We start from the raw sequence: 57,671 nt of genomic DNA on the forward strand, positions 1-57,671 counted from the left end.
CTGCTGTTTGAGATTTGAAATTTCGAACTCCTATCGTAGGATTTTTAATCCGAATTAAAATAGATCGCGCCTTCAGCGCTCCTGCTGTCACCTGAACTATTTTACCCCTGTGAGTGAGACACTCACAGCGGCATAGGCTATGAACCCTCCAAAGGTTTATCGTATGGATTGCCTTATTATTTGAATGAAATTCTATTTTTTGGAAATAGGAGTCCCTTGGAGGGTTTTTTTGTTTTCCGAACCCTTGGAGGGTGTTTTGCTAGGCTGTTCGGGATCTGCCGTGGACGGATAGTCTACTCACAGCGCCGGAATTTTCTCGGGGAAAGTTGAGAGATTTTATTAATTAATAATCAAATCAAGCTTCTCCCACACCTCATCATGAAAAGTGATCGGAACCAAGGAGCCATCGGGCGCTTCTCCCATTCTAATCACCACCAGATTTTTACTGGGAACAAATTCTACAAATTGCCCATTTTTACCCATTCCGGCGACTAGGTCTTGGGGAGCATTTTCTGATAGCGAGGTGTTAAAGGAATTGGGAATGCTTGGAAAAATAATGGATTCTTTTCCATTCAGCCACCATAGGTACCCATAAGATGGGTTTAGTGTCTGTGAGGTATTCACCATTTGATTGTAATACTCCAGGTCTGAAAGAACCGCTGTCTCATCCCATTTTCCCTTATTCAGAAGTAAAAGTCCAAATCTCGCCATATCTCTCGCCGTGCTCCAATAGATGGTATTATAGTCTTGCGCTATCCATTGCCCGTTCATACCGATTTTCGATTCCACCTTTAGATCAGTGTATTCATTGTAGTCAGTGTCGGTTGCATTTTCTACGACCCTTCTCAGAAGGGAGTAGGGGGCATTGTGATAAAACCATTGCTGCCCGGCATCCAAACGATAAGTAAGGCAAGCCGGCAACGTGCAATCAAGTTGGGATACCTCATATTCCAATCCCGTGGTCATTGTAAGTTGATTTTTTACGGTAATCAATTGCTCCTTTTCGGGTGCCAAACTAGTCCAACCTTCACCTAAGTATACAGAACTGGGATCTTCAATGGAAAGCATCCCCTCCTCTTGGGCAATCCCAACCAAGGTGGCAGTTAAGGTTTTACCTGCCGAAGCCCAATACCACTGGGAGTTTTTGTTAAATGCAGCCGTTCCGAGTATGTTGTTTCCGAAATATTCTTCCACTACCAGCTTCCCGTCTTTAAGTATGATAAATGCCCGGGTATGGTTTGTTTCCAAATAATTCAATAGCTCATCCAATTTAGCCGCATCCCAACCTAATTCCATGGGAGAGATGCTTTCCCATTCGTCAGAATTCAGTGGTGGAAAATAGTTGCTGCTTTCTTGAGGAGGGATATCGATATTTTCATTGTCTCCGTTGGAACATGAGGTCAAAACCATCAATAAAGTCAAAGCGCTAATCAACGTTTTCATGCGGCTTCATATTTACTTCTTTGACATTTTTTAGTGGAAATGGTTTAAATTAAAAATGGTTTCCGGCTCCATAAGATCCTCGCTATCGGGAATAATCCGAAAAAAAGATAGCGCCTTGAGCGCAATTGGGTGCACGAAACCTTCAAGGGTTTATCGATGGAATTTCTACATAATTGTTTGAAAATCTATCTTTTGTAGATTATAAATCCTTTGGAGGGTTTTTGTCGATTGTGTGAATGCGGATATTCTCTGGGCTTGACAAGCTACTTAGAAGGCCCTGCGATAAACTCAATTCAACATCTAAAAAAAGCTCCCAAAAGTCAAAAGGGCACAAATTGATAACAACAAAAAGCTGATAATAAAGAGGGAAGGCCTCGGAGGTTTGATAAGAAAGTTGATTCCTAGGATTAGAAAAATAACTTGCCCCAACAGAAAAGGAATGGTCAACAGTTCGACGATAAACCCAATCGCAAATAAGTCAACTTGGAAATAATTGATCAACCAGAGAAGAAAAAAGTAAAAGACAATCATAAAATTGATTAGTGTCAATTTTTTGGAGCTGAGTATTTTAGCCATTTTGGCGGGATTTTTTTAGGAGGTGATACGTAGACCTAAATTCCAGAAAAATTACTTCTAAAACATTATGGTATTTCGTTTTATAATTCGATGTTGGGGATCCGTCGCGTACGGATAGTTTACTCACCACGGCGGAATTTATTCCAGAGTGGACATTATCTGGACGGGCCTTGAGATTTGTGGTTTTTGGAAGGATCGGTGAGCCGTCAAAAAAATACCCTAGCTCTGTGCTTGCCTCAGAGATCCGGGTATTTTTAGATGAGCTTTCCTGCCAAAAAATCTTTCGGTAGAAAGATAACAAAGCTCAAAGCCTTGGGTTTTTGGTCCTTTTGGGCTAAGCCAAAAGGACAAGAAAAAGAAATCCAAGCGGTATCAGCAGTAAAACCTCTGCTGTTCGAGATTTGAAATTTCGAACTCCTATCGTAGGATTTTTAATCCGAATTAAAATAGATAGCGCCTTCAGCGCTCCTGCTGTCACCTGAACTATTTTACCCCAAAATTGCATTTTGGGCTATTATCTGTTGCGCCTTCAGCGCAATCCGGTGCTCGAACCCTCCAAGGGTTTATCGTATGGATTGCCTTATTATTTGAATGAAATTCTATTTTTTGGAAATAGGAATCCCTTGGAGGGTTTTATTTGTTTTCCAAATCCCAAAGGATTGTTTTTTTAATGGATGTGAAAAATGGGGGAACCTTCTTTTCGATTCATAAGAACCCCTGGAGGGTATTTGGAAAGAAATTTACCTTACCGAAATCCCAACTTTTCCCGTACCCGATTCAGAATTTTCTCCCCTTCGATTTTCGCCTTTTCTTCACCCGCAGCCAACTTGGCTTCAATTTCGGCTGGATGAGTCATGTAAAAATCAAAAGCCTTTCGCTCCTCGGCATACTTCTCCAAAATCAACTCCATAAACTCCTTCTTGGCATGGCCGTAGCCATAATTCCCACCTAGGTATTTTTGGCGCAGTTCGGCTGTTTGACTTTCTGACGCAATCAAACTATAGAGTTTAAATACATTGCAGGTATCAGGATCCTTAGGCTCCTCAAGTGGCGTGCTATCGGTGATGATGCTATTGACATTTTTCTTGAGTTGTTTTTCGGGGAGAAAAATATCAATGTAGTTTCCATAAGACTTGCTCATCTTTTGGCCGTCGGTTCCCGGAATGGTCTTCACCGATTCCGAAATCCGAGCCTCAGGAATTGTCAAAATATCCTCTTCTACAATCCGGTTGAAAGCCGTTGCTATGTCTCTGGTCATTTCCAAGTGCTGCATCTGATCTTTACCCACCGGAACCAAATCCGCCGAATAAAGCAAGATATCCGCTGCCATCAGCACAGGATAGGTAAATAGCCCGGCATTGACATCGGACAGACGCTCGGATTTATCCTTGAAGCTATGCGCATTGGCCAGCATCGGAAAAGGAGCGAAGCAGTTTAAATACCAGGTTAATTCTGCGACTTCGGGTCGTCTGGACTGACGGTAGAAAACCGTTTTTTCGATATCCAAGCCAAAGGCCAGCCATGCCGCCGCAACCGCAAGCGTATTTTCTTTGCGGAGTTCTCCATTTTTAGAACTTGTCAGGGAATGAAAATCCGCAATAAAAATGAATGATTCTTCGGCGTTTTCTTTTGCCAGTTGGATCGCCGGAACGATCGCCCCGAGGATATTTCCCAAATGGGGTCTGCCGCTACTTTGTATGCCTGTGAGTACTCTTGCCATTGGTCCGATTTTGGCGCAAATTAAGTAAAACAGCCTATAATTCGTTTGGAATTATCCGTTATTTGCAGCCATGATGAAGAAAACAAAATCCCTTTTCACCTTTATTCTAAGCATTTTTATGCTTCAATTGAGTATTGCTCAGGAAGTTCCGGTTTCCAAAGTAGTTTGGGAAGTCAATCGGATCAATCTGGGAACGGTACTGGAGGAATATGGGCCTCAGGTCGCGACATTTCGATTTACCCATACCCAAGATTCACTTTTTCAAATTGAGCGGATTTGGACTGACTGTGGCTGTACGACGGTGGATTACACCAAGGACAATTTGCAGGTAGGACAGGAGGGTGAGGTCCACGTTTCCTTTAATCCGAGCACGACTGCGGGATACTTTTCCAAATTGGTCGTGGTCAAAGGGAATCTTCAGGATACACAGGACACTCTTTACATCGAAGGAGTTTCCATTCCAGCACCCCAAAATCCCGAAACGGATTATCCCGTGCGGAAAGGAGATTTAGGTTTTAGATTGGAGAAAGTCAATATGGGAGAAGTATTTACCCACGAACCTAAAATCAAAGAGGTAGAGTTTTTCAATTTTGGAGAAAAGAAAATCTATCAAGACAGCCTGAGTTTCTATGCGCCGGACTACATTGGCGTTCGATTAGTGCAGGATACCGTCCCGCAAAATTCCCGCGGATTGCTTCAGTTTTCCTACAACGGAGCTGAAAAAGGTGACTTGGGCTTTTTTGAGGAAGGCATTTCTTTATCCTTTGGGGATTCCCTTCCACAGCAGATCGCAGTGTTGGCCAATGTCTTTGAATATTATCCGCCATTTTCTAAAAACGAGTTGCGGGTCATTCCAAATTTAAGTATCGGAAATGCTGAAATTGATTTGAGAGAAATTTCCTCGGGTGATATTCAAAATGAATTGGTGACCTTGACCAACAAAGGACAAAAAACCTTGAAAATCAAAAAGATACAGGGCAATTGTGACTGTCTAAACTTAGAAATTCCCAAAACGGAGTTGGCACCGGGAGAAAGCATGGAGTTAGAAATTACCTTTGATCCTGCGGGCAGAAAAGGAATCGATCAGCGGAATATTTTTATTTTCAGCAATGATCCATTAAATCCCGTCCAGTCTATAGTAATCAAGTCCAGAATCAAGTAAATTAGGGCTAGCTAAAGCCCACAAAATGAAACCTAAACAGCTGTTTTTTTTAATGATTCTTCCACTTTTTCTGGGAATGAGTCTCAAGTTGGAGTTGGAAGAAAGTTTTTTTAGGATAAAACCCTATTTACAGCTCTATGGGGAAGGAAATATCCAAATCACTTGGTTTTCCGATCAAAATGCGGAAAGTCAACTTGTGGTAAAGAATGCAGAAGGGGCGGTGGTTTGGGAGTCAGCGGTGGATGGGGAAAATGTCCCAGAGATTTATTATACCTCTCAGGAAAAAGCGCAAAGCATTTCCGATTTGCCTCAGGGCTCTTGGCTTTTTTCCGATCAAACCTTTCGCTATCGAGTCGCTCTTCCCGATCTACCAGCTGGAAAAAATTACAGCTATGAAGTTACCTTGGGTTCAGAAAAGTTTAGCGCCGACTTTAAAACCAAACCCGATCAAGACTGGGAGAGTTTTCGATTTATCGCGCTTTCGGATAGCGAGACAGAACCCGCAGGAAGAGATCGACATCGTCCATGGGGACCGGGAAATCCACTTTTAAGGCCTTTTGGCCTGACTGTACCGGATTTGTGGAAAGAGAAATTCGGCTTTACCAGTCAAAGTGGAATCGAGGTACCGCATTATATGCTGACAGAAACCCAAGGCTATTCCGAAAATCTAAAGGTGATCAAATCCCGAAATCCTGATTTTATCGTAATGCCGGGAGACCTCACCCAAGGAGGCGGCTATCAACCGGCTTGGGACGAGTTTTTTAGGCATAATGCGGGAGAATTGGACGAAATACTGACCCGATTTCCCATTCTTCCTGCTTTGGGTAATTGGGAAAACTATGGAGGAATCAGCGGTGGTTATCAATACAATGAGCGAGGAGAGTTTGCCCCAAAAGTTGGTAGAACGCGCTTCCATACCTATTTTGAAACACCCGAGGAAGATCCTCTGAAAAAGCACAGGCAAAGCTACTATCGAGTCGATTATGGTCCGGTTACCATTCTGACTTTAGACTCGAGCAATGGCACGCCGGATCAGTCGGCAGATGATTTTTCCGAAGAGGAAAAAATATCGGGAAAAGAACTAACCGAACTGGGAACGGATACCCAGGAAAATTTTACCGCGGCAGAATATCAGTCCAATGGAGGGACGGATTTGTCGGGTTTTGCCCAAGGATCGGATCAATACATTTGGCTGGAAGCCAATCTGAAGGAAGCTTCGGAATCTGGTCAGTTGATTTTTGTTCAGTACCATCACATCGCATACAGCTCAGGCGAACATGGAGTTCCGCTGAATCATGAATTGAATATCGGACAGAGCGGGGTTCCGATGCGAATTCTTAACCAACTTTTGGAGGAGTATGGAGTGATTGCAGTCCTGAGTGGACATGATGAGCTTTTTGAGCGGAGTGTTGTTGATGAAAATGGAGACGGCAAGAGTATTTTATATTATGACGTGGGAGTCGCCGGAGATGGGATATTTGGTGTAAAAAGAGATTATCGATCCTCGCCATTTCCCAAGGTGGACTATAATTCATTTAAAGCTTGGACTGCTGACGAAAATTCAGAGGAAATCTGGAATACCGCTGGTACCAACCCCGTGATTACCGATGGGGGAAAGCATTATGGGCATTTGGAAATCAATGTGACCAAGGTAAAAGATGGAGATAAAACCTTTGCGAGAATAGATTTTACTCCTGTTTATATTTTTCCCGTGATGAATGATTCGTATGAGCTCCAATCGGTCGAACGAAGAGTGTATAATGATGAATTCAGCGTCATGGTTGAACTGGAAGTGCAGGAAAGCACAATTGAGCCTTTGTTTAAATCCGCAATTAGAGTCGAATTGGATGAAAATGGAAGGGCCGAGACCAGTCTTCAGGACTACTTAGAAAATGAAGTTCAGGAAGAATGGGAAGTGGTTTATTCCCGTTCTGAAATCTACACCTGTACAGATCTCTCAGGCACAGAAAATGAGCTGAAGATCACGGACTCCAAAGGAAATACCTGGACCAAAGTGGTGCTGGTGGAAGTGGTGGATACTATTCCGCCGGATTTTGAAGCTACCAATGCCAATCTTCCATTTGATAAAACGATCGGTAAGGTGACCTTGTCCCCTGATGATTTTTATATCCGAACGGAATATATCTACGAAAACTGCTTAAATACTTATCCGGTAAGCATCGATTTAAGTAAAACAGAAATCACTTGTGCTGATTTGAATCCCGATGGGAGCTACGATCCGATTACGGTAGATATTACGCTTACCGATCATTCGGGAAACTCAACAACTAAAACCAGAACGGTTGATTTGAATGTTTTTGAGTCCAAAAAAGTCTCGCTTACTGCGCTAAATGAATTGTATGAAGGAGGAGAAGTAGAACTCAAGCTAGGAGAGGAACTCGACTATGATGTCTTGTCTTGGTATCGGTATGATCAATTGATTGAAGGAGAAAAAGGAAATTCCCTGATCGTGAAAGAAATAGGGCTTTATGTTGCCGAGATCCAGTTGAGTAATGGTTGTCAGGTAAAATCTGAAGTCTTGAATTTGGAGCAAAGTGAATTTGATTTTCCTGAGCTGAAAGCTGAGTTTTTACTGGAATTGGGAGAGAATGGTAAGGCAGATTTGGGCCCTGAGTCGATTTTTAAAACCTGGCCGTTGGAAAATTCCAATTGGACCGTTTCCCTAAGCCAAAGTCTATTTGACTGTACAGATTTGGGAGAAAAGCAACTAGAGGTAACTATCCAAGATGAAAATTCGAATACCTGGACCAGAAACTTTGATTTGGTGATTGCAGATAAGCTTGCTCCCAAGTTGGTGGTGAAAAATCTGGAAGTCGAATTGGATGTAAGTATCGGAAAGGTTGAGCTAACGAAGGAGTTATTGATTCAGGAGTTTTCGGATAATTGTGGGCAGGTGGCATTCGGGATTAGTCAAACTGAAGTGACCTGTGAAGATATCGGTAAAGAAGTGGAAATTCGGGTGGTGGCCGAAGATTTTTCAGGCAATCGAACCGAAAAGATAGCCGTGGTTACGGTGAAGCGTTTCGAATCAGATCCGATCCAAATTCAGGGGGAATCGATTATTTGTGAAGGGGAAAGCGCAAGACTTGAAGTCAGTTCCGAAAAGCCATTTGAGGTAGTCCAATGGCGAAGAAATGGGCAAAAAATAGAAGGACAAACCGGTAAGGTTTTGGAAACCGGAGAACCCGGAGTTTACCAGGCATTGATTCGCTATGAAGGCGCTTGTCTTACTGAAACCAATGATTTTGAAGTCGAGTTTGCCAAATTTCCCGAAGGAGAAATTGTCCAAGACGGATCAAAATTAGTGGCGCCTGAAGGGGCAAAAAGTTATCAATGGTATCGAAATGGGGAATTGATGGAAGGAGAAACTTCCCAATTGTTGGAGTTGAACAAAATGGGTAGCTATGAAGTGGAATTGGAAAATGAAGCAGGTTGCAAGAAAAGGTTAAGTGCCATTGAAGTGACTATTTCAGGGTTACTATCCAAGCTCGATGTGATCGAGTTGATTCTATATCCCAATCCGGCAAGCCATCGGATTCAGGTGAAGCTTCCAGTCGATTTTGGGGTAGAAATCGTACAATTTGAGGTGTTTTCGATGGATGGAAAACGCGTGACTGAGAGCATTTTTTCAAGAAAGGTTAATGATAATGAATTAGAGCTTGAGGTAGAAAAATTGAGTTCGGGTGTTTACCTCGTTTGGGTTATGGATGTTGAGGGGAGATCGTATTTGGGCAGGTTTAGTAAGGTGGAGTGATATATTTTTTATTTGAGGGTATAAGATCGTGCCTTTGGCACTCTTGGTGGATCCAAATTAATTAATCCCAGAATTTTATTCTGGACTGATATATTTCGTACCCTTGGCACTATGATCTTTCTTAATTTTTAAGTAGGTTTTTTTTCTGGTCTTATATTGTTAATGCCTTAGGTACCGAATGTATCTCCTTTAGGCTTAATGCAGGGAATTTTATAGACGTAGACTATTGTTGAAAAGCGCTGAAAGCGCGCCCCATACCAGCCCTAAATGGAATTTAGGGTTAATAAGAAAAACACACAATCCCGAGCGTTTAAGGCTCGATCTTCAATCCCAAAGATATTCTTCATCATATTCAATTTTATATTTCTTCAAAAATGTTCGGTATTCTGTTTGAAAATCAAATTTCTTATGGTGCTCAGATTGATTCTGAATATATTTTTTCACTGACTCTAATCGAGATTGACTTACAGAAAATACACCATAGCCTTTTTGCCAAGTAAAATTTGGAATTCCAAATTCTTTAATTTTTGCGGAGCTAGAAATTTTTATTTTTTGGATCAATTCAGAAATTGATAAGACCCTGGGTAGAGTACAAAGCCAATGGACATGATTTGGCATGATATAAATTTCTTCTGTATAAGAACCTAAATTTGAGCTTACTTTTACAAAATAGGCTTCGGCGTTAGATCTGGTTTCTTCAGGAATGAGATTCACCCTATTTTTGGTCGAAAAAACAATATGGAGGTAGACTTTTGACAACGATTGAGGCATGATTTAAGAGGATTAAAAGGTTAGAAAATATCTCTAATCAACTTTAATGTACAATTTCTAATTAAAAAAAATCAATTATGCAGGTATAAGATCGTGCCTTTGGCACTCTTGGTGGATTCTAATTAATTGATCCCAGAATTTTACTCTGGGCTATTATGGTTCGTGCCTTCGGCACTTTAAATTTTATTGATAATTACCTGATTTTTTCTAGATGGCTATAGATGATGCCTTTGGCACTCTTGGTGGACCCTAATTTATTGGTCCTAGAATTTTATTCTGGTTCGTGCCTTCTGCACTATGATCTATCTTACTATTTAAGCAATTCTTTATCTGGAATTGTATTGTTAATGTCTTAGGTACCGAATTTATCTCATTTAGGCTTAATGCAGGGAATTTTATAGACGTGGACAATTGTTGAAAAGCGCTGAAAGCGCGCCCTATACCAGCCCTAAATGGAATTTAGGGTTAATTAGAAAAACACACAATCCCGAGGGCTGAAGGCGCGATCCATGCTATAAAAAATGCCCAGATGACGTTTCTAAGCATTTTTTTAAGCTTTATATTTATGAATATCTCTACTTAAACGCCGGTATCCCTGTAATCTCATTGCCCAGAATCAATAAATGGATATCGTGCGTTCCCTCATAGGTGATCACGGATTCCAGATTCATCATGTGTCGCATCATGGGGTATTCGCCGGTGATGCCCATTCCGCCGTGAATTTGTCTCGCTTCCCGGGCAATGTGGAGCGCCATCTCCACATTATTTCGCTTGGCCATGGATATATGCACTGTCTTGGCCTTTCCCTCATTCATCATCTTGCCGACTTTCCAAGCTAAAAGCTGGGCTTTGGTGATTTCGGTCAGCATCTCCGCCAGTTTCTTTTGTGTCAACTGAAACGCTCCGATCGGCTTGTCAAACTGAATGCGCTCTGCTGCATATCTTCGGGCAGAATCATAGCAATCCATAGCTGCTCCGATTGCTCCCCAAGCAATCCCAAAACGTGCCGAATCCAAACACATCATCGGTGCACCGAGTCCTGATTTACCAGGCAAGAGATTTTCCTTTGGAACCTTCACATTGTCAAAAACCAATTCTCCGGTACAAGAAGCACGAAGGGACCATTTATTATGCGTTTCTGGAGTCGAAAACCCTTCCATTCCTCGCTCCACAATCAACCCGTGTATCCGTCCTTCCTCATTTTTTGCCCAGACTACGGCTATGTCAGCCTTAGGTGAATTGGAAATCCACATTTTGGCACCATTCAACAAATAATGATCGCCCATGTCCTTAAAATTGGTTGTCATCCCGCTGGGATTGGAACCGTGATCGGGCTCAGTCAGCCCAAAGCAGCCCAGCATTTCGCCGGAAGCCAATTTGGGCAGGTATTTTTTGCGTTGCTCTTCAGAGCCAAACTTATAGATCGGATACATCACCAATGATCCCTGAACTGATGCAGTGGATCGCATCCCGGAATCTCCCCGCTCGATCTCCTGCATAATCAATCCATAAGCGATGTAGTCCAATCCCCCACCGCCATATTCTTCCGGGATTTGTGGACCAAAGGCTCCGACATCTCCGAATTTTTTGACGATCTCCTCAGGAAAATGAGCACGCTGTGCCCAGTCTTCGATATAAGGAGAAATTTCTTGCTTGACAAAGTCCCGCATCGAAGCTCGAATCAATTGATGCTCTTCCGTCAGCAGATCATCGAGATCTAAAAAATCCACCCCTTCAAATTGGTCCTTCTTTTGTGATTTTTGGATTCCCTCGGTCACCATAGTTTATTTGGTTTATTGAATTCTATCAGACAATTTTGCCGGGAAGATAAGTCCCAGCTTTGACCCGAAATAAATAGATCGGTACTTAAAAAACTATCTTTTTTCCTAAAAGTTGCCTCATGCACGAAAACCAGTTTGATCCACAGATTTTAGACAAAATCCATTTGCTTCAGGAGAAATTTAAAGCCTCAGGCCAGGACATGCTTTCCTACTTGGAAGGCTTGCTCTATGCGGATTATTTGACCTATTGGGAATACATCAACCTGGATGTACTTTTGGCTCTACAGCAGCCTAAAACGAGCTTTAAAGACGAGAAGATTTTTATTATTTATCATCAGATTACCGAACTCTATTTCAAGCTGATTATTTCCGAAATGGAGCAAATCGCTGATGAAAAGCCACTTTCGCAGGACTTTTTCAAAAACCGGCTTGAACGAATTCTGATGTACTTGGATCATTTGATTTCATCTTTTGCCATGATGTGGAAAGGGATGGAACGGGAGCAATTTTTGAAATTTAGAATGTCGCTGCTTCCTTCTTCAGGTTTTCAAAGTGCCCAATACCGGGAAATCGAATTGATGGCAACAGATGCATTTCATTTGATCGAATTTAAGAGCCGGGCTGATTTTGACTACCATTCTCCAACTGATGATATTTTTGAGCATTTGTATTGGCAGCAAGGAGCAATCGAACTAGCTACTGGAGAAAAGACGCTGACGCTGAAAAATTTTGAGCTGAAATATGGGAAAAAGCTCAAAGATTTGATCGAAAACTACCGTAGGAAAAATCTCTGGCAGCGCTATATGGAATTAGAGAAGCCGGAAACCGAATTGACCGAATTGATGAAACAGCTGGACTTGAAAGCCAATGTGTTTTGGCCTTTGGCCCATTACAAATCGGCTGTTCGCTACCTGCAGCGTGACCCGGTGGATATTGCCGCTACCGGTGGCACCAACTGGCAGAAATACCTTCCACCGCGTTTTCAGAAAGTGATCTTTTTTCCCGAACTCTGGACCGAAAAAGAAAAGGAAGAGTGGGGGAAAGGCTGGGTAGTGAAGGAGATTTTCGGGGAAGATTAGATTTCTAATATTAGTTTTGTTAACATCTAGAAAATGATTATTTCATTTTGTTGAGGTTTTTATTTTTAGAAATATTGGGTTTTTCGATCTATTCATTGGTTTTACTTGATGAATTTTGTTCCAAAACAGAAAGACATTGGAAGGGAAAACATGGAAAGTTGATTGCAGCATAGTATTTAATTTTTTTCGAAAATGCGTAATATGCAATTCCGGAATTAGGGGATAAGGCACTAAATCAAGGAAATAGTTTCTGATTTTTTTAAAAAAAATTGGACTTTTTTTAGTAACTATACTCTAAATAATTTTTTTCGAAAAAAAATTCCGAATTTTGTTTGTTTGTTTGTTTGTTTGTTTGTTTGTATGATTGTAGTGTTAGTTTAAATTTTCATCTTACAAAACAACTATTTATAATAGGAAAGTTAAATTTAATTTCAGGTATTGCAGTTGTGCTAATGTTTGTATCTGTATCGTTTTTGGCTATACCGAAGTCCAGTCAAGCTCGCGTTGGTGACAAACAGTGGATTAGTACGACCTGTCAAGTTGATGGTGGTGGCTCATGGGAATGTAATGATTGTACATTTGGTGAAAACACCTGTAATGACAATACTTGTTTGGAATGCAAGAACCCAAGTATTGGTGACTAGCTGTTGAATAAATTGGAAAATTGCTCAAGTCCATGATCAATATGGGCTTGAGCTTTAACTCTTGAAATTATGTCAAAAATAATTTTTTTTCTTTTAGTGTTATTTTCTGTCATATCATGTACTCAAAAAAGTGACAAGGAGTATATTGAAAATCCAACAATTATTGATTTTAATAATGTAGAGCAAGTTGATCGATTGATCTCAATTAGGGAATTATTTAAGAATGTTGAATACTTGAAATTAAATACTCCTGATACTATTCAAATAACTATTGCCAAGAAAGTTTTGGAGATAAATGATAAAATTTTGATCCTTGATAAGAAGAAGAAATTGGTATTTGCTTTTGATCAAGGAGGAAATTACTTGGGAATGGTTGGAAACAAAGGTCAAGGTCCTGGGGAGTTCCTTGAGGTTACAGATGTAGCTGTAAATAATGATTTAATATTTATCTACTCTAGGGGTGATTTTAAGGTTTTTGTTTTTGATGATGATTTAAATTTCAAAAAGGATTTTAAGACAAAAAAATGGGGGACTCAGATTAGTTTGTTATCATCGGGTAATTTAGCATTATATTCCTTTCTCATCGAAGGTGATGATGAATTTAATATCGATATTTATAATACTGATGGTCGCCTAGTTGGAAAAAGGATGTATGTGGATAGAAGCGGACAATATCAGGCTATGGACTATTCGGGTTTCATAATTAATGATTATTTTTCTTATCCCTTATCATCTAAAATTTATAAATTATCTGAAGATATCTCAATGGATTCTTCTATTTTTAATGTTTATTTTCCTAATCAATTTCCTGAGGAAGACTTTACTAACTATGGTCAATATAATATAAACTATGATAATAAAACCAATGATAAAATTTTGACAAATTTTCAAGTGGGCCCAAATCAGGAATTTATGTGTTATTATGGCTTTCGAGAGGGTCAATTAAATGGATATACTTTTGGTGTGAAATTATCTAGTGGTCAAACATTTGGTCATTTAAACCTAATACATGCTTCATTAGATAAGGAAGAAATGGATGTTTATGTAAAAATGTTTTTTATAGGCCCTTATAATATTCCTAGTTATTCAAAAATGAGTAAAAGCTATTGGGTGGCCTCAAACATTGAGTCAATAGCATATTACTATAAAGACATTAAACAGTCTTTACCTAGTTTGCGAGATTCCGATCCAAAATTGTACAGTGTGCTTTCTGGAACTGATCAAGAGGAGACGATTCTAATGAGATTTCAATTAAAAGAACGGTTATGAAAAAGTATTATAGTTATTTATTTTTTGCCTTATCTGTTTTATTGCTTTCTTATGCTATCTATCATCGTTTTTTTAAAGATGACATTTATGATCCACTTGAGGGTGTCGAGCTTACAACAGTTTCTATTTCTAAACGAAATATTAACCTTGGAGAGGTTGGGAAAAGAGAGGAGGCTAGAGGAGAATTTTTTGTAAAAAACACCGGGAGCAATGATTTGATTATCACAAATGTTGAAGTTTCCTGTACCTGTAGTTCAGCAGCTTTACTTGATAATAAGATTTCTCCAAATGATTCAATTTCAATCAAAGTCAATTACAATAAAAAACTACCAAGTTACTTTTATTCAGATGTTTTAGTACATGGTAATTTTCCAGGATCACCTGAGATCTTAAGTTTTGAGGGAATCTACAATGGAAATGATCTTGAAAGTCCAGATTAACATTTATTAGTTTATTCAGGATAATTCTCCAAGACAAACCGCTCTGCATTCCCAAAACAAAAATCATCCACGGCAGTGACGACATCTTCCCGGGATTGGAGATGGGCTAGATGCGCTTTGCTTCCTGATTTTCGTGCTTGATCGATACTAAAAACTAAATTATTGGCCATCAATTCAAACTCCAGCGCACTGGGATAAGGATCCACGGGATCGATGAGCCCCTCGAAGTCTGTCCCGATCGTGAGGCATTTCCACACTTGTTCTTTTTCTTCCTCACTGAGATTGGGACTCGAATAGGCACTCTGGATAATGGCTTCCAGATTTTCCCAAATAAGCTGAATCCCGTTTCGATTTGGGTTTTCTTTCAAGTCTTTTTTAGTGATTCCCAATATCCGCTGATCAAAGGAAAGACCGAAAAGCCCTTTGGTCTTGACGATCATTTCGATGTCTTCATCGCACATATTGATGTTCCAAGCATTGAATTTCCCGCTTGGATCGGTGTAATCATCTTTTTCCTTATCCTCCAGTCCGATATGCTTGTCCAGCGTGGAAATCCCCGAATAGGCACAGTGTGAGGCGATCACTGGGATTCTATCCCCTTTTTGAAGGCATTTATTAACCAAGCTGTAGAACTCCTTTCGGGAGCGGGCGCTCATGTGCTTAACGTCAATCAGAATTCGATAGCCTAAATTTGAATCTCGTTCAAAATTGGAATCAATACTCAGGAGCTCTTTGATTACCCGCCTTCCGTCGTTGTTGAAACCCCCATTCATTCGCTTTCGCTGGTTCAATAACAATTTTCCCGTGTCAGGGATAGAATGAGCATGACCGCAAAGATGATTATCAAAATGATGGGCAAACGTGATGAAGAAAACGGGAAATTTCCAGACATTCTTGATAAAATGAATCCGATCGGAGATTTCTTCGATGGATCCTACCCGGTCCGTACCCAAAGCATGAGCACCTTCGATGGTCAAAATCATGGTGATCTCCTGATCATCAGATAGCGAGGCTTCCAATTCACTTTTATTAGCGGGAATTTTGTAAGATGCTTTTTTAGCAATGTAAGACTTGGGAAACTGCTGCATTCTTCGCATTTCAGCTTTTTTCCGGCCGATAAATTTCCCTGGAATATGAATTTCATTCTTGTGGATTACTTTTCCGGAGTCCATGCTCACAAACTCCAATTCCCGGTTTAGCGATTCCCAATAATCATATTCTGGAGATTGAAAAAAATCAACTGCTGTATCCGGAATCCGCATATAAGCCACCTGGATAAAATCCCGTAAAGGAAGCTTATGTGATGTAGCGAAGGCAATCAAAAACTTATACCATTTATCCTCTCCGAATTGGGGCTTCATCCCTTTGACAAATTCCCGTTCAAGTGGGTAGAGGGAATTAAAGGTCAGTCTCAAATTCGAATTCCAGCATTTGACCAAGTCCATCTGGGAGTAGGAGGCCCCCATTTTTCCGGCTTGGTAATTTCGCCGGTTGGAAGCGATCACCGTCCAAGGGCTGAATTTATCACTGCGCCGAAATTTCCGCTCTTTTTCCTGCATTTGAAAATGCGCCCGCATGTGATTGTGACAGTGTAAATCTGAAAATTTTCTCCGCATGGCTTATGAACTAAAAATGGAACCCTCACCTTTGATCACATGAATGATATCCTCAACGACTGAGGGGGAATTGGTATAATACCAATGGTGAACGGTGTCGTGGAGCAATCCTTTGTCATCTTGGATGGGTGTGACATCGCATTGGTAAATATCATCGGGAAGATTGATGGAGTTTTTGGCTCCCCATCTTCCGAGTCGGTTGAAGGCATTTTTGGTCAGCTCAGAAATGCCCAAGGCCTGATCTTTGTTGTGATAGTACACATGCACCCGCTCCCCAAAATCAATCAAGCGGTAGAGGGGATGGGGTTGCTCCAGCGCGTAATAATCGATATCTGCTCCCACTAGGATTATTTCTGCGAAAAGGGAATTGATTTCCATTCCGATATCCACGACACCTCTTACCATATTTTCCAAAACTCGATTCCCCATGCTATGGCATATCAAATGGATTTTTTGTTGGCACAGGGGTTTTCGCTCTTCCACAAATTTCTTCTTGAAAAACTCACGAAGAGAAGCCATCGACCGGGCCAAAGCAAATCCGGATTGAGTGGCATCGTAGGCATCTGATCGGTATTTGAGGAGTTTTTTCTTAGCCGGCCAGGTGAATATTACCAAATGCTTGATAGGGGAATCATCGGGCTCCACATATCTTCGGTGTAACTCCGCAAGGGTCTGCATGGCTGTCTCCAAGTCCGATTTAAATCCATGAACAAAGACCAAAATATCTTCTTGGTAAATCAAACCCTTTGATTTTTTACTCGCTTTTACCCCGGCTTCGTAGAGTTCATTGAATACCTGTGAAGAAGGAAACACAGATTTGTTTACATCCTTGTCATCTGCATATTTTGCCAACAAATCTTCCCTGACTTCGGGAAGGATTTTGATATCAAAATCCCCGAGTTTTTTGGCTTTGTCGGGATCAAAACTGACGGTTCCATAGCGTAAATTGTGTCGGGCTTCTTCATCTCCGTCTTTACGCATATATTCTTTATCGTTGACGGAGATATAATTTTTGCTTTTTCGAGAGGTGACTTCCCGGTTGGTAATGATGTAATGTGTGACCATAAAACGATTGATTAAAAGAACTATTCACGATAAAAACACCTGCTAAAATTAAGGCAGGACCCACGGCGCGATCCTTTTGAGTTGGATACATATAAAATTTGCAAATAATATTTTGAAATACAACCACTTGACAATTCTTTTCTAGGTTTCTTTCAGATTATCATTTTTTTAAGTTTTTCTCCAGCATAGCAGATTTGGGAATACTTGTGCATTTTTGATCATCTGATAAAATCCTGCACTTATGAAAACCATAAAACCCACCCTGATTTTTTTGCTTCTTATTTGGATCACAGCCTGTGAGTCTAAAAAGAACCTTTTAAAAACGGAATCCATCATGTCGATCACCTTTGGTTCGTGCAATAGGCAGGATGCTCCTCAGCCCCTTTGGGAGCCGATTTTAGCAGAAAATTCCGATTTATGGATTTGGATGGGGGATAATATCTATGGAGATACGCACAATATGGATACGCTGCGCGCAAAATATGCCCGACAAAAAGCCAATCCAGCATATCAGCAATTGAGAAAATCCACCTCCATCATTGGTATTTGGGATGATCACGATTACGGGATCAATGATGGGGGGAAATATTACGTACACAAGGAACAATCGCAGCAGTTGATGCTGGATTTCTTGGATGTGCCCAAAAATGCACCTGAGCGAAAGCGAGAAGGAGCTTATGCAGCGCATCTTTTCGGTTCGGGAGATAATCGGGTAAAAGTTATTCTGCTAGACGCTCGCTATCATCGAGATACGCTGATGCGTGCGAATGGTACCTATATCCCCAATGAAAATGGACAGGTATTAGGAGAGGAGCAATGGAACTGGCTGGAAAATGAACTGAAAACCAGTGAAGCCCAAGTCAACTTGATCGTTTCTGGTGTCCAGTTTTTGCCTGTAGATCATGTATATGAAAAGTGGGCCAATTTTCCCAAAGAGCGGGAGCGGCTATTGGATTTGATCGCTTCATCTGATGCGAAAACTCCGGTATTGTTGAGTGGAGACCGGCATATTGCCGAGTTGATGAAATTGGAGGATGAACGTTTTCCCGGTGGACTTTATGAAATCACTTCCAGCGGTTTGACTCATACTTGGAGCAAAGTAGGAGAGGAAGAAAACCGCTTTCGCATCGGTGAATTGATCGCAAAATTAAATTATGGTCTGGCCGAGATTGATTGGCAGAATCGTTCCATTGAATTTCATATCAAAGGGCTGGATGGGGATACTTATGCCAGTCTTACTGTTCCATTTACTGATCATTAAACGAATAAAATATGTTTAAACGTAGAGAATTCATCAAATCACTGAGTGTCAGCTCAGCCATGTTTTGGGGCTTAGGAGGGGCTGTTTTGGCAGAAAACTTAGACGTCCAAAATCAAACTTTATTATCCCGGTTTTCACCGATCCGGGTTCGAGGTAAAGTAAGTTCCGCGGGCAAAGGCATTTCTGGCGTTGCAATCTCCGATGGAAGATCGGTAGTACAGACCGATCAAAATGGAGATTATACCCTTCTCAGCTCTTCAGACCGTGAATTTGTATTTGTATCCCTTCCCTCAGGATATCAAATTCAACGTCAGCAAAATGGTTCTGCTCAGTTTTTTAAGAGATTAAACAACAATCAGAACGAGCAGCAGATTTCCTTTGAACTGACCAAGAATATCCAATCGGATGAAAATCATCATTTTTTGCTGCTTTCAGATACTCAGATTCAGGATGCCTACGAAGCTGAGCAAATGCTGAGCACCAGTATTCCGGATGTCCAACAAACCATCGCGAAAATCAATGACCCCAATATTTTTGGTATTGGCTGCGGGGATTTGGTATTTGATCGCTTGGAATTATTTAAGGAATATAATCAGGGAATCGCTGCAACGGGAATTCCATTTTTTCAGGTGTTAGGAAATCATGACATGGATTTTGGAGTTCGGTCTGATGCCGGGACTGCCCAAACCTTCAAAGGCCATTTTGGACCAACATACTACTCGTGGAATCGGGGAGAAGTGCATCATGTGGTCTTGGATGATGTATTTTACCTGGGTGTAGGGACCAAGTATATTGGTTACATCTCAGAAGAACAATTGGCTTGGCTAGAGCAGGATCTGGCATTGGTTGAAAAAGGGAAAACAGTGGTGGTTTCCTTGCATATTCCCAGCTATACCGGAGCCGTTGAGCGCTATCCCGATCGGGATACCTTAGGAGGAACTGTTAGCAACCGGGAGCATCTTTACCGGCTTTTGGAAGGATATAATGCACACCTGCTATCTGGACATACGCACTTCAATGACAATATGATCATGGGGCATGTTTATGAGCATTGTCACGGGACAGTTTGTGGAGCCTGGTGGTCAGGGCCCATTTGCTATGATGGTACACCAAGCGGCTATGCGATTTATGAAGCGAGGGGCTCGGAACTGAAATGGACTTACAAAGGAACGGGATTGAGTGAAGAAGAGCAGTTTAGGGTTTATCCCAAAGGCTATCATTCGGATTTTAAAGACCACGTTTCAGTGAACTGCTGGAACTATGATCCGGCATGGGAACTCAGCTGGTATGAAAATGGGATCAAAGTGGGTTCACCCGAAAAAATTCGGGCTTTGGATCCTTGGAGTATGGAACTCCATACCGGCCCGGAATTACCCGCTCGGCGACAGTGGGTAGAACCCCAACTCAATGATCATATGTTTTTCTTCCAGCCTGATCAAACCGAAAACTTGGTTTTCGAAGCCAAAGACCGATTTGGCCGAGTGTTTTCGAAGAAAGTCCAGATCTAAAATAAAGGCCTTGATAATCTCTTTCAAGGCCTTTATTTTTTAATATCCCGCGGCCTCATTTTCTCTGCGGGGATCTGCTCCGCCTTCAAGCTTGCCATCAGGCAAAAGCATGATTGCATCTACTGAACCAATAATCGGGGTTCGCCCCTCATTGATCAGGTAGTTTTTGGATGTCAGACTCCGATATACTGAACTGTCTAGCGTATTTTCCTCAAATAAAATCTGATCAGGAAGCCATTGATGATGAAACCTCGGAGCTTCTACAGCTTCCTGCATCGTCATGTCAAATTCATAGGCATTGAGAATAGTCTGAGCTACTGCAGTGATAATGGTAGACCCGCCTGGAGTTCCCAATATCATCCAGAGTTTACCATCACGCTCGACCAAAGTAGGGGTCATGGAACTTAGCATTCGCTTTCCAGGCGCTATGCTATTGGCATCTGCCCCGATTAAGCCAAACATGTTGGGCACCCCGGCTTTGCTGCTAAAGTCATCCATTTCATTATTCATAAAAAAGCCCAATTCATCCAGGTAAACCTTGGAACCATAGGCGCCATTTAAGGTGGTTGTCACTGCCAATGCATTTCCCTCCGCATCCATGATGGAATAGTGAGTGGTTTCCATACTTTCCGCAAATTGTACCTTTCCCTCAGCGATATCTTCTGATTTGGTAGCCAAATTTGGATCGTAATCATCCATTCTTGATTTTAAGTAATCAGCATCAAGTAGTTGATCCACCGGAATCGCCACAAAGTCAGGATCTCCTAAGTAATAATTCCGATCCGCATAGGCCCTACGCATAGCTTCCGTGAGTATTTGGATGTATTCGGAGGAATTATGGCCCATTTTTTTCAAATCAAAAGGCTCTACCATTTTTAAAATTTGACCTATAGTTACCCCGCCGGAGCTTGGTGGCGCCATAGAAATGATGCGTAATTCCTTATAATCGAAGACCACGGGATCTCTCCAAACTGCTTCATACGATGCCAAATCCTCCAAGGTGATGATGCCACCCATGCTTTGTAGGTGGTCGACAAGGATCCTTGCCGTTTCACCTTTATAAAACTCATCTCTACCATTTTGGGCAATGCGTTCCAGCGTTTCGGCAAGCGCAAGGTTTTTGATGGTATCTCCTGCACTTCTCTCTTTTCCATAAAAAGTATCCTCTCCATTGACTTCTCTAACCACTTCTAAGATTCCTCTCAATCTAGATTCTTGTTGGGGGCTGATCACAAAACCATTTCGTGCCAAATCAATGACGGGTTGTAGAATCTCCGCAGGACTGAGTTTTCCGAATTTTTCCTGCGCTGTAAAAATCCCCGCGATCGTGCCGGGAACTCCCGAAGCCAAGGCTCCTTCGGTGCTCAATCCGGGAATCACTTCACCGTTTTCATCCAAATACATGTCCCTACTTGCTGCCAAAGGCGCCTTCTCCCGGTAATCAATGGAGCCGATCTCTCCATCAGCCATCCGATATACAGCAAATCCGCCGCCTCCCAAATTCCCGGCAAAAGGAAAGGTCACTGCCAAAGCCATCTCGGTTGCCATCATGGCATCAAAAGCATTTCCTCCCTTTTTCAAGATTTCCACTCCAATTCGGGATGCTTCGCCTCGGGCAGAAACAATCATGGCATTTTCTGCGATGAGACCTCTTTTTGGGATCTGTTCTTGGGTAGACTGCGAACAAGAAAGGAGGAGAAACTGAAAACCGGCCAGTAATGCAATTCCTAGTGTTGAAAATAATTTATTCATCAAGAAGGGTAGTGTTGAAAAGCTTCAAAATTCGTTTATATTCATCCGTCCATGAGCTCGGCTCTACAAATCCGTGATCTTCTACCGGATAAATGGCCATTTCCCAATTGTCTTTTCCGAGTTCGATCAGGCGCTGGGAAAGCCGGACCACATCCTGAAAATGAACATTGACATCGACCATTCCGTGAGCCATCAGAAGATTGCCCTCCAGGCCTTCGGCAAAGTAAATCGGAGAAGATCTGCGATAGGCAATAGGATCATCCTCCGGGTTATTGAGAATGTTGGAAGTATAGCCATGATTGTAATGCGCCCAATCGGTCACTGATCGGAGTGCCGCTCCGGATTTGAATGTTTCCGGCTCTGTGAATAAAGCCATCAAGGTGATAAAACCTCCATAGCTACCGCCGTAAATCCCGATTTTTTCCGGATCCACGCCGTAGTTTTTAATCAGGTGCTGAGCCCCATCTGTTTGATCTGAAAGATCCTTTCCGCCCATTTGACGATAGATGCCTGTTCGCCAATCCCTTCCATATCCAGCTGAAGCACGATAATCAATGTCCAATACCGTGTAACCCAAATCAGTCAGCAGGTTGTGAAACATATACTCTCGGAAATAGCTGCTCCACCATTTGTGCACATTTTGGAGATAGCCAGCTCCGTGGACAAAGATCACCGCAGCACCGTTCTTTTTGGCGGGATCTGGAGTATAAATCCTGGCAGGAACCATCGCCCCATCCCGGGCTTCAAACCGGATGATTTCTGGATCTCTCCAAGGATACGATTTAAACTCTTCGCTTTGACCGAAGGTCAATTGCTTTTCCTCTGCTTTTCCTTTATTGTCTTTGATAAAAAGCTCCGTGGGACGATTGCTGTAGGAATGAAGGATCGCCAGTTTATTTTCATCCGGTGAAAGCCTGACATCATTATTTCCGGTCATGGAGGTTAGCTTTTCCATTTTTCCGCCCATCAAAGGCATTTTGTAAAAATGTCGCTCTCCAGGATCCACCTCAGAGGTGGTTAGATACCAAGACTTTTGATCATTGGAAATAAATGGATCAAAAACCTCATAGTTTCCTTGAGTCAGGGCAGTTTTTTCTTTGGAATCGACATTCAACAAATACAAATGAGAATAGCCACTTGCCTCAGATTGGAAATAAATATGCTGATTGTCGGGAAGCCATCCCAAAGTTCCTCCCGAGAAGGTCCAGCCGATCCCAGGACCTGCGATCCACGCCTCATCTCGCTGCCGATCTAAGGAAGTCAATTCCCCAGTCAAAAGATCAACTGCTGTTATCCAGCGATCTTTGTTGTCAAAGGAACGAGCCTGAATAATGGCCTTGGAGCCATCTGCAGAAAATACCGGACCAAATAAGGCTACACCTCTTTTTTTCTCTTCTACTTTTCGATCAGGATAATCTGCCAGATAATCCGGTTGATCCTTTAGGCCGGGAAGATTTTCCACAGAAACAAAATACACGGTATCCCGCGTCAAATCATAAATTCCGATTTCGGATTGGGTAGGAGTGGTGCCTACTTTTGGACGGGAATTAAGGTCCTCAGTATATCCAGAAGCCGCGACATAATCCGGGACTTTAGTGTTTTTGTTGCTTGATGAACTATAAAAAGTAAAGGTAGCAAATCGGGCATCCGGGGAAAGCTGCAGGTTTGAAGGGTTTTTACCGGAGGTGTAATAAGTGAAGTCTTTGTTTTCGCTTTGGGTAGCATCTCGATAGTTCTTGCTCAGCTGATCATTTTCCTGACGCTGCCTGACTACCTCTAGCAATTTGAGATTTTCCTCTACCAAAAACTTTTTGTCGTTTTCATTTGATTTTTTCTGATCATCGCTAGGCTGATTTCCAGTAGAAATATTGGTTTTTCTGACCACGCTGCCAGTTTCAATATTGAGCACAAAAAGATTTTGCTCACTGACGAAGGATATAAAACTTTCATCTGCCAAAAAATTTGGGTTGCTTAGGCGGTTGTGCCAATCCAAAATCACTGATGCACTGCCCTTTGAGAGATCCTCCAACCAGATCTTTCGACCATTTTCTACATAGATTCTTAAATTCTTTCCTTGATTAAGCCTTGCTTGACTTTTGCTCAAGGATTTTTCTTCTGATAAAGCAACTTTTTGAATTTGGTCAGGCTGGTCCAATCTGATTTTATACAAGGAATCAGCAGGATCAGATTCCAAATTGTATTCGAAATACAAGGTTTTGCTATCATCACTCCAGCGTGCGGAAGAAGGAAAAGTACCCATCCACTTGGGATCACGCATGATGTATTCTACAGAAAGTGTGGATTGGGCAATTGATTCTACTGACCAAATCAATAGAATGGTCAGCAAAGGGTACTTGATTCTCATGAAATGCGTTTTTAGATGGGATTAAGCCAGCGCACCGAGAAATTGTGCCAGTTCGGATTCGATAATTCGGATCTCTTCTTGGAGCTTTTCATTTAACTTTTCCGAACTTTCTAAATTTGCCTCGATGTCTTCCAGGATTTTTCTAGTTTTCAAAGCTCCAATATAGCTCATGCTGGGTTTAGCTTTGTGACATCTTTTTTTAATGGTTTTAAAATCATTTTCAGTGTAAAAAGTATCCAATTCTTTTAAATCCTGAATATTGGTATCTAAAATTATTTGAATCATTTCCCGAATCATATCCGGGTCGTCATCGCCAAAATATTGGTATATGGCCTGTTCACTGATGATTTTGTACATAGTTTTCTGCAGGGGTGGTTAAAAATTTTGCTACTCCATTCTCTAAAATTATAAACATTTTTCAAAAAGCATTATTTCTACCTTTGAGAATTAAAGATTATTTCAAAATTAGGGAGGATTCAGGCATCTCCTTAATTTTGCAGACGTATTCTATCCAATAGATTAAACTATGCAAAAGAACAAAAAACTATTTCTCTTGCTATTTGTCATATTCATGTTGCTCATGCTTTGGATTGGGTATGACATCTCCCAGCGGACGACATTTCCGGGAGCAAAGGGGAATTTGAAAGAACGAATCAGTACGGGACAAGATTAATGACTGGAAAAAAAATAGATATCGATCGGCTCGATTTGGAGCGAATGAAAGATAAAACCACCGATACACCGGGGACTTTGCCTTATGCGCACCATTCGGGAAGTGCACTCGTCAAACCCGAGGACAAAGGTAAAATCACGGGTCGTGCCGTGGCGGCCATGCAATCGCAGACAGATATGCAGATGGCTCAAATCTACGATCAAATGCAGCTTTTGGCTGATCAGGCCAAAAAAATCAGAGCAAGAGTGGAAGTTTCTGAGCGGATTTACCAAGCTTCCATCGGCTTTGAACCGCTGATCAATCATCGGTATTTTTTATATCAAAAAGAAGATGGGATGGATTTTTTGAGCATGATAGCTCCCGAAGAGTGGGGAAGGAAGAAGAATTTTGCCAGCTTTGTAGCCGAAGTGAAATTGCTTGCGGACCATACCTGGGAGATTCTCAGAGAAAATACCTAAATCCATGTCCAGTATTTTTGTCGAAAACCTATTTTCCATTCTGAGAGAAGAGTTGATTGCTGTAGAGGAGAATTTCACTCTTGAGGTGAATCCGGATTTTCTCGATGAAAAAGGAAAAAATTGGCTTCAGGAAATTTTCGAAGAGTTGAGCGGACAAGGGTCTTTTCCCCAACTCGAAAAAGTAAAATTTGATCTGAAAATTAACCGAACAGTAGTTCTTTTTGACTTTGAGTTGAATTTTAATCGATATCGGTTAAAAACTTTTAGATCAGGACTTTATGAAAATTTTCAATTTCCATTTGTCGAGTCACATAAGCGCCTATGCAGAACTTACGAAAAGGAATGCATGAAAGCAGGACTACAGGCTCGATATTGGAATGGGCCTCCTGTGGCAACTCAGTGGTTTGGGGATTCGGAGGAAATCGGGGACTTTTCAGGAAATGGATCTTCAGGCTGGAAGCTGCGTGCCTACAATGATTCACAAATCGATTTATTGTCCAGAATTCATGGTTTTAAATTGATTCGGATTTCTCCCTACGAAACACTCATGACTGGAGGCGCTTTACGTCGCTTGGATCAGCTGCTGATGAATCCAAAGGAGGAGCAGCAAAAAGTCGTCTTGAATTGGCTGATCCGAAAACTGGAAATTGACTCAGAAAAGAAAAACCAGCTCTAAGTAGAACTGGTTTTTCAAATAGAGAAAGTAGATTGATTTAGGAAAACAATCCAAAAATTTCCCGTTCGATTTTTTCGACGATATAGGAAAAATCCTCCGACCGCTCTACAAAATCCAGCTCATTGACATCGATGATAAGCAACTTTCCTTCTTTGTACCCGGCTATCCAATCCTCATAATGCTGATTGAGATTTTTGAGGTAATCAATCCGCATGGTTGTTTCGTAGCTGCGGCCGCGTTTTTCGATTTGTCCCACCAGCTTGGGAATATCTGCTTTGAGGTAAATCAGTAAATCGGGTGCTTTGACATGTCGAATCATCGAATCAAACAAGCTCCGATAGTTCCAATAATCCCGTTCAGTCAGCAGTTTGCTTTTATACAAATTGGCTGCGAAAATGTAGGCATCTTCGTAGATGGTACGATCCTGAACAGTGTTTTGATTTTCATCCTGGATTTTGCGAATTTGATTGTAGCGGGAGTTTAGAAAATAAACCTGCAAATGAAACGCCCACCGCTTCATATCCTCATAAAAATCCGGCAAATAAGGATTATTGTCAACAGCCTCAAATTCGGCTTTCCAACCATAATGTTTGGCTAGTTTTTCGGTAAGCGTAGTTTTCCCGCTTCCGATATTTCCGGATACTGCTAAGTGCATGGATCTATATTGATGAAAAGAGCGAAATTATTTTTTGAAACGGGCAGCTACTTGTAGATCCTTGCTTCCTGGCGTGTAATGATAGAAACCTTCTCCTGTTTTGACGCCTTTATATCCTGCTTCCACCATATTGATCAAAAGGGGACAAGGGGCGTATTTTGGATTGCCAAAGCCATCATGAAGCACTTTAAGAATGGACAAACAAACGTCCAAACCGATAAAGTCCGCCAATTGCAATGGACCCATGGGATGAGCCATTCCGAGTTTCATTACGGTATCAATTTCCGCTACTCCAGCTACTCCCTCGAAAAGCGTGTAGATAGCCTCATTGATCATAGGCATCAGGATTCGATTGGCAACAAAGCCCGGATAGTCATTAACCTCAACCGGCACTTTTCCCAATCCCTCCGATAGTTTCATGATATTTTGAGTGACTTCATCCGAGGTTGCATAGCCTCTGATCACCTCGATAAGTTTCATCACGGGCACAGGATTCATAAAGTGCATGCCGATCACCTGAGTCGGACGTTGAGTTGCTGAAGCGATTTTGGTAATGGAAATCGAAGAAGTATTGGATGCGAGAATAGCGGATTTGGGAGCTAAATAATCGATTTTTTTGAACAGGTCAAGTTTTATACTCATGTTTTCGGTAGCAGCTTCGACCACTAGGTCAGCAGATTTTACACCCTCATCCAAATGGGTGAAAGTCGTGATTCTTCCCAGTGTATCCTCCTTTTGCTCCAAAGTCAAAATTCCTTTTCCTACCTGTCGGTCCAGATTTTTGTCAATGGTGGCCATGGCCTTTTTCAAAAACTCCTCTTTCAAATCGACAAGCGAAATCTCAAATCCATTTTGGGCAAATACATGAGCAATGCCATTTCCCATCGTTCCGGAACCGATTACTGTTATGTTTTTCATTGTTAATGATTTAGAATATAAAAACGCTATTATTTGGGTTTATGAAAACGAAAAGTACTTTTCGTTTTGTCAAAACTACTTCTCCTTAGAGGCATTTCCAATTTTTAACCGACTGATTCCAGTCATTGTTTGTCATATTTTCCCACCGGGAGTTTTGGATTTATCCATACCTTTACAGCATGAAAGAACTAGGTTTAATCAGCAAATTACCGATTAATCGATTCACGGATTTTGGTGCCTATTTGGCCTTGGAAGATGGAGATGAGTTATTGCTGCCTCAGGGCTATCTGACCGGAAACGAGCGAGAGGGAGATGTGTTAGAGGTTTTTGTTTACACTGACAGCGAAGATCGTCCTGTAGCGGTTACCGATCGGCCAAATGCACTCTTGGATGAATGGGCTGTAATGGAGGCAAAAGAAGTGACTTCGTTTGGGGCTTTTATGGATTGGGGTTTGCTCAAGGACTTACTCGTACCAAATTCCGAAATGGGAAAACCCATGGAAGTAGGAGGAAAATACCTGGTTAAAGTTTGCGTGGATTATCAGACCAACCGACTGATCGGAAGCACCAAGCACCGTGATTTTATCTATCCTGCTCCCAAGGATTATGAGCCTGGAAATGAAGTAGAAGGGTTGATTTTTGATAAAACTGATTTAGGGTATAAAGTACTACTGGAGGATCGATATGAAGGGTTGATTTATGCCAACGAGGTGTTTGAGCCCTTGGATATCGGAAACAAACGGAAAATGTACGTCAAAAAGCGAAGGGATGACGGCAAAATTGATCTTCAGCTTTTGCCAATGGGCCGGGAGAAGTATGAAGAAGGAGCGGAGAAGATTTTGAGTATTTTAAGAGAAAAGGGTTTTTTGAAGCTTCATGATAAATCCGACCCGGAGGAAATCAAATCCCAGTTGGGAATGAGTAAAAAGCATTTTAAGCAGTGCATCGGTCAGTTGTACAAGGCCAGGGAAATCAAATTGGTAGATGGAGGCATCACACTGATCAACTAAGACATGGCTGTCCAAAAGAATCAGGAAGGGATGGATTTGGGTCAGTTTAGAAAAGAAAGCTTATCTGATTTTTCGTCTAATAAAAAGCTGAAGGACCGGCTTCGCCGTGTCAAATCCAAAAAATTGGATGAGGAATTTGCCCAGCTTCATGATTCGGTTTTTGAAGAAATTGATTGTTTGGAATGTGCCAATTGTTGTAAGACTACCAGTCCGATTTTTTTGCAAACGGATGTAGATCGATTGGCCAAAGTATTTCGGATGAAGCCTTCGGTATTTTTGGATACATATTTGCATAGGGATGCGGACGGGGATTTTGTTTTGAATAGTTCGCCCTGTCCATTCTTGGGAGAAGACAATAAATGTCTGGTGTACGAAGATCGTCCGAAAGCCTGCCGAGAGTATCCTCACACCAATCGGAAGAATATGCACGGAATTTTGGGCTTGACTCTTAAAAACACCTTGGTTTGCCCCGCTGTTTACAAAATTTTTCAGCAGATTGGCAAAGATTATAGGAAGTAAAACTTTTTTTTGGCTTTTTTGAATATCAAACCTATCAATGATATGACTGAAACTAAGGAGACGCACTTTTTAGGCGTTGACGTGGGAGGAACCCACTTAAAAATCGGGCTCGTCGATAAAAACGGGACCATTGTGGATTTTGAAAAGGAGGAAACCATTCCTTTTAGGGATCACCCCAAAGGCTTTGGTGAAGCTTTTATTGAAGGTTTGGAAAAATACCTAAGAAAATATCCTCAAGTAGAAAAAGTGGGGATTGGTCTTCCGGGTTTGATTAGTAAAGACCGAACCACTCCTTTGGAGATTCCGGCTATTCCAAGCCTGAACAATTTCAAACTGAAAGAGGGTTTGGAAAAAAAATACCCGGGAATCGAATTTTATCTGGAAAATGATGCTGCTGCTGCGGCTATTGGGGAGTTTTATTTTGGCAAAGACGATGCCTCCGATAATTTTTTGTTTATCACCATGGGGACTGGCATCGGAAGTGCCCTGGTTTTGGATGGACAGATTTTCAAGGGTTCGAGGGGAAATGCCATGGAAATGGGACATATGCTTTCCAAAGGAAATGCTAGACTTGAAACCCTCGTAGGCAGAATGGGGATTTTGGACATCATGGAGCGATTAATCGCCGCCTATCCTGAAAAAGCCGGGAGGTTAAAGGATAATGAGTTGGGAATCCACCTTTTGGTAGCTACTGCAAGAGAAGGAAACGAAGTGGCTTTGATGGTTTTTGAAGAGGTAGGGGTGATTTTAGGTTCGGCTATTGTCTCTGCCGTACGTATTCTCGACGTCACTGAGGTTCATTTTGGAGGAGGGATTTCTGCCGGATTGGAATTTATGATGCCGGCATTGGAGCGGACGATTCGCCAATACCTTACTCCGTATTACAACAAAGACTTGAAATTGAAAAAAGCAACGCTGGAAAACAATGCTGGCACGCTTGGCGCCGCAGCGCTTTGTTTTATGGGTTCAGGGTTGTAATTGTCACTTCCGAAACCTTGCTGATAGCATTCATTCGAAAAAGGACCCTGAGGGGTTCTTTTTCGCTTTCTACCCCATCACAGTTTTCACTTGGTTCGAGGAAGTAAAAGAAAAAACTTTGGCTTTTATCCACGAGTTCCACGCGATCCGGCCTCCCAAAGGTCTTGATCAAGGCCTGATTATCTGCCCCCAAAAACGAGTTTTTTATTCGCTGTAATTCATCCAGATCCTGCATCCGAAGACCTTTACAGCCATATCGGTCGCTTTTCCAGTTTTCGATATTGATCGAACCGGTTTCCAGTTTGGAAGAGCAACCTGCCAAGACAATCATCAAGGTGATCAATAAGGAAATAGAGAATTTCATAGACTTCATATTTTGAAAGGCAAAGGTACATAAGCCAATTTTGCCAGAGCGGAAATATTTTCATTTTTACCGAATTCTGGGAAAATTTGATTTTGGTCGGCTAGTTTCGATTTTCTGGGTTTTAGGTGATTTAATCCTTATGATTAAGCCTCCGGATTTTCACCACTCAGTTAAATCAGAACAGAGGATTGGTTAAAGCTTGACAATCATGAGATTAATTTTTCCGACAAATATTGTCTCATTTACAAACCGAAAATAGGCCCTGCTGTTTGCCCAAATCGGTTATATTAGCGCATTCAATTGAATCAATATTATGTATCACCGATTTGGTAAAGCCTTCTATTACTTTAGTATTGTGATTTTCTTGTTCATGTTGCTCTATTTCTATTCGGGCATGGGTGAGCAAGTGATTTATGATCTCGCAGAAAGTGAGTCAGGAGGAGGCAGAATAGGCAAAAATACCCTGTTTTATGGGCTAATTGGCTTTTTTATTGTATTGAACGTCATTGCGATTTTCCCTGCAAAAATGCTGGAAACAAAAACTCACCAAAAATTGCACAGGATTTTCCCTTTGGGCGATCCCTATCGGGATTATATTCTGACTTGGTTTTATTCCTTTGGAGGGGTGCTGAATGTGAGTTTGGGAATCATGGCCTTATATTTTCACGCCATCAACAATCAGGAAGGGATCAGTTCGGATTACTTTAACTTTTTCTTCTACCTGATTCCGGTTTTATTGGTGGCTTGGATCATTGGGCTATTCGCACTATTTGTAGGAAAAGCCAAACAATTGAAATCCTGAGCTTGAAGAAAAGACTATGGCAGAAGCAGTTAAATATAACGAAGACAGTATTAAATCCCTTGATTGGAGAGAGCATATTCGACTTCGTCCCGGCATGTACATCGGCAAACTCGGTGACGGAAGTGCTCAGGACGACGGGATTTACGTGTTGGTCAAAGAAGTCCTGGATAATTCCATCGATGAACACATGATGGGATACGGACGAACGATAGAGGTTAAAATTTCCGAGCATCGCGTAGAAATCCGCGATTATGGACGCGGCATTCCCTTGGGAAAAGTGATCGACTGCGTTTCCAAAATCAATACCGGGGGGAAATATGATTCTGGTGCTTTTCAAAAATCCGTAGGTTTGAATGGTGTGGGTACCAAAGCGGTCAATGCGCTTTCGGATTATTTCAAAGTTCAATCCTATCGGGATGGGGAAACGAAGGTGGCCGAATTTGAAAGAGGGATTTTAATCGAGGACCGGAAAGTGGAGAAAAGCTCCGATCGAAACGGAACCAAAGTGATTTTCACTCCCGATGCCAGCATTTTCAAAAATTATCACTTTATCCCCGAATACCTCGAAAATCAGATCTGGAATTATGCTTATCTGAATGCCGGCCTGACCATTAATTTTAATGGGAAGAAATTTTTCTCCGATCGAGGATTGTATGATTTGCTGTCCAATAAAGTCGATGAAGAAAGCGCCCGATATCCCATCATCCACATGAAGGGCAATGATATCGAAGTAGCCATAACCCACTCCAATCAGTACGGTGAGGAGTATTATTCCTTTGTCAACGGACAATACACCACACAGGGAGGAACGCACTTGGCGGCTTTCCGGGAGGCAATAGTGAAAACTGTCCGGGAATTTTATAAAAAAGACTACGATGCATCGGATATCCGCCAAAGTGTAGTAGCGGCCATAGCTGTACGGGTGCAAGAACCCGTCTTTGAATCCCAGACCAAAACCAAATTGGGTTCCCAATCCATCGGGCCGGAAGGTCCCACACTTCGGACTTTTGTCAATGATTTTATCAAAACCGAACTGGACAATTACCTCCATAAAAATCCAGCAGTTGCGGATGCTTTACTTAAGCGGATTTTACAATCTGAACGGGAGAGAAAGGAAATATCCGGGATCAAAAAACTGGCAAACGAGCGGGCAAAAAAAGCCAATCTCCACAATAAAAAGCTAAGAGACTGTCGGGTGCATTATGATGACCCCAAAGCCAACGAAGATCAGAAAAACAATACCATGCTCTTCCTTACCGAGGGAGACTCTGCTTCCGGTTCGATCACCAAATCAAGGGATGTGCAAACTCAAGCCGTGTTTTCACTTCGGGGAAAACCGCTGAATTGCTTCGGGATGACCAAAAAGGTGGTGTATGAGAATGAGGAGTTTAACCTACTTCAGCATGCCCTTAATATTGAAGATGGGATCGAACATCTTCGCTATCGGAAGATCGTCATTGCCACGGATGCGGATGTAGATGGGATGCATATTCGCCTGCTGATCATGACGTATTTCTTGCAGTTTTTCCCTGATTTGGTCAAAAATGGCCATTTGTTCATCTTGGATACCCCTCTTTTCCGGGTGAGAAACAAAAAGGAAACCATCTACTGCTACTCCGATGAAGAGCGTCAGCGAGCTATTCATAAACTGGGTAATAAGCCTGAAATCACTCGTTTCAAAGGCTTAGGTGAAATATCGCCTGAGGAATTTGGGACTTTTATCGGAGAGGATATCCGGCTAGAACCTATCATATTGAATAAGGAAACCAAGATTGTGGATCTTTTGACTTTCTATATGGGAAAAAATACGCCTGATCGTCAAAATTTCATCATTGACAATTTGAAAATTGAAAAGGATTTGGCTTTGGATGATCCTCGTAAACAAGAAGTAAAAGAAGAGGAGGAAGAGGCAGCTTAGTCGGAATGATCCACCTGGCTTTATTGTATAAAAAATGCAAATTATATTGAAATTGTAAAAAATATGCAATAAATTAGAATTCAAATCAACAGAAAAATATGCTGAATTGGATTTTAATGGGGGATATCATTGACAGTAGTAAGCAGGATGCTGTTCTGCTTCAGCAGGAATTTGCAAAATTGATTGATCAGATCAATCATGATTTTGCTGAGGATTTGCTTTCTCCTTTGACTATCACCTTGGGCGATGAGTTTCAGTCCGTTGTTAAAAGCTTGAGGGCATCTGTCGAAATTCTGATTAAACTGGAAGAGCAGAAATGGAATCTAAACTGTCCAGTTAACTTAAGATACAGCTTGGGGTATGGCGAAATTTCAACTCCCATAAACTCACAAATAGCCTATGGGATGATTGGAAGTGGGCTAATGGAAGTGAGAGAGTCTTTGATCGACTTAAAAGAAGAAGCCGATCGAGTGGTGATCCTCGGTGAAGTGCCGAGAGAAGAGGAGATGAAGTTGGCCTTGGATCTATTCTTGGAAATGCATCAAAATTGGAAGTGGAAAGACAGAGATATTATTTCGGGTTATTTTCTCACCAAAGATTATAAGCAAGTTGCCAAAACCATGAAAAAGGATGTTTCTTTGATTTGGAGAAGGTTCAAATCACTAGGATTCAAATCCTATCAAAAGCGGAAAAGACTGGTCAAATTAATTTGTGAGAATGCTTCTTAGCTTTATTGGTATTTATATCGTCTCTGAGATTTTGGCTTATTTTATCTTTCGAGGAGTCAGAAAATTCTATTTGGGAAGTTTTGGATCAAATCGCCCCATGTGGAATGGTATCATCGAGCGCCTTTTTTTATATCTCTGTTTGTTGAGCGGGATTTATCATGGCTTAGTTTTATTCGGAGCTTTGAAAATTGGAACAAGAATAAAAACTGAGGAAAATAAAATATCAAACGATTACTTTCTAATCGGCAATATGATTTCAGTCGGGATTGTCCTTTTGTCGGTCAATCTTTATCAAAAGTGGATTTAAACTAAATGAGCGAAGAACTTAACAAACCTTTGGATTCAGACGAAAGCTTACACGATTCCGTCCCGGTGACGGGTATGTACAAAGATTGGTTTTTGGATTATGCTTCCTATGTGATTTTGGAACGGGCAGTTCCAGCCATCGAAGATGGTTTGAAACCTGTACAGCGCCGGATTCTTCATGCTATGAAGGAAATGGACGATGGGAGATTCAATAAGGTCGCCAATATCATTGGTCAATCCATGCAATACCATCCCCACGGCGATCAGTCCATTGGAGATGCGATTGTCAATTTGGGACAAAAGGAACTGCTCATCGAAACCCAGGGAAACTGGGGAGACGTGCGCACAGGTGACTCCGCCGCAGCTGCCCGATACATCGAGGCGCGGCTTTCCAAGTTTGCCCTTGAGGTAGTCTTCAATCCACAGACGACTGAATGGCAACTTTCCTATGACGGACGAAAACGGGAACCCGTTACGCTCCCGGTCAAATTTCCGCTCTTATTAGCGCAGGGAGTAGAAGGAATTGCAGTGGGGCTTTCGACTAAAATCCTTCCTCACAATTTTTGCGAACTCATCGAAGCCTCCATTGAGATCCTTAAAGGAAATAAAACCAATGTGCTTCCGGATTTTATGCTCGGAGGAATGGCGGACTTCAGCGAGTATAACGAAGGCTTGAGAGGAGGGAAAGTTAAGGTTAGAGCAAGGATAGAAGAGCAGGATTCTAAAATATTATTAATCAAGGAAATACCATATGGAATCACCACAGATTCTTTGATTGATTCGATTTTGAAAGCCAATGACAAAGGCAAAATCAAAATCAAAAAAGTGGTGGATAATACGGCAAAAGATGTGGAGATTCAGATCCATTTGGCCCCCGGTGTATCTCCCGATGTGACGATTGATGCGCTTTATGCTTTTACCGATTGCGAAATTTCCATTTCGCCCAATGCCTGTGTCATTATCGAGGATAAACCCGTCTTTTTGACGGTCAACCAAATCCTGGAATACAATACCAAGCAGACCAAAAATTTACTTAAGCAGGAACTAGAAATCCGAAAGAGTGAATTGATGGAGAAATTGCTTTTTTCTTCTTTGGAGAAAATTTTCATCGAAAATAAAATTTATCGCGATATCGAGGAATGTACTACTTGGGAAGCGGTATTGCAGGCTATTGACAAAGGACTGGACCCGTATAAGCCTGATTTTTATCGGGAAATTACTCAAGATGATCTGATCCGGCTGACAGAAATCAAAATCAAGCGAATCTCCAAGTTTGACACCTTCAAAGCTGACGAACTGATGAAGCGACTTCAGGACGAATTGAAGGAGGTTAATTATAACCTCAAGCATCTGACGGATTACTCGATCAACTATTATAAAAATTTACTGGAAAAATACGGTAAAGGTCGTGAGCGAAAGACCGAAATCCGTGCTTTTGATACAATTCAGGCCAGTGTGGTTGCGGCTAACAATGCCAAACTCTACGTAAATCGTGCAGATGGTTTTGTCGGGATGGGCCTCAAAAAGGACGAATTTGTAAGCGATTGCTCGGATTTGGATGATATCATCGTGATCCGAAAAGATGGGAAAATGATGGTATCCAAGATTCAAGAAAAAAACTTCATGGGTAAGGATATCCTTCATGTGGGGATTTATCGGAAGAATGACGATCGCTTGACCTTCAATCTGATCTATCTCGATGGTACCTCGGGCCGGGCCATGGTGAAGCGATTTCAGCCTGGCGGAGTCACCCGGGATAAGGAATATGATCTTACTAAAGGAACCAAGGGTTCTAAAACGCTCTACCTTACTGCAAACCCAAATGGAGAGGCAGAAATCGTTACGGTATATTTGACGCAAGGGGCGAAAGCAAGAGTGAAGGTTTTTGATTTTGATTTTTCTACCATAGAAATCAAAGGAAGAGGGGCCGGAGGAAATATTTTGACCCGATACCCGGTCCGAAAGATCCAACTCAAAATGGAAGGTGTATCCACCCTAGGCGGATTGGATATTTATTATGATGCAGTAGTTGGTCGCATCAATACGGATGAGCGAGGAAAGCTAATCGGGAATTTCCTCGGAGAGGATAAAATCTTGGTATGTTATAAATCCGGGGAATACGAATTGACGAATTTTGAACTGACCAACCGATACGAAGCTACAGAGGTTCTCTTAATCGAGAAGTTTGATCCTGAAAAAGTCGTCTCGGCGGTTTATTATGATGGTGGAAGCAAAACCTATTATGTGAAGCGTTTTCAAATCGAGACGACTACAATCAACAAGAAGTTTAACTTCATCTCTGACCACAAATCTTCCTATCTTAAAATTGTCTCTACTGATAAGCAACCTCAGGTTTCGGTTCAGATCCAAAAAGGAAAAGAGATAGAAACCGTGGATTATGATCTAGACATGCTGATCGATATCAAAGGTTGGAAAGCGATCGGAAACAAACTCAGTACGCATACAGTCAAAGATTTGGAACTCATTGCCCCCAAATCAAGTCCTAAAGCAGCTGAACAGCCAGCCGAAGCATCGGAAGAGGATGATGAGCTAGAAATCGGAAGTACGATTGATCTTTCGCCCAAAAAAGACGATGACGAACAGCTTGGGCTGTTTTAAGTTTGGCATATCAATCCATGTCCTCAAATGATAAGCAAATAGAACTGCGTTTGCTGGAGTATTTCAGCGAGTACATTACTCCCCACAAAAGGGAGTTGATGGAAAAGGTGCTGGACCAGCGAACTCGGTTTTTTACGGTGGTACTTGAGGATATTTATAAGCCTCACAATGCCAGTGCGGTGTTGCGTACCTGCGATTGTTTTGGGATTCAGGATATTCATATTATCGAGAAGACCAATCAATATAAAATCAATCCCTATGTCACGCGAGGAGCTTCTGATTGGGTGACCATTCATAAGCATTTTGAGCCAGACGGCTCAGTGGTAAATAAATCCTTTTCGACCCTTCGCGATCAAGGATATCAGATTTTTGCCACCAGCCCCGCCAAGGATTCCATGCCTATCCATGAATTGAATGCGGACCAAAAGATAGCCTTGGTTTTTGGAAATGAACACGAGGGGGTAAGCGAAGAAGTCAAAAATCAAAGTGATGGTTTGGTGCACATTCCCATGTTGGGATTTACCGAAAGTTTCAATATTTCAGTTTCGGCATCCATATTCTTATTTGAATTGATCAATAAAGTCAATCCGAAACTTCATCCCGATTTTTACTTGACCGAAGAGGAAAAACATGAATTAAGGCTGATTTGGTACCGGCAGATTGTTAAGAATTCGGAAGTTCACGAGCGATTATTCCGTGAAAAAAACGGTATTTAATTTTTTGACTTAAAAAGTGAGTTGAAGCGCTCTGAAAAACTTTCTCCCGAGTCTCTTCTTTTGGCCTTTGCCTTTTGGCGTTGCTTCCGTTTTTGTTCTTTGCTTTTGGTGAGAACCATGCGTGCAGTAAATCCAGCCTGACCTCTGAAAAATTCTGACCTACCGATCAAATTGACATTGGGCTTGTAGTCAAGAGAAAGCACTGTTTTAAACACAGTAAATTCCAATCCAAGAATAAAATCTACCCCAACAGTTCCATTGCCGTAGGTATGCGTGATGGTTTTGTCTTGCTCATTTTTCAGAAAAGTTTCCTCCCTTCCCAATGCCAAACCGGTTCCATAGTAATAATTAAGTCGCTTGGATAATATGGGTCTGTGCCGCTCTACGAGCAAATGAGCCGTGGTATTTCTCGAAAAATCAGACTGTAAAATCCCTTCCAAGGTGAGGTTTTTCTGGATTCTATGCTGATAACTCATTCCAACGGTACGGTTTAGGTTGCTGTTTCCCAAGCGTAAACCCAATGCATTTCCATAATGCTGTGCAAATGCGCCGTTTGAAATAAGTATAAAAAGAAATGAGTAAATCAGTTTATTCATAAAGATCAGATCCAACCGATGTAATACTCAATAACTATTCCAAAACCTTAATACTCAATCATTCAGAATTTCAACAAAAAAAGCAGCCAATTAGCTTAGCTGCTTCTTGTTTTTTCTTCTTTCTTTTTCAAGCCTCAGAGATGTTGATTTTTTCGATCTTATCTCCAGCCCTGATTTGATCGATCACTTCCAGCCCTTCGACTACTTTTCCGAATACAGTATGGTTTCTATCCAAGTGCTTGGTGTTGTCTCTGCTGTGGCAGATAAAAAACTGAGATCCTCCCGTATTCCTTCCCGCGTGAGCCATGGAAATCACTCCGCGATCATGATATTGGTTATCTCCTGTCAATTCGCAGTCAATTTTATATCCTGGTCCACCTGTTCCGTCTCCTTTTGGACAACCGCCCTGAATGACGAAATTGGGGATAACACGATGGAAGGTGAGACCATCATAGAATCCTTTTTCAGAAAGATCGACGAAATTTTTTACGGTATTTGGTGCATCTTTTTCAAAGAATTCCAACTTCATGGTTCCTTTTTCGGTAATGATTTCAGCAAATTTCATTTCTTGTTTTTAGGGTTCATTTTTAAAGAAAGCAAAAATAAGGGATCCTGCTTTACTTAATGTATTCATTTGCGATTTTATTGTACTTTCTTGAAAATCAATTTCCACTAGGAATCAAATCGCTTATGAGATGGTTTAATAGGCTTTAAACTTTCCTTTGAATTGATACTTATTTTTCCAAATACGACAAAAAAAGCCCACTCAAATCGAGTAGGCTATAGGTTACATTTGGGTTAATGATTTTAGGGCTTGGGAGCCCCTTTTAAAATCGCTTCTGTGGCGTAATTCTCAAACTGGTTGAAATTTTGGATAAAGGACTCGGACAGAGAAGCTGCTTGCTTATCGTAGTCCTCAGGATTTTGCCAGGTTTTTCTGGGATTTAATACTTCATTCGGCACATTTGGACAAGATTGGGGGACTTGGAACCCGAAGAATCGATGGGTTTTATATTCCACATTCTCGAGTTCTCCTTGAAGGGCAGCAGTAATCATTGCCCGGGTAAAGGACAATTTCATCCTTGAGCCTACTCCGTAAGGCCCACCAGTCCACCCGGTATTGATTAACCAGACCTTGGTGTCATTTTTCTCCATAGCTTCTCCAAAAAGCGTGGCGTATTGGGTGGGGTGAAGGGGAAGAAAAGCCGCACCAAAGCAAGCTGAAAAGGTCAGTTTAGGTTCTGTGACTCCCATCTCAGTACCGGCAACTTTTGCGGTATAGCCAGATATAAAGTGATACATCGCCTGACTTTTATTCAACCTAGAAATTGGAGGAATCACACCAAAAGCATCTGCCGTCAAGAAGAAAATGTTTTTGGGAATACCTGCCAAAGATGGCTCGAGGGCATTAGGGATGAAATGGATAGGGTAGGCTGTCCGGGTATTTTCTGTCACGGATTTATCGGCAAAATCTACTTCTCGCGTATTGGGCTTAAATCGGGTATTTTCGACGATCGCCCCAAATTTTATTGCATCCCAGATTTCGGGCTCTTTTTCCCGGCTTAGGTCAATGACTTTTGCATAGCAGCCACCCTCAAAATTGAAAATGCCATTTTCAGTCCAGCCATGTTCATCATCACCGATGAGTGCCCGGTTGGGATCGGCAGATAAGGTGGTTTTACCGGTTCCTGATAATCCAAAAAACACCGCAGTATCTCCATTTTTGCCCACATTTGCGGAGCAATGCATGGATAAGGTGTTTTTTTCATAAGGTAGAATATAGTTTAAAACAGAAAAAATCCCCTTTTTCATTTCGCCTGCATAAGCAGTTCCCCCGATCAAAATCATTCGTTTGCTGAGGTTGATGATGGCAAAGTTTGGATTTTTGGTACCGTCGGTCTCTGGATCAGCTTCGAAATCAGGTGCGCAGATAATGGTAAAATCCTGTTTAAAGTTCTCTAGTTCCGCTTCATTAGGACGTAGGAACATGTTGTGGCAAAAAAGATTGTGCCAAGCTAGCGTATTGATTACACGGATATTCAGTCTATAATTCGGATCCGCGCCGGCAAATGCATCCCGAACAAAAAGTTCTTTGTCTGAGAGAAAGGCTTTCATTTTTTTCAATAGCCGCTCAAATTTTTCCTCCTCAAAAGGGATATTGATATCTCCCCACCAAACTGAATCAGCCGTTTTCGAATCTTTGACGATAAAACGGTCTTTTGGAGATCTCCCGGTAAATTTTCCCGTATCGGCCATTAAAGCGCCGGTGGAAGTGAGGCGTCCTTCTTTTCTGCTCAGCGAATGCTCGATGAGTTCGGCTGGACGGAGGTTGTAATGGACTTTTTCGCTCGTCTCAAAGTCAAGAAAGTCCAAAGGAGAGGTCTGTGGTGCCAGAGCTAAATCCTGCATAAAATATTGGGTTTACAAACTGAAAATTGTCAACCCAAAATTAGATAATTGGATTGAAATCAAAACAAAAAAAGGCTAAAATTTGAGCGTTCAATCGATTTCGAAGGAAAAACAAACTATTCTTCGGTTTGTCCAAATTCCGTTTGTATTTTGGCCGCTTGTGCAATTGATTTTCTTGTCTTTTTGAGATTTAATTCAAGTCAACAGCATAAATTCACTTGGAAACAATTCACAATTTCTTTTATCATTGTAAAATTTATAAAATTCTAACTTCTACGAATCTTTGGAAACTCCTAACAATCCCGAATTTGAAGGGCCTACTATTTTTGGCCACCCAAAAGGTCTAATGACGCTGTTTTTCACGGAAATGTGGGAGCGGTTCAGTTACTATGGCATGCGGGCCTTGCTCATCTTGTTTATGACGGCCGCAATCACCGAAGGAGGAATGGGCTTTGATGACAAGACATCCGGGGCCATTTATGGCCTTTACACGATGGGTGTGTACCTCTTGGCACTTCCCGGGGGTTGGCTGGCAGACCGCTTGTTTGGGTTAAAAAAATCTGTCTGGTATGGGGGGATAATTATCGCACTGGGGCACTTTACGATGGCGCTTCCGGGACTTTTTAGCAGTGGGGATTATGCCAGCAAGACGGCTTTGACTTCCTTGGATACCAATTCCTTCTTTCTGGGATTGATCTTGATTGTACTAGGCACAGGATTGTTAAAACCCAATATTAGTTCGATTGTAGGACAGCTTTATCCGGAAGGAAGTTCCAAACGAGATGCGGGTTTTTCCATTTTCTACATGGGCATCAACCTGGGAGCCCTGATCGCTCCCATAGCCTGTAGCACCTTAGCCGAATACGACTGGCATCTGGGCTTTGGATTAGCAGGAATGGGTATGGTACTGGGCTTGATTCAATACAAGTTTTCGGGAAGTTCTCTCGAAGGTTATGGAGATGCTCCAATAGTATTGGAAGAAACCGACCGGGTCAAACAAAATAAACTTCGGTCCATGGTTACTTGGATTGGTTTTGGGGCGGTATTAATCCTAGGAGTTTTGTTTACCGGAATTGTTCCGATTGATGTCTCGGCGATTGCCGGAGCTTCAGGAACGATTATCGCTTTAGTTGCAATTGGTTATTTGGGCTATGTGATTCTGTTTGGAGGCTTGAATAAATCAGATCGAAATAAAGTAGGTGTAATTGCGATCCTATTTCTTTTCTCTGCGATGTTTTGGTCTGGATTTGAGCAGGCAGGCTCTACCTTAAACTTATTCGCTGAGCGATTTACCGATAAACGAGTTCTTGGGGTTGAAATTCCAACTGGATATTTCCAATCCATCAACTCCATGTTTATTATCATTTTCGCGCCAATATTCGGTGGAATGTGGGTATGGTTAGGAAGAAGAAATTTAGAACCCAGTTCACCGCTCAAATTCACTTTTGGCTTATTGCTCTTGGGTTTGGGCTTTTTTGTGATGTATTTCGCTGCAAAAATTGCCGCTTCTGGTGAAATGGCCGCTCCGACCTGGTTATTGATGACCTACATGTTCCACACCTTTGGTGAGTTGAGTTTATCTCCGGTGGGGCTTTCTTTGGTGACCAAATTGGCACCAAAAGGCTACGCGGGTCAAATGATGGGGATCTGGTTCCTATCAGTTTCCCTTGGTAATTTATTTGCTGGATTGATCGCTGGAGAAGCGAGTGGTGGTACCGAAGAAGCGTTGTCTAGGATGCCAGATCAGTATTTGTTGATTGTGTACACCGTAATCGGATCGGCAGTTTTATTATTCTTGCTAAAACCGATTATCCGCCGAATGATGGGGAATGTGCATTAAGCCCAAAAGATAAAAAAAGAGGCTGATCTAGATTGATCAGCCTCTTTTTTTTAGAATAAACTCGTCTGCACCGTGGTAGGCCTGCTGGCTTGGATGGTTCCTTTCAACATTTCCTTGATGAGTTTGATGAAACCGGGCTTCCAGTTTTCAGGTCTGATTTTAGTCTCTTTTGCATCATATTCGATGGGGCCACGCATTTTTTCGTAGCCAACGATCATACTCCAAATGGTATAAAAAGTAATTTCGGGTTGTAACTCAGGGCGAATGCTTCCGTCCTTGATACCCAGACTGATAATATTGACTCCGAGTTTTGCGGGATCATGCTGGATCTCCAGTAATTTCTGAAAATGCTGACTCTCCAAAATCATAGGACTGATGGACGCTTTTCCTTCTTCCGAATTGAAGCGCTTCATCAGGTCTAAAAAATTGATGATCGAATCGTACAATACCTGGTTTTTTTCAGCAAAATCGATAATCCGCTCCACCAAGTCCACGATCATTTCCAAACCGGATCTTCCTTTATTTCTATAAACTTCCCTGAATTCGTCTTTAAACTGCTCGAAAGCTTTTCGCGTCAGGGCCATAAAAACGTCTTCCTTGTTTTTGTAATAAAAATAAGTGAGACCTTTACTGATTTTGGCTGATCTGGCAATATCCTCCATCCGGGTGGATTGGTATCCTTTGCTGGTAAAAGTTGCAATCGCCGCTTCAAGGATTAATTTCTCTTTATTTTTTTCGCCTGCCATTTTCTAGTTTTGTCAAAGAGATCAAAGATATTAAACTTGGGTCAAAAATCAGATTTAAATTCCATTCAAAATTGGGGGTTTTTTAAATAAAAAAGGCCCTGAAATTAAATTTAGAGCCTTTTTAGATTGAATAGTAAGGGTTTAAACAATCTCCACTATAAAATAATTTTTCTTTCCCTTTTGTACCAAGAGGTATTTATTTTGGAGTAAATCACCAGGAACAGGACCATTAAAATCGCCCACTTTTTCTTTATTAATACTCAAGCCACCTCCTTGGATCATTTTTCTGGCTTCTCCTTTCGAATTGAAAATTACCCCCTGGGTGATTTCACCAAAAAGATCCAAAACCGATTCCAATTGCTGATATGTTGACTGGGGCACTTTCACTTGGGGTACTCCCTCAAATACCTGGAGGAAGGTTCGTTCATCCAAGGTAGCAAGATCCTCAGTAGATGATTTTCCAAAAAGAATCTCAGAAGCCTTGACAGCCATTTGATAGTCGGCTTCACTGTGAACCATAATAGTCACTTGTTTGGCGATTTCCTTTTGGAGTAGTCGCAAATGGGGTGCTTGCTGATGTTCGTTTTCCAAATTTTCAATGGTTTCTTTATCCAGCGTGGTGAAAATCCGAATGTATTTGGAGGCATCAGCGTCCGATACATTCAACCAAAACTGATAGAAAGCATAAGGAGAGGTTTTTTCCGGATCCAACCAAACCGATCCGCCCTCTGTCTTTCCAAATTTGCTGCCATCCGCTTTGGTAATCAATGGAACAGTCAAGGCATACGCACTTCCACCGCCCATTCTTCGAATCAGTTCAGTTCCCGTGACAATGTTTCCCCATTGATCGGAACCTCCGAGCTGGATGGTACAGTTTTTATTCTTCCACAGATGGTAAAAATCGTATCCCTGAATCAGTTGGTAGGAAAACTCCGTAAATGAAAGCCCATTTCCATCTTCCAGCCGACGCTTTACGCTGTCTTTGGACATCATGTAGTTGACGGTAATATGCTTTCCGACATCCCGGATAAACTCCAAGAATGAAAATTGAGACATCCAGTCGTAGTTGTTGACCAATTCGGCTTTGTTTTTTGAGTCACCCGAAAAATCGAGAAACTTGGCCAATTGCCCTTGGATAGAAGCGACATTATGATCCAGCGTTTGCTTATCCAAAAGATTACGTTCGGCAGATTTAAAGGAAGGATCTCCAATCATGCCTGTGGCCCCGCCCACCAAAGCAAAGGGCTTGTGACCGGCTCGTTGAAAATGCAAAAGCGTCATTACACCTACCAAATGTCCGATATGAAGCGAATCAGCTGTAGGATCAAATCCAAGATAGGCAGAGGCCATTCCTTTTTCGAGGTGTTCGGCTATTTCTGGTGTCATATCTTGGAGCATTCCTCTCCAGCGTAGTTCTTCTATAAATGAATTCATTTTTTTCTTGTGAATTGAAGGCGCAAATATAAGCGGGTCAACTTAAGTAATGAAGCATTCCTCAAATGAATCAAGGGAAACGACCATTTGTATGAGAAAAAGTCTCATTTATTCAAATTGAAAATTTCTTGCTCGTTATTTTATGTATTTTCAAGACATAAAAACAATTGGTATGAAGAAAATATTGACACTATTGGGGATTTCTATTCTCTTAGTATTACAGGTGAAAGCTCAGGATGATCCGCAGTGGATGCGTTATCCGGCTATTTCACCCGATGGGAGCACAATTGCCTTTACTTACAAAGGAGACTTGTATACCGTGGCCAGTGCAGGAGGGGAAGCAAAGCAAATTACCTTTCATGAGGCTCATGATTATAAGCCGGTCTGGAATCAGCAAGGAGATAAAATTGCCTTTGCCTCTGATCGGTATGGTAATTTTGACGTGTTTATCATGGATGCTGTTGGAGGACCTGCCGAGCGATTGACTTATCATTCTAATGATGAATTGCCTTTTGATTTTTCAGCTGATGGATCAGCTGTCATTTTTGGAGCGACTAGAATGGATATTGCCAGCCACAGACAATACCCCACAGGTTCACAGCCCGAACTGTATCAGGTGCCTGCCAAAGGAGGAAGAGTAGATCAGATTTGGACCATTCCGGCAGAATATACCCAGGTAAATAAGGATGGGAGTAAAATTATTTACCATGACAAAAAAGGTGGAGAAAACGAATGGAGAAAGCATCATCAGTCCGGGATAGCCCGTGATATTTGGATGTATGACTCTGAAAGCAACTCTCACCAAATGCTGACTTCGTTTTATGGAGAAGACAGGAATCCTGTTTTTTCACCAGATGAATCCGAAATCTATTACCTAAGCGAGGCCGATGGTAATTTCAACGTCTTTGCCATGCCTATTTCCAATCCAGCTCAGACCGAGGCCTTGACAAGTTTGGAAAAGTATCCCGTTCGATTCTTGAGTATTTCGGATGATGGCTTGATGTCCTTTAGTTATGATGGGGAGCTTTATACCTTGAAAAAAGGAGAATCTCCACGAAAAGTATCCGTATCCCTGAAAACTCAGGCGATTTCCAACCCGGATAATTACATCTCAATCAATGGAGGAGTACGGGAAATGAGCCTTTCTCCGGATGGAAAAGAAATAGCTTTTATCGCTCGGGGAGAGGTTTTCGTGACCTCAGTAGACGGTTCTTTGACCAAGAGAATCACGAATACACCTGAGGAGGAAAAATTTGTTGAATTCGCGCCTGACGGCAAATCAATTTTATATTCCAGTGAACGAGACGGGCATTGGCAGATTTTCAAATCCACCAAGATTCGGTCCGAAGAGCCTTTCTTTTTTGCCGCAACCCTGCTCAAGGAAGAATTGGTGTTAGATTTTGAAGGAGACGCTTATTTGCCAAAGCTTTCTCCAGATGGAAAAAAATTAGCCTATGTCGAAGATAGACGCAGTATAAAAGTATTGGATCTGGCTACCCAAAATAAGGTGACCTTGATGACTCCGGAGCAGCTGTTTCACATGCGAGACGGAGACCAATATTATACCTGGAGTCCAGATAGCAAATGGCTATTGGCTACCTATCGACCTACTATGGTCAATTCAGAAGTGGTTCTTTTGGACGCATCGGGAAAAGAAGATCTGCGAAAAATCACCCAAAGTGGCTACAGCGATGACCGAGCAACTTGGGTTAATGAAGGCAAGCAAATGCTTTGGTTTTCCAATAGGGATGGGTTGAGAAGCTACGCAACCAGCGGCAGAAGTGAAGATGATGTCTACATGATGTTTTTCGATAAAGCCGCTTGGGATAAGTTCAACCTTTCAAAGGAGGAATTTGATCTGATGAAGGAAATCGAAAAAACCAAAAAGGAGGATGACAAAGAGGATTCTTTTAAAGATGAGAAAGAAAAGGAAAAAGTGATCCAGCCCCTGAATTTTGACTGGGAAGGATTAGAAGAGCGAAAAGCTCGTTTGACTATTCATTCTAGTAATTTGGGCGATGCGGTGTTGAGCAAGGATGGGGAGAAACTCTTTTACTTGGCTCGATTTGAAAAAGGGATGAATCTCTGGAGCACCAATCTCAGGACCAAAGAAACCAAGCAGGAATTGAGCCTGAATGCCGGTGGCGGGAGATTAAATTGGGACAAGGAAATGAAAAACCTGTATCTGCTGAGTGATGGATCTATTTCCAAAATAAATCCGGAGTCCATGAAGCGGGAATCCATAAAAATCAGCGGTGAGATGACTTATGATCGGAAAGCGGAATTAGCTCATCTTTTCGAGCACATTTGGCTTCGGACCAAAGGAATTTTTTACACGCCGGATATGCATGGCGTAGACTGGGAACAGTCCAAAGTGGATTATCAAAAATACTTGCCTCATATCGGAAATAACTATGAATTTGCTGAAATGATCTCAGAAATGATAGGTGAATTAAATGTATCCCATGCCGGTGCCCGATATTCTAGAAGTATTCCTATGGCGGATGCCACGGCATCATTAGGGATTTTCTGGGATTATGAGCATGATGACAATGGCATTAAAATCACCGAGATTATCTCCGGAGGGCCTTTGGACAAAGCAGATTTCGATTTAAGCGAAGGTATGATCATCCAAAAAATCGACGGAGTCAGCGTCGAACCTACGATGGATTTTGCCCAGCTTCTCAATCGTAAAGCTGATAAGTTCACTCTTATAGAAATCACGGATGCCAATGGCGAAAATTCGCAACAGCTGACGGTAAAGCCAATTTCCCTTGGAGAGGAAAACCGCTTACTTTACAAAAGATGGGTGAAGAAAAACCAAGAAGAAGTAGCCGAAAAAAGCGGTGGCAAATTGGGCTATGTGCATATTCCAGGAATGAGTGACGGTCCGTATCGAAATGTATATGAGGAAATGATGGGTAAGTATCATGATACCGATGCGGTTATTGTCGATACACGATTCAATGGGGGAGGAGATTTAGTGGCTGATTTGGCGATGTTCTTTACCGGAGATCGGTTTTTGACTTATGCTACAGCTGCCAAAGACGTTGGGTATGAGCCTACTTCGCGCTGGACCAAACCTACCTTGGCCATGTTTAATGAGGCCAACTATTCTGATGGACATTGTTTTGCCTGTGGATACACGGACCTCAATATCGGAACTACAGTCGGTATGCCTACGCCTGGAACCTGTTCTTTTGCCGGATGGGAGAGTTTACCTAATGGTGTGCGATGGGGAGCGGTGCCTATCTCGGCTAAAAATAAAGCGGGCGAATGGTTGGAAAATAATGAAACCAGACCGCAGATTGAAGTGAAAAATATGCCGGGTAAGATTGATCAGGGAATCGATCAGCAGTTGGAAAGAGCGATCGAGGAACTTTTAAAGCAGGTGAATTAAGGTTTCTCTAAAGACTAAACATAAAAATGCCGGGTAAATTGCCCGGCATTTTTATGTTTCAATAGTGCTTATTCAAAAATTACGAATCCTATCTTATTGGTAGGTTTTGTTGTTCAAAGCATCGTCATTCTTGAAAAAAGACGAAAGCTTGGCAAATGAACTATCAAAATACCCTTCTAGCATCCTTTTGATGATGAATGTGCGATATTCATCTTTGGACACGATAGGAAAGTACTCATGGCTTTTGCCATAAGACTTGTGACTGACAAACCCTTTTCTTTCAAGAATTCTTACAATCGTCGAAACGGTGTTGTAAGCGGGTTTTGGCTCTGGCATGGGGACTAGGATATCTTTGACAAAGCCTCTCTCGATATCCCAGAGGATTTGCATGATTTCCTCTTCAGCTCTAGTTAATGGTTTCATAAGGTGTTAAGTTTTAAATCGATAGAAAATTATCAGTTTAGTTTCGGAATTCCAAAGAAATTAGACAAAGAGTTTGAAAATTAGTTTGAAAAATCTATAACTATCTGATTATTAGATAAAAAAAAATAGTCTCCGAAGAGACTATTTGTTTAAGCAGTTCTTAATTTGATTATGCCACTTGCGTGCAGCAAGCGGACAATGGGATAGGTAGGATCAAACTCAAACCATTTCACCGCAAAATTGGGTCGGTTGGGGAGCTTGTGATGATTATTTTGGAAAAGCTCACCGAGCATCAGTACATCTAGCAAAAGACTATTCTTCGATTTATCATTGTTATCAAAATTAGCATAACCATATTTATGGCCACTCCAGTTTACAATGGCTCCATGCACAGGTCCCATCAGGAAGTGAATGGGAAGGAGGAAGTACATCCACCAATGTGTTCCTGACAATTCGAATACAGAAATACTCAATACATAAATCGCCACATAAACCAACAGCCAAGAAACTCTCACGAGCATATTGTCCGCTAATTTGTCAAAGCGACTCCAATCAGGAATATCCTTAGAAAAACGCTCCTCAGGCTTTAATTTAAAGGAGAAGTAATCATTATAGATATTTTTTGTTTTCCACATCATGGTAAAAAGGTTTTCGGTATGATGCGGACTATGGGGATCTTTTGGAGTATCCGAATAGGCATGATGCATTCGGTGTAGAATGGCATAGGCCCTTGGGGAAAGGTAAGAGCTACCTTGCCACATCCAGGTAAAAATATAGAAGAACCGTTCCCACCATTTAGACATGACAAACATCTGATGAGCGGCGTAACGATGAAGGAAGAAACTTTGGCAAAACAGGGAGAAATACCAGTGTAGTAGGAAGAAGATAATTATAATCACTCGAAATTTGGTTTTTATTGATTGGACAAATATAAGCTTTGGAAAATTAATTTGGGGCTAAGAAACAGACAGCTTTCTTTAGAAATACCATGATTTATGTCAATTTTATTTAAATTCATGAAGCTGATTTAATAGAAACAAGAAAAACCGACTGCTCAACTTAATTAACAATTCGTGGACATGATATTATCTGGTTTTGCTTAAAAAAGCTTTTTCACTGAATTTTATCAGTCTTTTCAAAGTAGGTTTGGTTTTTCTTAGCTCTTTGAATCAATCACTTTAACTTAAACGATAAAACCATGGCACAAGGATCAGGAGCAAGCAATATTTTAATTAAAATTTTACTGGGAAGTATTTCCGTGATGATCGCGGCTTTTTTTCTTACTGGAATTCACATCGATGGATGGCTTACCGGGATTTTGCTAGCAGCCGTGTTGATTTTAATTAATTTGACGATCAAGCCAATTATGATTATTCTGACCTTACCCTTGACTATTCTTACTTTGGGCTTGTTTCTTTTGGTGATTAATGCCTTGATGATACTTCTTGCGGATGAAATTATCCCGGGATTTGAAGTGGATGGTTTTTGGTGGGCTTTGATCTTCGCTATAGTAACAAGCATAATCAATTCCTTGTTCGGAAATAATCTCAGTTCGTCAAGGGACTAGCTTACTCTGATCTCCTGATCTTCGGTAGATTTTGCTTTGGCCATCTGGAGTCAGGAAAGCGATGGGTTTAGCGAGGTTTCGGAAAACTTCCACCTTGAGGATATACTTTTCCGCTTGTTCGTAAGGAGAAGGTTCGGGATCATTCCATTTGATAATTTCAAAGGAAAGATTGGCTGGTGGAGAACAATAGATTGAGTTGGCTTTTTCGATCATGAATATTTCTTCATCCGGATCAATCCCGACAATTCGTTTTTGATCGGAAATTCCCACAATAATTAGCCCTCCTTTTGCGTTTGCCAATGCAGATATAGTTTTGGCAATTTTGGTCTCTGATGTGATTTTCTGCTTGAATTCCAGATCGATACCTTCTTTTGATTTTATGATTTTATGAACAAAATCTTCATCATTATTTGTAAAATTCATTTTCGGAGATAAAATTAAACTGGTATATTTCTTTGGACCTTGATATTCCTCAATTATATTACAAATGATACCAGTAGAAATCAGTGATAATTTACACTATTGAACATGAATCCAGGCTTTGATCCCACCACTATTGAAGCGTTGAAAGCGGAATTGAAATCCCTTGGTCAACCTTTTAAACTGATTCCCGACGAGGAAAATTCAGATGAATACGTAAACTTTTACTTCATCGGTATGTATGAAGGCAAAGAAGTGATTTATGATGCTGCGCTATATACGCTTAGACTACATCATTCCAGTGAGGTCTACGAATTGGCAGAACATGAAGCTGCAAAAAAATTCCCCAATTTTTCCGGGATAACTTATCAGGAAGATGAAAATGGAAATTTGCTTCCTCTTACCAGTGAGGAGGAGGAAGTTGGTTGGTTTATCACCGAAATCATCATGGAACTGGAAGAAGAGGAAGCTGTGAAAGTTCAGGAATTTGTGGACATGGACACCCATCATGATTATGGGATCGGACTGGATGCCGCACTGAATGTTGATTTTATTGACGAAAAGGTCATTCGGAAATTTATTCAGGAATTCAATGATGATACCCTGAAATTGGACGATACACTCTATGCTTTTCAGTCTGAGGAAGAAGATGTTTAATGTGCTTTAAAAACAATACCTATGGGCGCTAGTTTTACGACAAGCGCTTTTTTTTTATGCTTAAGATTGCTTGGTCACCCGAATATTGCCACCCTTTGCCTGCAGGGCATCGTTTTCCTATGGAGAAATATGAATTGCTTCCGGAGCAATTGCTCTATGAGGGAACGGTTTCTGCACAGAATTTTTTCAAACCGAATCCCGTAAATGAATCTTTGATCCTCGAGACACACGATCCGGTTTATTGGCAAAAGCTTAAAAACCTTAACCTTTCGAAATCAGAGATTCGCGCTACGGGATTTCCTCTGAGTAAGTCTTTGGTAGATCGAGAAGTGCTGATTGCCGGAGGTTCGGTTCAGGCTGCTGATTTTGCCTTAGAGTATGGAATTGCGATGAATATTGCCGGGGGAACTCATCATGCCTTTGCGGATCGGGGAGAGGGATTCTGCCTGCTCAATGATATTGCACTTGCTTCAAAACATTTACAAAAAAATAAAGGGATCGACCGGATTTTGGTTTTGGATTTGGATGTGCACCAGGGCAATGGAACGGCTGCAATTTTTCGAGGTGATGAATCAGTATTTACCTTCAGTATGCACGGAGCAAAAAATTATCCCCACAGAAAGGAAGAATCCGATTGGGATATTCCCCTAGAAGATGGCACAGGAGATCAGACATATCTGGAGATTTTAAGCAGAAGTCTAGATAAATTCACGGATCGTTTTGAACCGCAGTTTATCATGTATCAGTGTGGGGTGGATATTTTGAAAACAGACAAATTGGGTCGCTTGGGTATGAGTATTGCCGGAGTGCGGGAGCGGGATCGAAAAGTCCTGGAGTTTGCCAAAAAAAATCAGCTTCCCGTCATGTGTTGCATGGGTGGGGGATACAGCCAAAAAATTTCTCTTATCATTGAGGCACATGCCCAAGTTTATCGCCTGGCGCAGGAGATTTTCTTTTAAATCTTTTAAGAATTCACACTGCCTTAAAATCTTGGAAAATCAATACTTTCTTTATATTTGCGCCCTTGTCATCAATAACAAAATATAAAGTGAAAAAAGGATTCAAATTATTCGGAGTGCTGGCTTTAGTTGCCGCTCTTTCGTATGCCTGTCAGCCCGCCGCTACTGACGCCAATTCTTCTTCCGGTGAAGGTTCTGCCTCTACTGAATCTACTGATATGAAAGTAGCTTATGTGTACACAGATAGCGTGATCAATCAGTATGAGTATTTTAAAAAACGCTCAGATGAAATTACCGAAAAGGGAAAGAAATTCGAGGGTGACCTACAGAGCAGAGCTCGGGGATTTGAGCAGGAAGTAGCCAATTTCCAACAAAGTGGCGGAAATATGACCCTAAATCAACAGCGTGCCAAGCAAGAAGAGCTTATGAAAAAGGAGCAAAACTTGGTGACTTATCGAGATAATTTAATGCAGGAGCTTTCTGTGGATGAAACCAACCTATACAATGAGGTTTTTGACAAACTACAGGAATATCTAAAGAAATATGCTGAGGAGAAAAACCTTGACTTCGTACTAAGCTACACCCGCGGAGGTGCAGTATGGTATGGAAAAGAATCGTTTGACGTGACCAAATCCGTCATCGAAGGATTGAATCAAGAGTACAATGAAACTGCTGCTGATTCGGCTCAATAAAATTCTGTCGATTAATCAATATTCTAAAAGCCCGGACTTGTTCGGGCTTTTTTAATGAAAAAAAAAGTATTTTTGAAACCGAAAAGAATAAATCAAGCAAATGAAAATCACAGAATTTTTAAAACACCACTATAGACATTTTAATGCAGCCGCACTCATTGACGCAGCGGAAGGCTATAAGAAACACCTTGATGACGGCGGAAAAATGATGGTTACCCTAGCCGGTGCGATGTCTACTGCGGAGCTCGGACTTTCCTTGGCAGAGATGATCCGTCAGGACAAAGTACAGATTATCACTTGTACTGGAGCAAATTTGGAGGAGGATGTATTCAATCTCGTGGCCCACAATTATTATGAGCGAATTCCTAATTATCGGGATCTTTCTCCAGAGCAGGAGCAGGATTTGCTAGATCGCCATATGAATCGTGTCACCGATACCTGTATTCCAGAAATGGAGGCGATGCGACGAATTGAGAATGTAATTTTGGATGAGTGGGTCAAAGCTGACCAAGCTGGGGAAGCTTTCTTTCCCCACGAGTTTTTCTATAAAATCCTTTTGTCAGGAAAACTTGATGACTCGTTTCAAATCGATCCAAAAGACAGCTGGCTTTTAGAGGCGGCTAAAAAGAACTTGCCTATCATCGTTCCCGGATGGGAGGATTCTACCCTTGGGAATATGTTTGCCGGACACGTCATCGCTGGTGATGTTAAAAATGTGCATACCGTCAGAAGTGGTATTGAGTACATGATGTTTTTGGCAGAGTGGTATACCGAAAATGCCAAAGAAGAAAGTAAAGTCGGATTTTTCCAAATTGGCGGGGGAATTGCAGGAGACTTCCCGATCTGTGTGGTACCGATGTTGCATCAGGACCTTCAGCGTGACAATATTCCTCTATGGGGCTATTTCTGCCAGATTTCTGATTCTACGACTTCTTATGGATCGTATTCTGGAGCAGTTCCGAATGAGAAAATCACCTGGGGAAAACTGGGATTGGATACGCCAAAATTTATTATTGAATCTGATGCTACGATCGTTGCCCCTTTGGTATTTGCCATTGTTTTGGGACAATAATGATGTATATTTTATTCAAAAATTTACCTAAAGCAGGCAGTACTCTACTGCTTGCTTTTTTATTTCCTTTCTGGATTTTTGGCCAGGAAGTTAAAAGTTTATCCGGAGCCAATAGTCCTCAGGATGATCAAAATCCTGTATGGATCGGCTCCAATACGCTTTTATTTTCAAGGGCATTTCATCCCGAAAATCTAGGTGGGACCTCCGATCCCGGCGATATTTGGATGACACAGCGGGAGGAAAACGGAGAGTGGGGACAAGCCATTCACCGCCCTGACCTAAGCACGGAGGGATACGATATTCCCCTAGGGCTTGAGGATGTACTTACCCTCTTGGTTTTTCATCGAGATGGAGAGCGAAATGGGATTTATCAATATTCAAAGTTCGGTACGGACTGGAATTTTCTCCGAAAGATCGAAGTGGAAGGTCTTGATAAAATCCAAGGAGACTTACAAGGAAGAGTCAACAAAGAGGGGAATTTGATTTTTATTTCTGGAATCGCTACGGATGGTATTGGAAATGATGATTTGTTTGTAAGTAAAAAAATCGGTCCCATCAACTGGTCCATGATTCAAAATCTGGGAAGTGTCATCAACACTCCAGGGCAAGAAGTCAGTCCGTTTTTTGATACCGAAAGTAGTCAACTCTACTTTGCCTCCAATATGCACCCAAGTGCAAACGGAAAAGATATTTTCATCGCAAAAGCATTGGATGAGTCCTATCAAAACTGGTCAAAACCTGTAAAATGGGAGCAATTGAGTTCCCCAGGATCTGAAAGTTCCGTGACTTTTATTTCTTCCAGCGAGGTAGTCTGGACAAGCACTCAAAATTCGGATGGCTTTGCTGACCTCCTTACGTTTACGACTCCGGTTCCGCTGGAAATTCCAGATGAATTTGAAACACCGGAAGCTATTGTAAGCCAACCTGAAAAAAGCTCAGAAAAATCCACTCAATCCACTAATACCATGGCACCTATATTTCCTCTGGTGAGTATTGGTATTCCCGAGGTAAAACTCGAAAAAAAGGAGATTGAAGAAGCCGCTCCTCGATTTGAAGTATCAGTAATCGATGAAAAATCAAAAAGTGAAATCAATAATTTTAGACTTTCCCAACAAGCTAAGGGAAATGTGGAACTATTGGATGCTCAGAATTTGAATCTGGAAATGATCGATGCGGAAATTCGGGTGGAAGCACCTGGCTATTTCCCAAAAAATATATCAAAATCCTTCTTGCGCCCTAATACGCCTACGGTTATTGCTTTGACAAAATTAGAGGCAGGCGCTAATATTCTTTTGGATGCGGTAAGATTCAGAAGAGGTACAGCCGAACTCGAAGGGGCAGAGACAATCACTTTTTTGGATGACCTAGCGGAAGTATTGAATGAAAGTGATGGATTCAAAATCCGAATCAGTGGACACACCGATGGGGCCGGCGACCCGGGATTGAATAAGGCACTTTCTTTGGAACGAGCCGGAGCGGTACGGGATTTTTTGGTGGAAAAGGGAGTGCCGTTTGAGCGATTGAGAATTGCAGGTTGGGGTGGAACCCGTCCTTTGGCTTCAAATGCTACCGAAGTAGGCCGATCTAAAAATCGACGGGTCGAATTAACTATCGAAAATTAATCTTTTTCACGGATTCATTAGAGAAAAGAATGGTCAAAAAAAGGGGGGGCAAATGCCCCCTTTTTTGGTTAAGTTTAAAGTGTAAAATCTCCGCGATATTCCCGCTTGACAAATTGATTAGCCGGCTCAAAGTTGGTCACTTTCATATTTGGACCGTCCCAGACAAGCTTAATCCCTCTACCTGGATAATCAAATTGGTTTGCATTTCCATCTCTAGGTATACGGTAGTCATAGCTTCGAATGGCCAGATTCCCCATCAAAACAGACTCGGTTAATGGGCCAGCTATGGAGAATGGGGAGCTTAGTTGGTCGTATTCCTTAGATCCGTATCCACCGATGCAGGCTTCGACCCAATTATTGTAATGCCCTCGATCGCCCTCAGGAACTCGATATTCGGTTTCAGGTACATTTATTTCTTTAGTTCTGGAAGTTGGTAACAATTGAGGATTTACTCCGTAGGTAGAGCACATCATTTTCCCTTCGGTTCCCTCAATAATAACTCCATTTCCTCCGTCTCCCATTTGTTCATTGGGTTCCAATTCTTCTGGTCGGGTAGGCTGGATTCCGCCATCCATCCAGTGAAACTCCAAATCTTCTTTTCCTGGACGGTCAAACCTCAACGTGATATGTGAAGAAGGAGGACAGCTGTCCGGGAAATATCCCCGCTGAAATTCGCCTACATAGACTGAACCAACCGAACACTCAGCGGATTTAGGATAACCTAATCCCAAAACCCGGAATGGAGGCTCCATAATATGACAAGCCATATCTCCCAATGCTCCCGTGCCATAATCCCACCATCCTCTCCAGTTGAATGGAACGAGATTGCCTACATAATCTTTATATGGGGCTGTACCTAGCCAGAGATCCCAATCCAAATCGGCTGGAGGACTCACAGGGTTTTCAGGCCAGGGAATCCCTTGTGGCCATACGGGACGGTTGGTCCAGGAGTACACTTTGGTTGCCTCGCCGATGAGTCCCGCATTGTACCACTCTACCATTTTGCGAACTCCCTCACCTGAGGAACCTTGGTTTCCCATCTGAGTGACAACTTTATATTTGTCAGCCGCTTGGGTGAGCATCCTAGCCTCGTAGATGTCATGCGAAAGCGGTTTTTGGACATATACATGCTTGCCCATTTTCATCGCCATCATCGCCTGAACCGCATGCATATGATCTGGAGTTGAGACCGTAACCGCATCGATGTTCTTTTCCTCTTTCTCGAGCATTACCCGGAAATCCTTGTAATAGTTAGCTTTTGGATGATCTTCCCGGGCTCGTTGACCTCGGGTGTCATCCACATCACAGAGAGCGACCATATCTACCTTGCCACTTCTGTAGACTCCGCTGACGTCATTATAGCCCATCCCTCCAATGCCTATTCCAGCTACTCTTAATCGGTCGCTAGGAGCAATGAATCCCGGTCCACCTAGCACATGCCTGGGCACAATATAAAACCCCGCCATGGCTAGCGTAGAACCTTTAATAAAATTTCTGCGGGAGTTTCCCGTTTTGTTTTGATTTTCTTTCATGATATGATCGCTGTATGGAAAATGATTCAAATTAAGTTTACTGTTTCTGATTATCCGCTGCCCTATTGTTTGATAGAATTATTACCGATTCAAATTATTAAATTCTTTTTATTAAGCTAAACCACCAAAGGAAAATTGATCAAAGGTTTGAATGATTTTTTGAAGCGATTAATCATGCAATGGAATAATCTTGATTCCCGGTTCTTTTTAGAATATTTTCAGGAGTAAAAAAAAGATTCTTAAAAAATTGAATTAAGTTTACCTTAATCAAAAACACCCAAAATACAAATGAAGAATTTATATGCACTTGCGGCTTTAAGTTTATCTCTTTCCTTGTTTTCCTGTAATAAAGGAGACAATCTTTCAGATCGAGGTTTTGTACCATTGCCCACTCAGATTTCCTCTAGCTCGGGTTCCTTTACTCTAAATGCCGAGCAAAAAATTCAAATCTCCGGAAATGAAGAAAGCTTAAGAGGAATCGTCAGCTATTTCAATCAGCAGCTATCAAAATCCCTGGGATTTGAGTTGGAATCTGGCACAGAATCAGGAAGCATCAAAATCGAGCTTGAGGCTAACAACCCTGAGGATGAATCCTATGAACTCACCATTTCCGATGAGGAGATTTTGATAAGTGCAAACTCCCCAGCTGGAATCTTTTACGGAGTTCAGACGCTACTTCAAGCTATGCCTGTTGAGGTATTTGCAGAAAATACGGGAATGCAATCCTTTGAAATC

At 41.7% G+C, this 57,671-nt stretch carries 49 protein-coding genes (1 of these 49 running past the window's edge); 28 read left to right on the plus strand and 21 right to left on the minus strand.

The features are described 5' to 3' along the window. Nucleotides 1–339 precede the first annotated feature (339 nt). Both BM043_RS04820 and trpS read right to left on the minus strand, forming a co-directional pair. Nucleotides 340–1,443 (minus strand): serine hydrolase domain-containing protein, encoded by a 1,104-nt coding sequence (locus BM043_RS04820; protein ID WP_092789388.1) that lies wholly within the window; start codon nucleotides 1,441–1,443, stop codon nucleotides 340–342. A 1,321-nt stretch (nucleotides 1,444–2,764) separates the two neighbouring features. Next, nucleotides 2,765–3,739: a tryptophan--tRNA ligase gene (gene trpS / locus BM043_RS04830; protein ID WP_092789393.1), complete on the minus strand. Its 975-nt coding sequence runs from the start codon at nucleotides 3,737–3,739 to the stop codon at nucleotides 2,765–2,767. A gap of 70 nt (nucleotides 3,740–3,809) precedes the next feature. Between trpS and BM043_RS04835 the strand changes: the two genes are divergently transcribed. Then, a complete protein-coding gene (locus tag BM043_RS04835; protein ID WP_092789395.1) occupies nucleotides 3,810–4,901 on the plus strand; it encodes a DUF1573 domain-containing protein in 1,092 nt (363 codons plus the stop codon). A 25-nt stretch (nucleotides 4,902–4,926) separates the two neighbouring features. Next, nucleotides 4,927–8,676 (plus strand): T9SS type A sorting domain-containing protein, encoded by a 3,750-nt coding sequence (locus BM043_RS04840; RefSeq protein ID WP_092789397.1) that lies wholly within the window; start codon nucleotides 4,927–4,929, stop codon nucleotides 8,674–8,676. Between the two features lie 324 nt (nucleotides 8,677–9,000). On the opposite strand, the gene tnpA is transcribed toward BM043_RS04840, so the two are convergent. Both tnpA and BM043_RS04850 read right to left on the minus strand, forming a co-directional pair. Beyond that, complete coding sequence (gene tnpA, locus BM043_RS04845; protein WP_218144126.1) at nucleotides 9,001–9,435, minus strand: IS200/IS605 family transposase; 435 nt, start codon at nucleotides 9,433–9,435, stop codon at nucleotides 9,001–9,003. A 587-nt stretch (nucleotides 9,436–10,022) separates the two neighbouring features. Beyond that, on the minus strand, nucleotides 10,023–11,228 hold the full coding sequence (locus tag BM043_RS04850; protein ID WP_092789401.1) for an acyl-CoA dehydrogenase family protein: 1,206 nt from the start codon (nucleotides 11,226–11,228) through the stop codon (nucleotides 10,023–10,025). Between the two features lie 119 nt (nucleotides 11,229–11,347). Here BM043_RS04850 and BM043_RS04855 point away from each other — a divergent pair, with 119 nt between their 5' ends. The 3 genes from BM043_RS04855 (at nucleotide 11,348) to BM043_RS04865 (ending at nucleotide 14,660) form a co-directional block, all read left to right on the plus strand. Continuing rightward, the gene (locus BM043_RS04855) at nucleotides 11,348–12,307 is read left to right on the plus strand and encodes a tryptophan 2,3-dioxygenase family protein (RefSeq protein WP_092789403.1); all 960 of its coding nucleotides are present in this window, start codon (nucleotides 11,348–11,350) and stop codon (nucleotides 12,305–12,307) included. A 713-nt stretch (nucleotides 12,308–13,020) separates the two neighbouring features. Beyond that, the gene (locus tag BM043_RS04860) at nucleotides 13,021–14,220 is read left to right on the plus strand and encodes a 6-bladed beta-propeller (protein ID WP_092789405.1); all 1,200 of its coding nucleotides are present in this window, start codon (nucleotides 13,021–13,023) and stop codon (nucleotides 14,218–14,220) included. Further along, complete coding sequence (locus BM043_RS04865) at nucleotides 14,217–14,660, plus strand: DUF1573 domain-containing protein (RefSeq protein WP_092789407.1); 444 nt, start codon at nucleotides 14,217–14,219, stop codon at nucleotides 14,658–14,660. Before BM043_RS04860 ends, BM043_RS04865 begins: the two co-directional genes overlap by 4 nt. An 11-nt stretch (nucleotides 14,661–14,671) precedes the next feature. On the opposite strand, the gene BM043_RS04870 is transcribed toward BM043_RS04865, so the two are convergent. Next, nucleotides 14,672–16,276, minus strand: coding sequence for an amidohydrolase family protein (locus BM043_RS04870; protein ID WP_143189474.1), 1,605 nt, complete (start codon nucleotides 16,274–16,276; stop codon nucleotides 14,672–14,674). Nucleotides 16,277–16,279: 3 nt separating this feature from the next. Then, nucleotides 16,280–17,341: an alpha/beta hydrolase gene (locus BM043_RS04875; RefSeq protein WP_092789411.1), complete on the minus strand. Its 1,062-nt coding sequence runs from the start codon at nucleotides 17,339–17,341 to the stop codon at nucleotides 16,280–16,282. 241 nt (nucleotides 17,342–17,582) lie between these two features. Between BM043_RS04875 and BM043_RS04880 the strand changes: the two genes are divergently transcribed. Both BM043_RS04880 and BM043_RS04885 read left to right on the plus strand, forming a co-directional pair. After that, nucleotides 17,583–18,602 (plus strand): alkaline phosphatase D family protein, encoded by a 1,020-nt coding sequence (locus BM043_RS04880; protein WP_092789413.1) that lies wholly within the window; start codon nucleotides 17,583–17,585, stop codon nucleotides 18,600–18,602. A gap of 11 nt (nucleotides 18,603–18,613) precedes the next feature. Beyond that, complete coding sequence (locus BM043_RS04885) at nucleotides 18,614–20,110, plus strand: calcineurin-like phosphoesterase C-terminal domain-containing protein (RefSeq protein WP_092789415.1); 1,497 nt, start codon at nucleotides 18,614–18,616, stop codon at nucleotides 20,108–20,110. 39 nt (nucleotides 20,111–20,149) lie between these two features. Here BM043_RS04885 and ggt read toward each other — a convergent pair whose 3' ends face one another. From ggt to BM043_RS04900, 3 genes are read right to left on the minus strand one after another with little or no spacing between them, the layout of a single operon-like run. Then, nucleotides 20,150–21,862, minus strand: coding sequence for a gamma-glutamyltransferase (gene ggt / locus BM043_RS04890; protein ID WP_092789417.1), 1,713 nt, complete (start codon nucleotides 21,860–21,862; stop codon nucleotides 20,150–20,152). After that, on the minus strand, nucleotides 21,855–24,227 hold the full coding sequence (locus tag BM043_RS04895) for a S9 family peptidase (protein ID WP_092789419.1): 2,373 nt from the start codon (nucleotides 24,225–24,227) through the stop codon (nucleotides 21,855–21,857). Before BM043_RS04895 ends, ggt begins: the two co-directional genes overlap by 8 nt. Before the next feature lie 21 nt (nucleotides 24,228–24,248). Further along, the gene (locus BM043_RS04900; RefSeq protein ID WP_092789421.1) at nucleotides 24,249–24,584 is read right to left on the minus strand and encodes an Hpt domain-containing protein; all 336 of its coding nucleotides are present in this window, start codon (nucleotides 24,582–24,584) and stop codon (nucleotides 24,249–24,251) included. A 169-nt stretch (nucleotides 24,585–24,753) separates the two neighbouring features. On the opposite strand from BM043_RS04900, the gene BM043_RS19450 reads away from it, so the two are divergent. The 3 genes from BM043_RS19450 to BM043_RS04910 are packed head-to-tail and all read left to right on the plus strand — an operon-like array spanning nucleotide 24,754 to nucleotide 26,034. Beyond that, nucleotides 24,754–24,900: a hypothetical protein gene (locus BM043_RS19450; protein ID WP_177188424.1), complete on the plus strand. Its 147-nt coding sequence runs from the start codon at nucleotides 24,754–24,756 to the stop codon at nucleotides 24,898–24,900. Next, entirely contained in the window at nucleotides 24,900–25,358 is a 459-nt protein-coding gene (locus tag BM043_RS04905) for a DUF2452 domain-containing protein (protein WP_092789422.1), read from the plus strand. Before BM043_RS19450 ends, BM043_RS04905 begins: the two co-directional genes overlap by 1 nt. Before the next feature lie 4 nt (nucleotides 25,359–25,362). Beyond that, nucleotides 25,363–26,034: a DUF7255 family protein gene (locus BM043_RS04910; protein ID WP_092789424.1), complete on the plus strand. Its 672-nt coding sequence runs from the start codon at nucleotides 25,363–25,365 to the stop codon at nucleotides 26,032–26,034. Nucleotides 26,035–26,071: 37 nt separating this feature from the next. Here BM043_RS04910 and BM043_RS04915 read toward each other — a convergent pair whose 3' ends face one another. Beyond that, nucleotides 26,072–26,689: a deoxynucleoside kinase gene (locus BM043_RS04915; RefSeq protein ID WP_092789426.1), complete on the minus strand. Its 618-nt coding sequence runs from the start codon at nucleotides 26,687–26,689 to the stop codon at nucleotides 26,072–26,074. 27 nt (nucleotides 26,690–26,716) lie between these two features. Further along, entirely contained in the window at nucleotides 26,717–27,607 is an 891-nt protein-coding gene (locus BM043_RS04920; protein ID WP_092789428.1) for a 3-hydroxyacyl-CoA dehydrogenase family protein, read from the minus strand. 179 nt (nucleotides 27,608–27,786) lie between these two features. Between BM043_RS04920 and BM043_RS04925 the strand changes: the two genes are divergently transcribed. From BM043_RS04925 to BM043_RS04935, 3 genes are read left to right on the plus strand one after another with little or no spacing between them, the layout of a single operon-like run. Further along, nucleotides 27,787–28,617 carry a CvfB family protein gene (locus BM043_RS04925; RefSeq protein ID WP_092789909.1) on the plus strand — a complete coding sequence of 277 codons (831 nt, stop codon included), beginning with the start codon at nucleotides 27,787–27,789 and terminating at the stop codon, nucleotides 28,615–28,617. Nucleotides 28,618–28,620: 3 nt separating this feature from the next. After that, nucleotides 28,621–29,136, plus strand: a complete 516-nt coding sequence (locus BM043_RS04930) for a YkgJ family cysteine cluster protein (RefSeq protein WP_317042367.1) — start codon at nucleotides 28,621–28,623, stop codon at nucleotides 29,134–29,136. Nucleotides 29,137–29,178: 42 nt separating this feature from the next. Further along, nucleotides 29,179–30,114, plus strand: coding sequence for an ROK family protein (locus BM043_RS04935; protein WP_092789913.1), 936 nt, complete (start codon nucleotides 29,179–29,181; stop codon nucleotides 30,112–30,114). Here the strand turns inward: BM043_RS04935 and BM043_RS04940 are convergent. Continuing rightward, nucleotides 30,095–30,487: a hypothetical protein gene (locus tag BM043_RS04940; protein WP_377900748.1), complete on the minus strand. Its 393-nt coding sequence runs from the start codon at nucleotides 30,485–30,487 to the stop codon at nucleotides 30,095–30,097. The two genes, BM043_RS04935 and BM043_RS04940, sit on opposite strands and share 20 nt — an antisense overlap. A gap of 304 nt (nucleotides 30,488–30,791) precedes the next feature. On the opposite strand from BM043_RS04940, the gene BM043_RS04945 reads away from it, so the two are divergent. From BM043_RS04945 to BM043_RS04970, 6 genes are all read left to right on the plus strand, one after another. Then, a complete protein-coding gene (locus tag BM043_RS04945; RefSeq protein WP_092789432.1) occupies nucleotides 30,792–31,280 on the plus strand; it encodes a DNA topoisomerase IV in 489 nt (162 codons plus the stop codon). A 16-nt stretch (nucleotides 31,281–31,296) separates the two neighbouring features. After that, nucleotides 31,297–33,198 carry a DNA topoisomerase IV subunit B gene (locus tag BM043_RS04950; RefSeq protein WP_092789434.1) on the plus strand — a complete coding sequence of 634 codons (1,902 nt, stop codon included), beginning with the start codon at nucleotides 31,297–31,299 and terminating at the stop codon, nucleotides 33,196–33,198. A 98-nt stretch (nucleotides 33,199–33,296) separates the two neighbouring features. After that, on the plus strand, nucleotides 33,297–33,926 hold the full coding sequence (locus BM043_RS04955) for a SatD family protein (protein ID WP_092789436.1): 630 nt from the start codon (nucleotides 33,297–33,299) through the stop codon (nucleotides 33,924–33,926). Continuing rightward, nucleotides 33,916–34,233, plus strand: coding sequence for a hypothetical protein (locus BM043_RS04960; RefSeq protein WP_092789438.1), 318 nt, complete (start codon nucleotides 33,916–33,918; stop codon nucleotides 34,231–34,233). Before BM043_RS04955 ends, BM043_RS04960 begins: the two co-directional genes overlap by 11 nt. A gap of 5 nt (nucleotides 34,234–34,238) precedes the next feature. Beyond that, nucleotides 34,239–36,851 carry a DNA gyrase/topoisomerase IV subunit A gene (locus BM043_RS04965; RefSeq protein WP_092789440.1) on the plus strand — a complete coding sequence of 871 codons (2,613 nt, stop codon included), beginning with the start codon at nucleotides 34,239–34,241 and terminating at the stop codon, nucleotides 36,849–36,851. A 17-nt stretch (nucleotides 36,852–36,868) separates the two neighbouring features. Beyond that, nucleotides 36,869–37,567 carry a TrmH family RNA methyltransferase gene (locus BM043_RS04970; protein ID WP_092789442.1) on the plus strand — a complete coding sequence of 233 codons (699 nt, stop codon included), beginning with the start codon at nucleotides 36,869–36,871 and terminating at the stop codon, nucleotides 37,565–37,567. Here the strand turns inward: BM043_RS04970 and BM043_RS04975 are convergent. The 3 genes from BM043_RS04975 to pckA all read right to left on the minus strand — a co-directional run bounded on the left by BM043_RS04975 (nucleotide 37,564) and on the right by pckA (nucleotide 40,572). Continuing rightward, nucleotides 37,564–38,163 carry a hypothetical protein gene (locus BM043_RS04975; RefSeq protein WP_092789914.1) on the minus strand — a complete coding sequence of 200 codons (600 nt, stop codon included), beginning with the start codon at nucleotides 38,161–38,163 and terminating at the stop codon, nucleotides 37,564–37,566. The two genes, BM043_RS04970 and BM043_RS04975, sit on opposite strands and share 4 nt — an antisense overlap. Nucleotides 38,164–38,290: 127 nt before the next feature. Further along, nucleotides 38,291–38,728, minus strand: a complete 438-nt coding sequence (locus BM043_RS04980; RefSeq protein ID WP_092789444.1) for a peptidylprolyl isomerase — start codon at nucleotides 38,726–38,728, stop codon at nucleotides 38,291–38,293. A 242-nt stretch (nucleotides 38,729–38,970) separates the two neighbouring features. Continuing rightward, nucleotides 38,971–40,572 (minus strand): phosphoenolpyruvate carboxykinase (ATP), encoded by a 1,602-nt coding sequence (pckA, locus tag BM043_RS04985; protein WP_092789446.1) that lies wholly within the window; start codon nucleotides 40,570–40,572, stop codon nucleotides 38,971–38,973. Between the two features lie 346 nt (nucleotides 40,573–40,918). Here pckA and BM043_RS04990 point away from each other — a divergent pair, with 346 nt between their 5' ends. After that, the gene (locus tag BM043_RS04990; RefSeq protein ID WP_092789448.1) at nucleotides 40,919–42,412 is read left to right on the plus strand and encodes a peptide MFS transporter; all 1,494 of its coding nucleotides are present in this window, start codon (nucleotides 40,919–40,921) and stop codon (nucleotides 42,410–42,412) included. 50 nt (nucleotides 42,413–42,462) lie between these two features. Here BM043_RS04990 and BM043_RS04995 read toward each other — a convergent pair whose 3' ends face one another. Then, nucleotides 42,463–43,158 (minus strand): TetR/AcrR family transcriptional regulator, encoded by a 696-nt coding sequence (locus BM043_RS04995; RefSeq protein ID WP_092789450.1) that lies wholly within the window; start codon nucleotides 43,156–43,158, stop codon nucleotides 42,463–42,465. A 141-nt stretch (nucleotides 43,159–43,299) separates the two neighbouring features. Next, a complete protein-coding gene (gene tyrS / locus BM043_RS05000) occupies nucleotides 43,300–44,592 on the minus strand; it encodes a tyrosine--tRNA ligase (protein ID WP_092789452.1) in 1,293 nt (430 codons plus the stop codon). 172 nt (nucleotides 44,593–44,764) lie between these two features. Here tyrS and BM043_RS05005 point away from each other — a divergent pair, with 172 nt between their 5' ends. After that, entirely contained in the window at nucleotides 44,765–47,992 is a 3,228-nt protein-coding gene (locus BM043_RS05005) for a S41 family peptidase (protein ID WP_092789453.1), read from the plus strand. A 93-nt stretch (nucleotides 47,993–48,085) separates the two neighbouring features. On the opposite strand, the gene BM043_RS05010 is transcribed toward BM043_RS05005, so the two are convergent. Together BM043_RS05010 and BM043_RS05015 are read right to left on the minus strand one after the other, a co-directional pair. After that, on the minus strand, nucleotides 48,086–48,415 hold the full coding sequence (locus BM043_RS05010) for a BlaI/MecI/CopY family transcriptional regulator (RefSeq protein ID WP_092789455.1): 330 nt from the start codon (nucleotides 48,413–48,415) through the stop codon (nucleotides 48,086–48,088). A 149-nt stretch (nucleotides 48,416–48,564) separates the two neighbouring features. Beyond that, nucleotides 48,565–49,314 carry an acyl-CoA desaturase gene (locus BM043_RS05015; RefSeq protein ID WP_092789457.1) on the minus strand — a complete coding sequence of 250 codons (750 nt, stop codon included), beginning with the start codon at nucleotides 49,312–49,314 and terminating at the stop codon, nucleotides 48,565–48,567. A 299-nt stretch (nucleotides 49,315–49,613) separates the two neighbouring features. Here BM043_RS05015 and BM043_RS05020 point away from each other — a divergent pair, with 299 nt between their 5' ends. After that, nucleotides 49,614–49,982: a phage holin family protein gene (locus BM043_RS05020; protein WP_092789459.1), complete on the plus strand. Its 369-nt coding sequence runs from the start codon at nucleotides 49,614–49,616 to the stop codon at nucleotides 49,980–49,982. Here BM043_RS05020 and BM043_RS05025 read toward each other — a convergent pair. Beyond that, nucleotides 49,971–50,405, minus strand: coding sequence for an AlbA family DNA-binding domain-containing protein (locus tag BM043_RS05025; RefSeq protein ID WP_092789461.1), 435 nt, complete (start codon nucleotides 50,403–50,405; stop codon nucleotides 49,971–49,973). The genes BM043_RS05020 and BM043_RS05025 overlap by 12 nt on opposite strands. A 105-nt stretch (nucleotides 50,406–50,510) precedes the next feature. Here BM043_RS05025 and BM043_RS05030 point away from each other — a divergent pair, with 105 nt between their 5' ends. From BM043_RS05030 to BM043_RS05050, 5 genes are all read left to right on the plus strand, one after another. Then, nucleotides 50,511–51,059: a hypothetical protein gene (locus BM043_RS05030; RefSeq protein ID WP_092789463.1), complete on the plus strand. Its 549-nt coding sequence runs from the start codon at nucleotides 50,511–50,513 to the stop codon at nucleotides 51,057–51,059. Nucleotides 51,060–51,115: 56 nt separating this feature from the next. Further along, on the plus strand, nucleotides 51,116–52,018 hold the full coding sequence (locus BM043_RS05035; RefSeq protein ID WP_092789465.1) for a histone deacetylase family protein: 903 nt from the start codon (nucleotides 51,116–51,118) through the stop codon (nucleotides 52,016–52,018). A gap of 89 nt (nucleotides 52,019–52,107) precedes the next feature. Beyond that, the gene (locus BM043_RS05040) at nucleotides 52,108–52,710 is read left to right on the plus strand and encodes an OmpH/Skp family outer membrane protein (protein ID WP_092789467.1); all 603 of its coding nucleotides are present in this window, start codon (nucleotides 52,108–52,110) and stop codon (nucleotides 52,708–52,710) included. Between the two features lie 100 nt (nucleotides 52,711–52,810). Then, nucleotides 52,811–53,782 (plus strand): deoxyhypusine synthase family protein, encoded by a 972-nt coding sequence (locus BM043_RS05045; protein WP_092789469.1) that lies wholly within the window; start codon nucleotides 52,811–52,813, stop codon nucleotides 53,780–53,782. Then, nucleotides 53,782–55,404 (plus strand): OmpA family protein, encoded by a 1,623-nt coding sequence (locus BM043_RS05050; protein WP_092789471.1) that lies wholly within the window; start codon nucleotides 53,782–53,784, stop codon nucleotides 55,402–55,404. Before BM043_RS05045 ends, BM043_RS05050 begins: the two co-directional genes overlap by 1 nt. Nucleotides 55,405–55,478: 74 nt before the next feature. On the opposite strand, the gene BM043_RS05055 is transcribed toward BM043_RS05050, so the two are convergent. After that, on the minus strand, nucleotides 55,479–56,936 hold the full coding sequence (locus tag BM043_RS05055) for a Gfo/Idh/MocA family protein (RefSeq protein ID WP_092789473.1): 1,458 nt from the start codon (nucleotides 56,934–56,936) through the stop codon (nucleotides 55,479–55,481). Between the two features lie 288 nt (nucleotides 56,937–57,224). Between BM043_RS05055 and BM043_RS05060 the strand changes: the two genes are divergently transcribed. Next, a protein-coding gene (locus BM043_RS05060; protein ID WP_092789475.1) for a beta-N-acetylhexosaminidase crosses the window boundary here: on the plus strand, nucleotides 57,225–57,671 show its 5' portion. It continues 1,164 nt past the right edge of the window; only the first 447 of its 1,611 coding nucleotides appear in the window; its start codon is at nucleotides 57,225–57,227; its stop codon lies off the right edge, out of view.

The sequence above is a fragment of the Algoriphagus hitonicola genome (assembly GCF_900113375.1).
GTDB classification, from domain to species: Bacteria; Bacteroidota; Bacteroidia; order Cytophagales; family Cyclobacteriaceae; genus Algoriphagus; species Algoriphagus hitonicola.

Excerpts from the sequence above, each read along its gene's own strand:
- BM043_RS04820 (WP_092789388.1), bottom strand. The coding sequence starts at position 1,443 with ATGAAAACGTTGATTAGCGCTTTGACTTTATTGATGGTTTTGACCTCA.
- BM043_RS04875 (WP_092789411.1), bottom strand. The coding sequence starts at position 17,341 with ATGGTCACACATTACATCATTACCAACCGGGAAGTCACCTCTCGAAAA.
- BM043_RS19450 (WP_177188424.1), top strand. The coding sequence starts at position 24,754 with ATGCAAAAGAACAAAAAACTATTTCTCTTGCTATTTGTCATATTCATG.
- BM043_RS04915 (WP_092789426.1), bottom strand. The coding sequence starts at position 26,689 with ATGCACTTAGCAGTATCCGGAAATATCGGAAGCGGGAAAACTACGCTT.
- BM043_RS05030 (WP_092789463.1), top strand. The coding sequence starts at position 50,511 with ATGAATCCAGGCTTTGATCCCACCACTATTGAAGCGTTGAAAGCGGAA.
- BM043_RS05020 (WP_092789459.1), top strand. The coding sequence starts at position 49,614 with ATGGCACAAGGATCAGGAGCAAGCAATATTTTAATTAAAATTTTACTG.
- tyrS (WP_092789452.1), bottom strand. The coding sequence starts at position 44,592 with ATGAATTCATTTATAGAAGAACTACGCTGGAGAGGAATGCTCCAAGAT.
- BM043_RS04855 (WP_092789403.1), top strand. The coding sequence starts at position 11,348 with ATGCACGAAAACCAGTTTGATCCACAGATTTTAGACAAAATCCATTTG.
- BM043_RS04980 (WP_092789444.1), bottom strand. The coding sequence starts at position 38,728 with ATGAAATTTGCTGAAATCATTACCGAAAAAGGAACCATGAAGTTGGAA.
- BM043_RS04955 (WP_092789436.1), top strand. The coding sequence starts at position 33,297 with ATGCTGAATTGGATTTTAATGGGGGATATCATTGACAGTAGTAAGCAG.
- BM043_RS04930 (WP_317042367.1), top strand. The coding sequence starts at position 28,621 with ATGGCTGTCCAAAAGAATCAGGAAGGGATGGATTTGGGTCAGTTTAGA.
- BM043_RS04895 (WP_092789419.1), bottom strand. The coding sequence starts at position 24,227 with ATGAGAATCAAGTACCCTTTGCTGACCATTCTATTGATTTGGTCAGTA.
- BM043_RS04995 (WP_092789450.1), bottom strand. The coding sequence starts at position 43,158 with ATGGCAGGCGAAAAAAATAAAGAGAAATTAATCCTTGAAGCGGCGATT.
- pckA (WP_092789446.1), bottom strand. The coding sequence starts at position 40,572 with ATGCAGGATTTAGCTCTGGCACCACAGACCTCTCCTTTGGACTTTCTT.
- BM043_RS04990 (WP_092789448.1), top strand. The coding sequence starts at position 40,919 with ATGACGCTGTTTTTCACGGAAATGTGGGAGCGGTTCAGTTACTATGGC.
- BM043_RS04900 (WP_092789421.1), bottom strand. The coding sequence starts at position 24,584 with ATGTACAAAATCATCAGTGAACAGGCCATATACCAATATTTTGGCGAT.
- BM043_RS04840 (WP_092789397.1), top strand. The coding sequence starts at position 4,927 with ATGAAACCTAAACAGCTGTTTTTTTTAATGATTCTTCCACTTTTTCTG.
- BM043_RS04975 (WP_092789914.1), bottom strand. The coding sequence starts at position 38,163 with ATGAATAAACTGATTTACTCATTTCTTTTTATACTTATTTCAAACGGC.
- BM043_RS04925 (WP_092789909.1), top strand. The coding sequence starts at position 27,787 with ATGAAAGAACTAGGTTTAATCAGCAAATTACCGATTAATCGATTCACG.
- BM043_RS05010 (WP_092789455.1), bottom strand. The coding sequence starts at position 48,415 with ATGAAACCATTAACTAGAGCTGAAGAGGAAATCATGCAAATCCTCTGG.
- BM043_RS04960 (WP_092789438.1), top strand. The coding sequence starts at position 33,916 with ATGCTTCTTAGCTTTATTGGTATTTATATCGTCTCTGAGATTTTGGCT.
- BM043_RS04850 (WP_092789401.1), bottom strand. The coding sequence starts at position 11,228 with ATGGTGACCGAGGGAATCCAAAAATCACAAAAGAAGGACCAATTTGAA.
- BM043_RS04860 (WP_092789405.1), top strand. The coding sequence starts at position 13,021 with ATGTCAAAAATAATTTTTTTTCTTTTAGTGTTATTTTCTGTCATATCA.
- BM043_RS05055 (WP_092789473.1), bottom strand. The coding sequence starts at position 56,936 with ATGAAAGAAAATCAAAACAAAACGGGAAACTCCCGCAGAAATTTTATT.
- ggt (WP_092789417.1), bottom strand. The coding sequence starts at position 21,862 with ATGAATAAATTATTTTCAACACTAGGAATTGCATTACTGGCCGGTTTT.
- BM043_RS04950 (WP_092789434.1), top strand. The coding sequence starts at position 31,297 with ATGGCAGAAGCAGTTAAATATAACGAAGACAGTATTAAATCCCTTGAT.
- BM043_RS04940 (WP_377900748.1), bottom strand. The coding sequence starts at position 30,487 with ATGAAGTCTATGAAATTCTCTATTTCCTTATTGATCACCTTGATGATT.
- BM043_RS04935 (WP_092789913.1), top strand. The coding sequence starts at position 29,179 with ATGACTGAAACTAAGGAGACGCACTTTTTAGGCGTTGACGTGGGAGGA.
- BM043_RS04835 (WP_092789395.1), top strand. The coding sequence starts at position 3,810 with ATGATGAAGAAAACAAAATCCCTTTTCACCTTTATTCTAAGCATTTTT.
- BM043_RS05045 (WP_092789469.1), top strand. The coding sequence starts at position 52,811 with ATGAAAATCACAGAATTTTTAAAACACCACTATAGACATTTTAATGCA.
- BM043_RS04880 (WP_092789413.1), top strand. The coding sequence starts at position 17,583 with ATGAAAACCATAAAACCCACCCTGATTTTTTTGCTTCTTATTTGGATC.
- BM043_RS04970 (WP_092789442.1), top strand. The coding sequence starts at position 36,869 with ATGTCCTCAAATGATAAGCAAATAGAACTGCGTTTGCTGGAGTATTTC.
- BM043_RS05050 (WP_092789471.1), top strand. The coding sequence starts at position 53,782 with ATGATGTATATTTTATTCAAAAATTTACCTAAAGCAGGCAGTACTCTA.
- BM043_RS05025 (WP_092789461.1), bottom strand. The coding sequence starts at position 50,405 with ATGAATTTTACAAATAATGATGAAGATTTTGTTCATAAAATCATAAAA.
- BM043_RS04965 (WP_092789440.1), top strand. The coding sequence starts at position 34,239 with ATGAGCGAAGAACTTAACAAACCTTTGGATTCAGACGAAAGCTTACAC.
- BM043_RS04910 (WP_092789424.1), top strand. The coding sequence starts at position 25,363 with ATGTCCAGTATTTTTGTCGAAAACCTATTTTCCATTCTGAGAGAAGAG.
- BM043_RS04905 (WP_092789422.1), top strand. The coding sequence starts at position 24,900 with ATGACTGGAAAAAAAATAGATATCGATCGGCTCGATTTGGAGCGAATG.
- BM043_RS04945 (WP_092789432.1), top strand. The coding sequence starts at position 30,792 with ATGTATCACCGATTTGGTAAAGCCTTCTATTACTTTAGTATTGTGATT.
- BM043_RS04885 (WP_092789415.1), top strand. The coding sequence starts at position 18,614 with ATGTTTAAACGTAGAGAATTCATCAAATCACTGAGTGTCAGCTCAGCC.
- trpS (WP_092789393.1), bottom strand. The coding sequence starts at position 3,739 with ATGGCAAGAGTACTCACAGGCATACAAAGTAGCGGCAGACCCCATTTG.
- BM043_RS05035 (WP_092789465.1), top strand. The coding sequence starts at position 51,116 with ATGCTTAAGATTGCTTGGTCACCCGAATATTGCCACCCTTTGCCTGCA.
- BM043_RS04870 (WP_143189474.1), bottom strand. The coding sequence starts at position 16,276 with ATGCGGAGAAAATTTTCAGATTTACACTGTCACAATCACATGCGGGCG.
- BM043_RS04865 (WP_092789407.1), top strand. The coding sequence starts at position 14,217 with ATGAAAAAGTATTATAGTTATTTATTTTTTGCCTTATCTGTTTTATTG.
- BM043_RS04920 (WP_092789428.1), bottom strand. The coding sequence starts at position 27,607 with ATGAAAAACATAACAGTAATCGGTTCCGGAACGATGGGAAATGGCATT.
- BM043_RS05005 (WP_092789453.1), top strand. The coding sequence starts at position 44,765 with ATGAAGAAAATATTGACACTATTGGGGATTTCTATTCTCTTAGTATTA.